This is a genomic window from Streptomyces sp. NPDC007917 (genome assembly GCF_042959105.1).
Taxonomy (GTDB): domain Bacteria; phylum Actinomycetota; class Actinomycetes; order Streptomycetales; family Streptomycetaceae; genus Streptomyces.
This window is the reverse complement of sequence record NZ_JBIBKK010000016.1, coordinates 1-57,671: the sequence shown is the minus strand read 5'-3', so window position 1 is coordinate 57,671 and position 57,671 is coordinate 1. Positions and strand designations below refer to the sequence as shown.

The following is a 57,671-nucleotide window of genomic DNA, read 5'->3' as shown; positions in this document are numbered from 1 at the left end:
CTCCAGCAGCGTCCGGCGCCCCCGGCCCTGTCGTGTCATGTTCTCCGCCACGCTCGTACCCCTTCGGCAGGTACAGCTGAGCGTAGCCCGATCGGGACGCTGCGTAGCGCCGTATGCAGGAATTTTCTGGCGGCATTGCCATTGGCACACGCCAATTCGCCATGCGCCCTATCGAAGGGAACAGCGGCCACGCCACCATGTCCGGGTGCAGCGAGGACCGTGGCGCGGAGGGGGCCGGTCCCTGGCGCCGGCGCGGTCCCGTATGTCCTGAGGGGGCGGATACGGACCATGGACAAGACAGGTTCACCACCACCGGCCAACCGGCCGGCGGCGCTCTTCGGCTTCCCACCGGCCGATCTGATCAGCCCGGACGCCGAGGCCGCGCGGCGGCACACCATTTCGTGGCTGTCGCGGTACGGCGTCTTCCAGGGGGACGGGTCGGTGGCGGAGTACGACGCGCTGCGCTTCGATCTGCTGGCGGCGCACTTCTACCCGGGCGAGACGGGCGCCGACCTGGCCCTGGGCAATGATCTGTGCGGGTGGTACTTCGTCTTCGACGACCAGTTCGACGGGGAGCTGGGATGCCGTCCCCAGGAGGTGGCGCGGCTGCTCGACGCCGTCGTCCGGGTGACGCGGGAGGAGGAAGAGCCGGCCGAGAGGGCTGCCGGGCACGGCCCCGGCGGCCCTCTCGTCGAGAGCTTCCGCGATCTGTGGCGCCGTATCCACCAGGGCAGGCCGCGGGTGTGGCGGGAACGATTCCGCCGCCACTGGACGGAGTATCTGCACTCCTACCACCGCGAGGCGCTGGGCCGCACCGGGAGCCGCCCGCGCTCGGTGGAGGCGGTGGTGGCCCTGCGCCGCCACTCGATCGGCGTGCAGCCGTGCCTGGACCTCAACGAGCGGTTCGGCGGATACACCCTCCCGGAGGCGGTGCACGGCGGCTTTCCGCTCGTGCGGATGCGGGAGGCCACCGACGATGTGGTGGTCTTCACCAATGACATCGTCTCCCTCGCCAAGGAGCTGGCCGCCGGGGACGTGCACAACAGCGTGATCGTCCAGCGGGAGCTCACCGGCGGCACCCTGGAGGAGGCGGTGGGGCACATCGCCCGCCTCGCCGACGCCCGCTACTGGTGGTTCGAGGAGACCGCCGCGCGGCTTCCCGCGCTCCTCGCCGGGGCCGGGGCTGACACCCTGCGGCACGTCGCGCACTATGTGGACGGCATGCGGCATGTGATGCGGGGCAATCTGGCCTGGTCCTACAAGACGGCCCGGTACGACGAGCGCGGCATAGCGGCGGTGAGCCGCGGGCGGCAGCGCCCGTGGGCGGGCCTCGCCGCGTGTGCGACGTCGGCGTCCTGACGGCCGGATCGTTCCGTCTCCGGGCGGGATCATCCCAGGCGGGGTCATCCCAGGCGGGATCACTCCCGGCAGGATCATTCCAGGCGGGTCAGGGCTCCGCCCGGTGGCGGCGGTGGTGCCGGGCGACGCGGGCGCGGTTGCCGCAGGACGGCTTGCACCACTCCTGGCGGGGGTGGTCCTTGACGAAGTAGCGCACACAGCGCGGGGCGGGGCAGGCCCGCAGCCGCTCGCGCTCCGGCCCGGCGAGAAACCCGATGGCGTCGCGGGCGACCGCCGCCACCAGCCGGTCGGCGTCGGTGAGGCCCGGCGGCCACGCGGCGCGGACCACGGGGGGACCGCCCTCGGGCCACTCCAGGCGCGGGGAGCCGGGCGCCCGGGCCGCCGCCGCGTTCAGCCGCGCCACGGCCAGCTCCTCGGGCAGCAGCCGGTGGGCGTCCGCGGAGCTCGGCGGGCCGGGCCGGACCGCGCGGGCGAACAGCGCGCGGACGGCGGCGCGCAGCTCGCGTACGGCGTCGAGCGCGGCCGCGTCCGCGGTGAAGTCCTCGGCGCCCAGCGCGTCCCGCAGCGGGTCGGCCAGCTCCCGCACCCAGGCGGTCAGCCCTTCGGGCGCGGTCAGATCATCCGCCACCCCGCCGTTCCCGTCGTGGCGGATGGTGACGGCGAGTGCGAGGGCGAGTCGGTCGTCGGCCATGGTGTTAATGGTAGCCTCCCGTTCCAACCATTAGCCCGTGGGGGACATATGAACGACACGCACACCGACATCGGCAAGGGCGACGACGGCGCGGCGCGGGTGGTGGCCGCCGTGCTCGCCGGACACCAGCGGCTGCGCACCCTCCTCGACGGCCTGACCGAGGCCGCGGTCCGGGAGCCGAGCGCGCTGCCCGGCTGGAGCCGCGCGCATGTGCTGGCGCACATCGGGGGCGTCGGATCGGCGCTCGCCCGGCAGGCCAGGTTCGCGATGCAGGGTGAGCTGATCGAGGTGTACGACGGGGGCCGCCCGGCCCGGGACGCCGCGATCGAGGCGGGCTCGAAGCGCTCGGCGGACGAGCTGCGGCACGCCGTGACCCAGGCCCTCGCCGAGGCGGAGGGCGCCTTCACCGCGGTGGGCCCGGGCGACTGGGAGCGGCCCGTGCGCTACCGCGACGCGGATGTGCGCGGCGTTGTGCTGTGCTGGTGGCGGGAGTTGGAGATCCACACGACGGACGCGCTGCTCGGCTACGGCCCCGGCGACTGGTCGCGCGACTTCTGCGCGCATGTGCTGGACTTCCTCGCCCCGCGCGCGCCGCTGGACACCCGACTCACCCTGGAGGCCACCGACGGACCGGAGCGGCGCGCTCACGGATCGGGCGAGCCGCTGACCGTACGGGGGCGGCTGACCGATCTCACCGCGTGGATGGCCGGACGCGCCCCCACCGGCCCGCTGGACAGCGGCCCGGCCCCGCTCCCCGAACTCCGCCCCTGGCCTTAGCCATGGCCCGGGCGGCTCATAGAGTCCACCCTCATGACCGACGTACTCAACCTCTGGAAGGCGGGCCTCGGCGAGGTGCCCGAGGACGTATGGGAGCGCACCGGGCTGCGGGTGCTGATCCTCGCGGACAACGGGCTCACCCGCCTCTCCCCGGACATCGGCCGCCTCCACCGGCTGCACACGCTCGACCTGGGGCACAACCAGCTCGCCGAAGCACCGAGTGAACTCGGCGAGCTGCGGGGCCTGACCCGGTATCTGTATCTGCACGACAACCGCCTGACCCGGCTGCCGCCCGAGCTCGGCCGGCTGAACGAGTTGGCGTATCTCAACGTCGGCGAGAACCGGATCGCCGAACTGCCGCCGGAGATCGGCCGGATGTCGGGCCTGGTGGAGCTGCGTGCACAACACAACGAGCTGGCCGGGCTGCCCGAGTCGATCGGGCGGCTCGGCCGGCTGCGGGAGCTGTGGCTGCGCGGCAATCGCCTCACCTCCCTGCCCGCCGCCTTCTCCGCACTCACCCAGCTGCGCCACCTGGAGCTGCGGGACAACGCCCTGGAGTCGGTGCCCGAGCCGCTGCGCGCGCTGCCGCTGCTGCGCCACCTCGACCTGCGGAGCAACCGGCTGCGCGGGATTCCGGACTGGATCGCGGAGCTGCCGTCCCTGGAGAAGCTCGATCTGCGCTGGAACGGGTTCGAGGAGCGAGGAGACGATCTGCGGCCCCTGCGATCACTCAGGGAAAAGGGCTGTGCCGTGCTCACCTGAGGGCCGTCTCAGCGCTGTTCGGGCGCGGGAGCTGATATGCTCTACCACTTGATGCGCGAACTTCACTATACAGAAGTCGCTACACTGGGAGTGTATCAGCACTATGAAAGCCAGTCAAGCCGCCCTCGCCGAGGCCCTGCGCACCGAGCAGAGCTATGTGACCGCCCTGTACGAACGGCTCGACACACTGCGCGAACGGGAAGAGAAGGCCCTGAGCACGGTGTTACGCGACGGAGCACACGGCGGGACGCGCCAGGCACTGGTCGAGCGCGAAGTGCGCGCCGATGAACACGCCGGGAGCATCGCCCGGTTCAACGGGGTCGAGGGCGGCCTGTGCTTCGGGCGCATCGACCACGCGGACCACGCGGGCGGCGCCGGCCACTACATCGGCCGGATCGGACTGCGCGACGACGCACACGAGCCGCTGCTGGTCGACTGGCGGGCACCGGCCGCCCGCCCCTTCTACGCCGCCTCCCCCACCGACCCCGGCACCCTGGTGCGCCGCCGCCATCTGCACACCCGGGGCCGGATGGTGACCGGGGTCGACGACGAGGTGTTCGACCTCGACGGCCTGGCCGAGTCCGAACGGCGCGGCCTGGTCGGCGAGGCCGCGCTGCTGGCCGCGCTGCGCCGGGGCCGTACCGGCCGGATGACGGACGTGGTGGCCACCATCCAGACCGAACAGGACCGGGTGATCCGCTCCGGGCTGCAAGGGGTGCTCGTCGTCCAGGGCGGGCCGGGCACCGGGAAGACCGTGGCCGCGCTGCACCGGGCGGCGTATCTGCTCTACACCTACCGCGACACCCTGGCCCGCCGCGGTGTGCTGGTCATCGGCCCTGGCGCGGCCTTTGTGCGCTACATCGGCCAGGTGCTGCCCTCCCTGGGCGAGACCGACGTGGTGCTCACCGAACTGGGCGGGCTGTTCCCCGGCGTGTCGGCGACCGCCGAGGACGGGGCGCGGGCCGCGGTCGTCAAGGGAGACCTGCGGATGGTGGACGTGATCGCCGCCGCCGTACGCGAGAGGCAACTGCTGCCCGCGGGCCCCGTCGACGTCCCGCTGGAGGACGAGGTGCTGCGGCTGTCCCGGCAGGCGTGCGCCCGCGCCCGGAAGCGCGCACAGGCGCTGGGCGCGCCGCACAACGTGGCCCGCAAGCGCTTCGTCCTCGATCTGCTCGACGCCCTCGTACGGGAGCGGGCGCGGCGGCACGGACGGCCGCTCGACGAGGAGGAACTGCGCCACGGCCCGGCGGAGCTGTGGGCCCAGCCGCCGGTCCGCGCGGCGCTCGACGCGCTGTGGCCGCCGCTCACCCCGCGGCGGCTGGTCGCCGAACTGCTCTCGGACCCCGACCGGCTGCGCTCGGCCGCCCCGCTGCTGACCGACGACGAGCGGGCCGCGCTGCTGCGCGCGCGGGACGCGCCGTGGACGGTGGGCGACGTACCGCTGCTGGACGAGGCAGCGGAGCTGCTGGGCACCGACGACTCCGCCGAACGGGCCAGGGCCCGGGTGGCCGAGGAGGAGCGGCGGGAGGAGGAGCGCTACGCGCGGGAAGTGCTGCGGATCGTCGGCCTGGACAAAGGCGAGGACGGGGACGAGGAGGACGAGGGCGAGGGCGAAGGGCCCGCCCCGGTCGACGCCGCCACCCTCGCCGCCCGCCACCTTGACTCCGGGCCGGTGCGCAGCACCGCCGAGCGCGCCGCCGCCGACCGCTCCTGGGCCTACGGCCATGTGATCGTGGACGAGGCGCAGGAGCTGTCCGCGATGGCCTGGCGGATGGTGATGCGGAGGGTGCCCACGCGGTCGATGACAGTGGTCGGCGATGTGGCCCAGACCGGCAGCCCGGCCGGGGCCGCCTCCTGGGGGCAGATGCTCGACCCGTACACCCGGGGCGGGTGGCGCGAGGAGCGGCTGACGGTCAACTACCGCACGCCGGCCGAGGTGATGGACCTGGCCGCGGAGGTGCTGGCCGAGGTGGCGCCGGAGCTTTCGGCCCCCGAGTCGGTGCGCCGCGAAGGGCAGCCGCCGGTGGCCGTACGGGCCCCCCGGGGCCGGCTGGCGCGCGAGGTGGTGCGGGCCGTCGAGGCCGACCTGGCGGACCTGGCCGAACAGGGCGGCGGCCGGCTCGCGGTGGTGGCCGCCGACCAGGTCGTGGAGGCGCTGGGGCGGGCGCTGCCCAGCGCCGCGCGCGGGGACAGGCCCGACGCCCTTGACTCCCCGCTGGTGCTGCTGACCGTGGCGCAGGCCAAGGGGCTTGAGTTTGACCGCGCGGTGGTCGCGGACCCGGCCGGGATCCGGTCCCAGTCCCCCAAAGGCGGGCACGATCTGTATGTGGCGATCACGCGGGTGACGCGGCGGCTGACGCTGGTCTACGAGGGCGAGCTGCCCGACGCGCTCGGGCGGCTCGCCCCGTGACGCCCCTGCTCAGGTCAGGTCGAACTCGCCGTCGCGCGCGCCGATGACGAAGGCGCGCCACTCGGCGGGGGAGAAGATCAGGGCCGGGTCCTGCGGCCGGCGGCCGTGGCGCATGGCGATATAGCCCTCGACGAAGGCGATTTCGACATCGCCCACGCCCTGGCTGCTCGACCTCCACTGGGCGGTGGTGAGATCGAGGTCGGGCTTCTCTGCGCTGGCTGCCAGGGGCTGTTCGGTGGTGGTGTCGGCCACGTGGTTGGCTCCTCCCGGATCGTCGTCCCCGCCCCACCCTAGCGATCGCGACCGGTGCCGCACAGGCCGCGAAAGAAGGACGGCACCGCACACGCGGGCGTACGGCGGGGACGACGGGAGGAAGCCGGCGGCAGGCACCGGGCGGGGCGGCCCGGGCCCGCGGTCAGCCGGCCGGGGGCTCGGCCGCCACCAGCCACATCGAGAAGAACTGCGAGCCTCCGCCATAGGCGTGCCCGAGCGCCTTGCGCGCGCCCTCCACCTGGTGCTCCCCCGCCCGCCCGCGCACCTGGAGCGCGGCCTCGGCGAAGCGGATCATGCCCGAGGCGCCGATGGGGTTGGTGGACAGCACCCCGCCCGACGGGTTCACCGGCAGATCGCCGTCGATCTCGGTCACGCCCGACTCCGTCAGCTTCCAGCCCTCGCCCTCGGCGGCGAAGCCCAGGTTCTCCAGCCACATCGGCTCGTACCAGCTGAACGGCACATACATCTCCACCGCGTCGATCTCGCGGCGCGGGTCGGTGATCCCGGCCTGCCGGTAGACATCGGCAGCGCAGTCCTTTCCGGCCCGCGGCGAGACGAAGTCCTTGCCCGCGAAGAGCGTCGGCTCGCTGCGCATGGCGCCGCCGTGCACCCAGGCGGGCGGGGCCGGCGCACGGGCCGCGCCGGCCCGGTCGGTGAGCACCATGGCGCAGGCCCCGTCGGAGGACGGGCAGGTCTCCGAGTAGCGGATGGGGTCCCACAGCATCGGGGAGGCCTGCACCTTCTCCAGGGTCAGATCCTGCTCGTGCAGATGGGCATAGGGGTTGCGCAGGGCGTTGCGGCGGTCCTTGTACGCGACGAGCGAGCCGATGGCGGCCGGGGCGCCGGTCCGCCGCATATAGGCCCGGACATGGGGGGCGAAGAAGCCGCCCGCCCCGGCCAGCAGCGGCTGTTGGAAGGGGATGGGCAGGGAGAGCCCCCACATGGCGTTGGACTCCGACTGCTTCTCGAAGGCCAGAGTGAGGACGGTCCGGTGGACGCGGGCGGCCACCAGGTTCGCGGCGACCAGCGCGGTGGAGCCGCCGACCGAACCCGCGGTGTGCACCCGCAGCATGGGCTTGCCGACCGCGCCGAGCGCGTCGGCGAGATAGAGCTCGGGCATCATCACGCCCTCGAAGAAGTCGGGCGCCTTGCCGATCACGACGGCGTCGATGTCCGCCCAGGTCAGCTCGGCGTCTTCGAGAGCGCGTACGGCGGCCTCGCGGACCAGCCCGGCGATCGACACATCCCGGCGGGCGGCGGTGTGCTTGGTCTGGCCGACCCCGACGACGGCGATGGGCTCCTTGCTCATGCCCCCTCCTCCCGCTCAGTCTCGGCGCGCTCCAACGCGCGGGCTTCCCTCGTCACTGCTCGCTCCTCCGTCGCTGCGCGGCTCCTCAGTCCAGCCCGCACAGCGCGCCAAGACACGCTCATGCACGCGCTCATGCCTGGTCCCCTTCCGGTTGACCGTCCCGTTCTCCTTCCAGGACCGCCACGAGGTTGTGCTGCAGACACGGCCCGGAGGTGGCGTGTGCGACGGCCCGGTCGGACTCGCCGCGGTGGATGCGGGCCGCGGCCTCGCCGAGGCGGATCAGCCCGGCGGCCATCATGGGGTTGGCGGCGAGCGCGCCGCCGGACGGATTGACGCGTACGCCCTCGCCCAGCTCCAGCTCGCGCCGGAGGATCACCTCCTGCGAGGTGAACGGCGCGTGCAGCTCGGCGGTGTCGGGCGGCACGGCGCCGTCGTCGAACAGACCGGCGTTGCGCGCGGCGAGCCGGGTCGAGGGGGAACGGGTGAGATCCCGTACGCCCAGTCCGTGCGCCTCGATGCGGTGGTCCATGCCGCGGATCCACGCGGGACGGGGGCACAGGCGGCGCGCGGTGTCGTCGGCGGCGAGGACGACGGCGGCCGCGCCGTCGCCGATGGGCGGGCAGTCGTGGCGGCGCAGCGGCCGCACCAGGTAAGGGTCCTCGAGCAGCGCGTCCGGGGCGGCGGAGCCGGCCAGTTGGGCGTGCGGGTTGTGTTCCGCGGCGCCGCGGCTGCGCGCGGCGACCCCGGCGAGGGCGCGCTCGTCGGTGGCTCCCTCGTCGATGAGCGCCTGGGCCTGGAGGGCGGCCAGGGACACCGGGTCGGGCCACAGCGGGGCGAGGTAGTAGGGGTCGAGCTGGCGGGTCAGCACATCGCGCAGCTCTCCCGGCGAGGACTTGCCGTAGGAGTAGACGAGCGCCGTCTCGGCCTCTCCGGCCAGCAGTTTGACCCACGCCTCGTACAGCGCCCAGGCGCCGTCCATCTCCACATGCGACTCGGAGATCGGCGGCCAGGCTCCGACGCCGTCCAGCGCCATGGTGAAGGAGAAGGCGCGGCCGGCGAGGTAGTCGGAGGAGCCGGAGCAGGTGAAGTCGATCTCGCCGGTGCGCAGGCCGACGGCGCCGAGCACTTCATGCAGCACCGGCATCAACATCTCGACCTCGGAGAGCTCCGCGGACCGGCGCCGGTGGCGGGTCTGCGCGAAGGCCACGATGGCGACGCGCCTCGGGTTCACAGCAGCTCCTTGTAGTTGTCGTAGTCCGCGTCGGGTTCGCCGGTGGGGCGGTAGTGGTCGGGGTAGCGCCCGCCCTCGGTCCACACCGGCTCGACGCGCAGCCCCATCCGCACCTGGTCGTAGGGGATGCCGCCGATGCGGCCGTGGAGGGCGAGGTCCGCGCCGTCCAGGGCGATGTGCGCGTAGACGTACGGCACCTCGATATGGAGGTTCTTCGCCTTGATGTTGACGATGCAGAAGGTGGTGACCGTGCCGCGCGGGCCGACCTCGACCTGTTCGTCGGTGGCGACGCCGCAGGTGGGGCAGGCGCCGCGGGGCGGGACGTACACCTTGCGGCAGGACGGGCAGCGCTCCCCCACGGTCCGCCGCTCGGCGAGTGCGGCGATGTAGCGGGACGGGGCGCGGCCGGGCGAGTACACATAGTCCAGGCGGGCGGGCGCCACGATGCCCTGCACGGGGTCGGCGAACTCGCCGCTGTGCGAGGCGGTTCGCGGGTCGGGTTCGCTCTCGTACGGTTCGAAGCAGGCGATGTCGGTGATGGCGCCGGTCCGCTCCTCGGCCCATCGGATCCGCACCCGCATGCCGGTGCGCACGGCGTCGGGGCCGGGCGCGTCCAGGGCGTGGAGCAGGGCGGTGTCGGCGCCGTCGAGCCGGACCAGCGCCCAGGCGAAAGGGGTGGTGAGGGGCTGTCCCCGGCGCGGGTCGGGGTTCCAGGCCCAGGTGGTGACGGTGCCCGTGGTGCCGACTTCGACGAGGTCGCGGATCTCCTCGGCGGTGACCGGGTCGTACTCGACGGGGGGCACGAGCACCCGGTCGTCGGCGGTCCGTACGCCGAGCACGGTGCGCTCGCGCAGCCCGGTCAGGAACGCGCTCTGGACGGGGCCGAGGGAGCGGGTGAAGGGGAACTCGACGACCAGAGGGGCGGAAAGCACCTCGGGCGCGGAAGCCGGTGTCATGTTGTGCCTCTCTCCTTTTCGAGGCTCGGTTCGCCTGGGCGCGCTCAGGCCCGTCGGTAGACCGGCGGCCGCTTCTCCGCGAAGGCCTTCGAGCCCTCCTTCGCGTCGGCGGTGCCGAAGATGGGCCAGCCGCGTTCGAGTTCGGACTTCAGGCCGTCGGCCTCGGTCATCTCCGCCGTCTCGTACACGGACGCCTTGACGGCCTCGACGGCGAGCGGGCCGTTGGCGTTGATCAGCTCGGCGATCTCCAGGGCCGTCTCCAGGGCGGTGCCGTCGGGGACGACGCGGCCGATCAGCCCGATCCGCTCGGCCTCCTCGGCCGTGTAGGGGCGCCCGGTCAGCAGCATCTCCAGCGCGTGGGTGCGCGGGACCTGGCGGGCGAGGCGGACGGTGGAGCCGCCGATGGGGAACAGGCCGCGCCTGACCTCGAAGAGCCCGAAGGTGGCGCCGCGGCCCGCGACGCGGATGTCGGTGCCCTGGAGGATTTCCGTGCCGCCCGCCACACAGTGCCCTTCGACGGCGGCGATCACCGGCTTGCGCGGCCGGTGATGCCGGAGCATCGCCTTCCAGTGCAGGTCGGGATCGGCCTTGAGCCGGTCCCGGTAATGCTGTCCGGCCATCCCGTCGCCGCCCGCCAGGGCCTTGAGGTCCATGCCCGCGCAGAAGACCCCGCCGGCCCCGGTGAGCACCACCGACCGGATGTCGTCGTCCTCGTCGGCCTGGGCCCAGCCGTCGTGGAGGCCGACGAGCATCGGCAGCGAGAGCGCGTTCTTGGCCTCCGGACGGTTCAGGGTGAGCACCAGCGTCGCGCCGGCGCGCTCCACCGTCAGATGTTCGGTCCCGCTTGTCACGGCAGTCCTCCCGTCTCGACCCAGAACAGGTTGCAGGAGGCGCCGGACGACTTCAAGAGAAATCTGATGCCCAGTCAGATTTATTGGCCGTGTGCCTTCACATCTCTTCCGGACGGCGCTCCAATGACCGCCAAGCCCAAGCCCGCCCGGTGTCAGGTCAGGAGGAGCCGTGGAGTACAACCTTGCCGACCTGTTCGAGTCGATCGTCGACACGGTGCCCGACAGAGAGGCGCTGGTGTACATCGACCACCCAGGCACCGGGGCCGAGCGGAGGCTGACCTACGCGCAGCTCGACGCGGCCGCCAACCGGCTCGCCCACCATCTGCGGGACTCGGGCGTCGCGCCGGGCGAACACGTCGGCCTGCACCTGTACAACGGCGTCGAGTATCTGCAGACCTCCCTCGCCTGTCTGAAGATCCGGGCCGTGCCGGTGAACGTCAACTACCGCTATGTCGAGGAAGAGCTGATCTACCTCTACCGGGACGCCGATCTGGCGGCGCTGGTGTACGACGCCGAGTTCGCCGACCGGGTGGCCGCCGCGCTCCCCCGCACCGAGACCCTGCGCCATCTCGTCCGGGTCGGCCCCCCGGCCGGGGGCGGCCCCGCGTCCGTGTCCTTCGAGGAGGCGGAGGCCTCGGGTTCGCGCGTGCGCGACTTCCCGGCGCGCTCCGGCGACGACCGGTTCATCATCTACACCGGTGGCACCACGGGAATGCCCAAGGGCGTGCTGTGGCGGCAGGAGGACCTGTTCTTCTCCGGGCTCGGCGGAGGCGCGCCGACCGGGGAACCGGTCAGCCGGCCCGAGGAGCTGGCGGAGCGGGTGGCGGCGGGCGGCGACGGCCTGGTGTTCTTCCCCACCCCGCCGCTGATGCACGGCACCTCCACGCTCACCGCCTTCATCGGCTTCAACTTCGGCCAGAAGGTGGTCATCCACCGTAAGTTCGTGCCCGAAGAGGTGCTGCGCACGATCGAGAAGGAGAAGGTCACCAGCGTCTCGCTGGTCGGCGACGCGATGCTGCGCCCCCTGGTGGACGCCCTGGCCGGCCCCCTCAAGGACACCGACTGCTCCTCGCTGTTCAGCGTCAGCAGCTCCGGCGCGGTGCTGTCGGACACCGTACGGGCCCAGTTCGCCGAGCTGGCGCCGCACACCATGCTGCTGAACAACTTCGGCTCCTCCGAGTCCGGCTTCAACGGCACCGCCACCGAGGACGCCGGCCCTCAGAACGGCTTCCGGCTGCGCGTCAACGCCCGTACCTCGGTGGTCGACCCGGCGACGTACCGGCCCGTGGCTCCCGGCGAGCCCGGCCGCATCGCCCAGCGCGGCCATGTGCCGCTCGGCTACTACAACGACACGAAGAAGACCGCCGAGACGTTCTTCGAGGCGGACGGCGAGCGCTGGGTGCTGCTCGGCGACATGGGCACGGTCGACGAGGACGGCGTGATCACGGTCCTCGGGCGCGGTTCGCAGTGCATCAACACCGGTGGCGAGAAGGTCTATCCGGAGGAGGTCGAGCAGGCGCTCAAAGCCCATCCGGATGTGTACGACGCGCTGGTGGCGGGCGTGCCGGACGAGCGCTGGGGCAGCCGTGTCGCGGCCGTCGTCCAGCCCCGCGAGGGCGCGGCGGGGCTGACGGCCGACGCCGTCCGGGCGCACTGCCGCACCCGGCTCGCGGGCTACAAGATCCCGCGTACGGTGGTCTTCAGCGACCACATCCAGCGCTCACCCAGCGGCAAGGCCGACTACCGCTGGGCCAGGGACGTCGCGGCGAGCGCCCCGGCGGACTCCTGACCGCGCCGCCGGTAGCCGCCGGGCGCGACCCCGTACTCCCGCTTGAACGCCTTGGCGAAGGCGAATTCCGAGGTGTATCCGGTCCGTTCGGCCACCGCGCGCAGCGGCAGCTCCGACTCGCGCAGCAGCCGGGCCGCCACCGTCATCCGCCACCACGTCAGATACGCGAGCGGCGGCTGCCCGGCCAGTGCTGTGAAGCGCCGGGCGAACGCCGCCCGGGACAGCCCCGCGGCCTGTCCCAGCGTCTCGACGGTCCAGGGGTGGGCGGGGTCGCGGTGGATGGCGCGCAGCGCCTCGGAGACGGCCCGGTCGTGCAGGGCGGCGGCCCAGCCGGTGCTCATGTGGCCGGACTGCTCCTCGTACCAGGCGCGCAGCACATACAGCAGCAGCATGTCGAGCAGTGAGGTCAGCACGGCGCTCGTGCCGGGGCGCGCCCGCTCCAGCTCGCCGCCCAGCAGTTCGACGGCCGCGCGCAGCTCGGGGTGGCGGCCGAGCCGGGCCGGGATGTGGAGGGCTTGGGGCAGCTCGCCGAGGAGGGGGTGCGGCCGGGCCCTGTCGAGGACGTAGGCGCCGCACAGCAACAGCGTGTCCGGGCGCGGACGCCGCTCCGTGCGGGCGCCCTCGGCCCCGTCGGCGGTGTCCGGGGAGGCGGCGTCTTCGGCGAAGGGGCCCGGGAGGGAGCCGCGGAACTCGGCCAGTGGGGTCCCGGGGCTGTCGGCGAGGCCGTGTCCGCGCCCGTGCGGCAGGAACACCACGTCCCCCGGGCCCAGCGCGACCGGCTCGCCGTCGCCCGGCAGCACCCAGCACGTCCCCTGGAGCACGACGTGGAAGCCCGCGCCCTCGGAGTCGGGGAAGCGCACGCCCCAGGAGCCGTGCTTCTCGGTGCGCCCGGCGTGGGGCCGCCCGGCGCGCATGGAGGTGATCGCGTCGCTGAGGACATCCATGCGCGCCACCATATCGATACCGCGCCGCACGCGAGACGAACGGACATGTTCCGGATACGGCGAGGCATCGGGAATCTCTCCGGTTCTTCCTACGGTGGATCACAAGCCAGAAGGCACACCCAGAGGAGAACGTTGTGAAGATCGCCGTCTTTGGCGCGAGTGGTTACACCGGCAGGCTCGCGGTCGCGGAGGCGCGGCGCCGCGGCATCGACGCGGTGCTGGTGGGGCGCGGCGCCGAGCGGCTGCGCGCCGCCGCGGCCAAGGCCGGGTTCCAGGACGCGGAGATACGGGTCGCGGACGCTGAGGACCACGACGCGCTCGTCGCCGCGTTCCGCGACACCGACGCCGTCGTCAACTGCGCGGGGCCGTTCGCCCGCTGGGGAGAGGGCGTGGTGCGCGCCGCCATCGCCGCGGGCAGTCACTATGTCGACATCACGGGCGAACAGCCCTACATCCGGCATGTCTTCGACACCTTCGGCGCGGAGGCCGAGCGCGCCGGGGTCGCCGTCGTCCCCGGTGTCACCGATGACGGCCTCCCCAGCGACCTGATCACCGCCTTGACCGCTGCGCGCGTGGGCGGCGAGGCGGAGGAGATCGCCATCGCCGTCGACATCGTCAGCGGCGGCGCCTCGCGGGGCACCATCCGCTCGATGGGTGCGATGCGGGACACGCTGGTCGACGGCGGTCTCGGCTACGAGGACGGGCGGCTGTCACCGCGGGCGACCGCCCGCCGCAAGGAGATCGTGCTGCCCGGCGGCTCGGAGCCGGTGCCCGTGGTGCGGTTCGCGCTGCCCGCGGTGGTGACCGTGCCCCGCCATGTGCGCACCCGGCACGTGGAAGGGCTCGCCTCCCAGGGGGTGTTCGAACTCTTCGCGCGGCTGTCCCCCGAGCTGGCCGAGCAGGTGCCGGAGGGCCCGGCGGTCACGGAGCGCCAGGCGATGCGGTGGGCCTTCGCGGTGGAGGTGCTGGGCACCGACGGCCGGCGCGCCCGGGGCGAGGTGCGCGGCCGCGACGCGTACGGCACCACCGCCGTGATCGCCGTCGAGGCGGCCCGACGGCTCGCCGCCGACGGGGCCCGAGCGGGGGTCCTCGCCCCCGCCCAGGCCTTCGACGCCGCCGGCTTCCTCGACTTCCTGGGGGACCACGGCGTCAGCTGGTCGGTCGGCGAGGCGGGCGAGGCGTAGCCTCGGGAGCCCCGTGGGGAGGCCGGCCGCGGTCAGGTCCCGTTCGGCGGCGCGCACACCGACCGCAGCGCGCGCTCCAGGGCCGCCGAGTGCAGGGCGTCCAGCTGTCTGTCGTGGCGTACGCGCAGCGCGGCCACGGTCAGCCGGCCCGTGCAGGACCGCTCGGCCCGGGCCCGCGCCGAGTCCGCGACGGCCCTGACCAGCTCGCCGTTGATCCGGTTGATCTCCAGCCGGACCTTGGAGAGGTCGGGGCGTTCGGTGGGCGCCTGGGCGGGGTCGGCCTCCCAACGCCGGTACAGGCCGCGTTGGACGACCTTGTTGGCCTCGATCTGGTCGCGGAAGATCCGTACGGTGGCCTCCGGGTCCGCGCCCAGCGCGCGGGCCTGTTCGGCCACCGCCTCGAGGACCTGCCGCTCCCGCTCCGGGTCGTCGATGGGGCTGTCGGTGCCCCACTTCGCGGCCGCCACCTGATCGGCGGTCAGCAGCCGCTGGGCGGACAGGTCGGCGATCGGCAGCAGCCGCCCGTACGGAAGCGCCGGTGCGGAAGCCGAGGCCGGAGCGGCGGTGGAGACGGCCGGAGCCGCGGTCGCGCCGGGCGCCGCCGCGGCCAGCAGTCCGAGGGCCGCGGCGGCGGTCAGCGCGTGGCGCAGGGCCCTGTTCAGCGTCACTCCCCTGCCTCCAGGAACGGGCGCACCTCGGCCAGGAACTCCTCGGGGCGCGTCTCGTGGACGAGATGCCCGGCGTCGATGGTGACCAGGCGGCAGTCGGGTATTCGCTCGGCCATGTCGGCCAGCAGCTCCTGCGGGATATGGCTGTCCGGGCCGCCGCCGATGAGCAGGGTCGGGGCGGTGATCGCGGAAAGCCCCTCGATCCACCGTGGATCGGGCGCGTTGCGCTGCTCGGTGAACTGGGTCTTGACCGCCCAGTCGAAGGTCAGCCGCCCCTCCGGGCGCCCGGGCACCTCCAGCGGCGGGTCCTGGGGCCACAGCGGCGGGGCGTCCTCGATCACCAGCCGCTCAACGAGGGCGGGGTTGCGCTGGGCGAGGAGGTAGCCGACCACGCCGCCGTAGGAGTGCCCGACGACCGAGGCGCGGGGCAGGCCGAGGGCCGCGAGGAAGCCGGCGACGTCGTCACTCATCCGCTCCAGCCCGTAGTCCCCGGGCCAGTCACTGGCCCCGTGGCCGCGCAGGTCGAGGGCGTAGACGCGCCGGGTGCGGGCGAGTTCGGGGGCGATTCCCACCCAGTCGACGCCGTCCCCGCCGAGGCCCGCCAGCAGCAGGACGGGGGGAGCCTCGCGCTCCCCCCAGACCCGGTAGACCAGCTCGATCCCGTCCACCTCGACGCTGTCAAGTGTGTGCATACGGCCGAGAGTACCCGCGTCACATGGCTCGCTCACGCCCCTCCCAGTACGGCTCGCGCAGCCGCCGCTTGTAGAGCTTGCCGTTGGGGTCCCGCGGCATCTCGGTGACGAAGTCGACCGACTTGGGTCGCTTGTATCCGGCCAGCCGGCCCTCGCAGTGGTCCAGCAGCTCCCGTTCCAGCTCGGGTCCCGGCTCATGCCCCGGCGCGGGCTCCACGACCGCCTTGACCTGCTCGCCCCAGTCGTCGTGCGGGATGCCGAAGGCCGCGGCGTCGGCGACGGCGGGATGGGTGAGCAGTTCCGCCTCGATCTCGGCGGGGTAGATGTTGACGCCGCCGGAGATGATTAGGTCGATCTTGCGGTCGCGGAGGTAGAGATAGCCGTCCTCGTCGAGCAGGCCGAGGTCGCCGACGGTGAAGAAGTCGCCGATGCGGTTCTTGCGGGTCTTGGCCTCGTCCTTGTGGTAGGCGAAGCCGCCGGTGGTCATCCGCATGTAGACGGTGCCGAGTTCGCCGGCCGGGAGCCGGTTGGCCTCGTCGTCGAAGATCGCCAGTTCGCTGATCGGCCAGGGTTTGCCGACCGTCCCCGGCTTCTTGAGCCAGTCCTCGGTGGTGGCGAAGGCGCCGCCGCCCTCGCTGGCCGCGTAGTACTCCTCGACACAGCTGCCCCACCAGTCGATCATGGCGCGCTTGATGTGCTCGGGGCAGGGCGCGGCCCCGTGGATGGCGTGCCGCATCGAGGACACGTCGTAGCGCCCCCTGACCTCTTCGGGCAGCGCCAGCAGCCGGTGGAACTGGGTGGGGACCATATGGGTGTGTGTGCAGCGGTACGCGTCGATGAGGCGCAGCATCTCCTCGGGCGTCCACTTGTCCATCAGGACCAGGCGGTGGCCGATGTGCAGGGAGGACGAGGCGAACTGGAGCACCGCGGTGTGGTAGAGCGGTGAGCACACCAGATGGACGTTGTCGGGCTCCTCGTCGCGGGGTTTGATGCCGAAGAAGCGCAGAAAGCCGCCGAGGTGGGCGTCCTCGGGGAGGGCTCCGGTCAGCGGGCGCCGGATGCCGCGCGGGCGGCCCGTCGTGCCGGACGTGTAGTTCATGACCCAGCCCAGCTCGCGGTCGGCGGGCGGCTGGTCGGACTGTTCCTCCAGCAGTTCGGCGTACGGACGGAAGCCGCCGACCTCGCCAACCGCGTAGCGCTGGGTGGCGGGCAGCCCGGCCTCGTCGGCGGCCAGGGTGGCCTGTTCGCCGAAGCGTTCGTGGGCGATCAGCACCTTGGCGCCGGAGTCCGAGACGATCCAGGCGATCTCGGGGCCGACCAGGTGGTGGTTGACGGGCACCAGATAGAGCCCGGCCTGGGTGGCGGCGAGCGCGGCCGTGAAGAACTCCACGCCGTTGGGCAGCACCACCGCGAAGGCGTCGCCCCGCCGCAGCCCCGCGGCGCGCAGCCCGCCGACGAGCCGGTTGCAGGCGGCGTGCAGCCGGGCGGCGGTCCACTCCTCGCCGTCCGGGGCGATCAGGACGGTGCGGTCGGGTTCGAGCGCGGCCTGGGCCCAGAAGCCGTTGGGTGTACGGGACATGACGGTCCGGTCCTCCTTCTGGCGGCGTATCAGGCAGGGGGCGGTCTTTTCGGGAGGGGCGGTCGGGGGCGGCGGGCTCAGACCCGTCCGGCGATGCGGTTGACGCGGTCGATGGCGCGCTCGAAGCCGCGGGTCAGGTCGTCGAAGACGGCCTGCACCGGGCGTTTGGTGTCCATCCGGCCGACGATCTGCCCGACGGGAGTGCCGAGCAGCGGCTCCACCTCGTACTTCTGGATGCGGGAGACGGCCTCGGCCACGAGCAGCCCCTGCAGGGGCATCGGCAGCGGGTCCGGGCCCTCGGCGTCCTCCCAGGCGTCGGTCCACTCGGTGCGCAGCTGCCGGGCGGGCTTGCCGGTGAGGGCGCGGGAGCGGACGGTGTCGCCGGACCCGGCCGCCAGCAGCTTCCGGGTGAGCGCGGGCGAGGTGAGCGCGGCCTCGTCGGTGGTGAGCCAGATGGAGCCGAGCCAGACGCCCTGCGCGCCGAGCGCGAGCCCGGCGGCGATCTGTTCGCCGCTGCCGATGCCGCCTGCGGCGAGCACGGGCAGCGGGTCCACCGCCCGTACCACCTCGGGGGTGAGCACCATGGACGCGATCTCGCCGGTGTGGCCGCCGGCCTCGTAGCCCTGCGCCACCACGATGTCCAGGCCCGCGTCCTTGTGGTGGAGCGCGTGGCGCGCGCTGCCGGCGAGCGCGGCGACGAGGATGCCGTGGTCGTGGGCGCGCTCGACGACGTCGGGGGGTGGCGAGCCGAGGGCGTTGGCCAGGAGTTTGACGGGGTAGTCGAAAGCGACGTCCAGCTGGCTGCGGGCGACGTGCTCGAGCCAGCCGGTGATCCGCCAGCCGGACGCCTCGCCCTCGGGGAGTTCGGGTACGCCGTGCTTGGCCAGGGTCTCCTGGACGAACCGGCGGTGTCCTTCGGGGATCATCGCCTCGATGTCCGCCTCGGTCACCCCTTCGACCTTCTTCGCGGGCATCACGACATCGACGCCGTACGGCTTGCCGTCGGTGTGCTCCTGCACCCAGTCGAGGTCGCGCGCCAGCTCGTCCGCGGCTCCGTAGCGGACCGCGCCGAGTACGCCGAACCCGCCGGCCCGGGTGATCGCGGCGGCCACGGCGGGGAACGGCGTGAAGCCGAAGATGGCGTGCTCGACACCCAGCTTTTTGCTCAAGCCCGTCTCCATGGGCGGCAGGATGCCGCAGGGCGCCGGACGAGGGAAGAGTTTTTCTGACGCAACGTCAGATTCTTTGGCTCTGCGGCCCCGTGCGGCTACCGGCCGAGCACCGCCATGGCCGCGTTGTGCCCGGGAATCCCGCTCACCCCGCCGCCGCGCACCGCGCCCGCCCCGCACAGCAGCACATTGGCGTGGCGCGTCTCCACGCCCCAGCGGCCGGTGCCCTCCTGGGCGTACGGGAACGCCAGCTCGCGGTGGAAGATGTTGCCCCCGGGCAGCCGCAGCTCCCGCTCCAGGTCCAGCGGGCTCTTCGCCTCGATACAGGGCATGCCCTGGGCGTCGTACGCGAGGCAGTCGGCGATCGGCTCGGCGAGGTGGGCGTCGAGCTGTTCGAGGGTGGCCTCCAGCAGCGCGGCGAGCGCCGCGTCGTGGTCGGCGGCGAAGAGCCGCGCGGGGGCGTGCAGACCGAACAGGGTCAGGGTCTGGTGGCCCTCCCGGACCAGGTCGGGGGCCAGGATCGACGGGTCGGTCAGCGAGTGGCAGTAGATCTCCGACGGCGGCTTCCGGGGCAGCCCGCCCGCCGCGGCCTGGCCGTACGCGGCCTCCAGCTCGCCGTAGCCCTCGGCGATGTGGAACGTCCCGGCGAACGCCTCGCGCGGATCGACGCCGGGGTCGCGCAGCGCGGGCAGCCGGCGCAGCAGCATGTTCACCTTGAGCTGCGCGCCCTCGGCCGGCGGGTCGGGCGGCTCGTCGCCCAGCAGCCCGGCCAGCTCCCGCGGGGCGGCCCCGACGAGCACGTACCGGGCGCCCACCAGGCCCTCCCCGTCCGCGTCCCGGAACATCACCTCCGCGAACTTCCCGTCGGTGGCGATCGCCGTCGCCTCACAGCCGGTGGCGATCCGGGCGCCCGCCGCGCGGGCCGCGTCCGCGAGCGCGTCGGTCAGCGCGCCCATGCCGCCGACCGGCACGTCCCAGTCGCCGGTGCCGCCGCCGATCACGTGGTAGAGGAAGCAGCGGTTCTGACGCAGCGACGGGTCGTGGGCGTGGGTGAAGGTGCCGATCAGCGCGTCGGTGAGGACCACGCCCCGGATCAGGTCGTCCTCGAACTCCGCCTCGACCGTCTCGCCGAGCGGCCGCTCGAACAGCGCCCGCCAGGCCGTCTCGTCACCGATCCGCGCGCGCAGCGCCTGGCGCGTGGGCAGCGGTTCGGTGAGGGTCGGGAACACCCGCTCGGCCACGCGCCGGGTCATCCCGTAGAAGCGCTGCCAGGACTCGTACTCCCGGTCCGAGCCGGTCAGCCGGGCGAACGACTCACGGGTGCGGGCCTCGCCGCCGCCCACCAGCAGCCCGGTGGGGCGCCCGTCCCGAACGGCGGGGGTGTAGGAGGACACGGTCCGCTTGGCGACGGAGAAGCGCAAGCCCAGGTCGTTCACGATCCGCCGCGGAAGCAGGCTCACCAGGTACGAGTAGCGGGAGAGCCGCGCGTCGACCCCGGCGAAGGGGCGCGTGGAGACGGCGGCGCCGCCGGTGTGGCCGAGCCGCTCCATCAGAAGCACCCTGCGGCCGGCGCGGGCGAGGTAGGCGGCGGCGACCAGGCCGTTGTGGCCGCCGCCGACGATGACGGCGTCGTACGCGTCGCTGTGAGGCATACCTCTTGACTAGCACGCGGTGATCGCCCGGGCCAGGACGCGGGGAGGCGGGGCCGCACGGGGCGCGGCTCGGGCGCCGACGGGGCGCGGCGGCCCCGGCGTCTCACTCGCGCCGCCCCCGCACCGCCGCCATCCGCCGGTACAACTCGACGGCCTCCTCGCGCCGCCCCAACTGCTCCAGGCACTGGGCCTCGTCGCCCAGGCTGGCCAGGGTGTCGGGGTGGTCCGCGCCCAGTACGTCCGCACGGGCCCGGGCGACCCGGCGGTAGAGCTCCAGGGCGTCGGTCCAGTTGCCGAGCCAGCCGAGGGCCACCGCCACCTCGCGGTGGCTGACCAGGGTGTCGGGGTGGTCCGGGCCCAGCGTCCGCTCGCGGAGGGCCGAGACGTCCCGGGCCTCGGCCAGGGCCTCCTCCCAGCGGCCCAGGCGGCCCAGGTTGACACCGAGGCCGTGCCGGGCGCGCAGGGTCTCCGGGTCGGTGGGACCCTGGGCACGGGTGCGGTCGTCGACGAGGGCGCGGTAGAGCACCAGGGCCTCCGCGCTGCGGCCGAGCCGGCCCAGGCTGATGCCGACCTCGTAGCGGGCCGCGAGGGTATCCGGGTGGCCGGGGCCGAGGGTCCGGCCGCGGGCGTCGGCCACCTCCCGGTAGATGTGCAGCGCCTCGCCCCAGCGGCCCAGCTGCCCGAGGGCGTACGCGACCTCGTAGCGGGTGACCAGGGTGTCGGCGTGGTCCGGGCCCAGCACCCGGGCGCGGGCCGCGGCCACCTCGCAGGCCACGCGGTGGCATTCCTCGAGCCGCCCCAGGCGGCCCAGATTGAAGGCCAGGTTGTGGCGGCAGCGCAGCGTGTCGGGGTGGTCGGCGCCCATGGTCCGCTCGCGGGCCGCGAGCACGGCGGCGTAGACCTGGTGGGCCTCGAAGTGACGGCCGAGGCGGCTCAGCGCGAACGCGGTCTCCTGCCGGGCGGCCAGCGTGTCCGGGTGCTCGGGCCCGAGCACCCGCTCGCGGCCCGCCGCCACCCGCCCGTACTCGCCCAGCGCGTCGCCGTGGCGGCCCAGCCGGCCCAGGGCGAAGGCCACCTCGTAACGGCTGGCGAGGGTGTCGGGGTGGTCGGGGCCCAGCACGCGCTCCCGTTCGGCGGCGACCTCACGGTGCGCCTGGCCCGCCTCCTCCCAGCGGCCCTGCAGGGCCAGGCTCATCCCGATGGTGTGCCGGACGGCGAGCGTGGCGAGCAGGTTCGGCGGCGGGGGCGCCAAGGCGACCGCGGGCGGCCCGGCGAGCGGCGGCGCCGGGCCGCCGGCCCACACCCCGGTGAGCCCGGCTGCCCCCGCTCCCCCGCCCCCGCCGGTCCACACCCCGGTCAGCCGGGCGCTCTCGCCCGGCTGACCCGGCCGCGCCCCGGCCCGGGCGGCCCGGCCCGCCGCGGTACCGGTGGTCATGTGCCGGGCCCATGCGGGCAGGTGGGGCCGTCGCTGCGCGGGGACGCCCGCGCCGGGCCCCGGCAGGGTCCACGCCGGTACCAGCGGCTGCCCGGCGCCCCAGGTCGCGCGGGCCAGGGCGATCCGCTTGGCCAGGTCGGAGGCGTCGCGCGGGCGGTCCTCGGGGTCCTTGGCCAGCAGGTCGAGGATCACCCGCTCGAAGGGCTCGGGGATCTCGGGCCGCTGCCGGCGCGGCGGCTCGGCCGGGGTGTCGCGGTGGCCGACGAGCACCGCCCAGGCGTCGTCGAGGTCGAAGGGCGGAGCGCCGGTGGCCAGTTCGTACAGCACACAGCCCAGGGAGTACAGATCGCTGCGGTGGTCGACGGCGCCTCCCGCGATCTGCTCGGGCGACATGTAGTGCGGGGTGCCCATGGTGATGCCCGTCCCGGTGAGGCGGGCCGTGAAGCCGATGTCATGGCCGAGCCGGGCGATGCCGAAGTCACAGATCTTCACCGAGCCGTCGGCCAGCCGCATGATGTTGGCGGGTTTGAGGTCCCGGTGGACGATGCCCTGGTCATGGGTGTAGGCGAGGGCGACGGCGAGCTGGCCGGCCATGTCCAGGACGTCGGGGACCGGCAGCGGACGCTGCTCGTTGTCCTCCAGCAGCTGGCTGAGGTTGCGCCCCTCGAGCAGCTCCATGACCAGGTACAGGACGCCCTCGTGCTCCCCGAAGTCATGCACCACGGTCACCCCGCGGTGCTGCAGCGAGGCCGCGACCCGCGCCTCGCGGCGGAACCGCTCGCGCAGCACGTCCATGAAGGACGGGTCCCGCTGCTGCCCCATCGGCTTGAGGCACTTGACGGCGACGCGCCGCCCGAGCGACTCGTCGAGCGCCCGCCACACCTCGCCCATTCCGCCGCGCCCGATCCGGTCGAGCAGCCGGTAACGGCCCTGGATCAGCCTGGTGTCCGCCATGGTCCCCCTGCCTCCGGCGGGAGTGTCACCCGCCGCCCCCGTCGAAGCCGACGGCCCGTCATGGAGCCTTCGACGCATCCCCGTTGTCCAGTATGGCGGCGTTTTGGCGCAACTTGTAGACCGACGGACGGGTACCGGGTGCCAGCCGCTCAACGGCCCGCAGGATGTGTTGGGGCGGCAGCTGCCGGCGGAGGGCGGGCGGGATGCCGCGCAGCACCCGCCCGGCCACCCTCAGTCGGCGGGTGACGAGGGCGGGAGCGGGCGCCGGGCGGCCGTACAGCTCATGGGCGTACGGAGGCAGGCCGGCATGGTCGAGTGCGGCGACGCGCCCCCAGATCACCGCGCGCGCCGGTGCCGGGCGTCCTTTTAACGGCGCACCCTCGGCATCCCCAGGCCGATCCAGGAAATGATCTCCCGCTGCACCTCGTTGTTGCCGCCGCCGAAGGTGAACACGACGCTGCTGCGGTAGCCGCGCTCGAGCTCGCCGTGGAGCACCGCCCCCGCCGACCCCTCCTTGAGCGGGCCCGCCGCGCCGACGACCTCCATCAGCCAGGCGTACGCGTCGCGGCGCGCCTCGGAGCCGTACACCTTGACCGCGGAGGCGTCCTGGGGGGTGAGCGCGTCGCGCTGCAGGGCGTCCACCATCTGCCAGTTGAGCAGTTTCATGGCGTCGAGCCTGGCGTGGGTACGGGCCAGGCGCCCGCGCACCCAGCCCAGGTCGATGACGCGGCGGCCGTCGGCGAGCTTGGTGTCGGCGGCCCACTGCTGGACGCCGCGCAGGGCGCGGATGGCCATCGTGCCGTGGGCGGCGAGGGTGACCCGCTCGTAGTTGAGCTGGGTGGTGATCAGCCGCCAGCCCTCGTTCTCCGCGCCGACCCGGCGGGTGGCCGGTACCCGGATGTTCTCGTAGTAGCTGGCGGTGGTGTCGTGGGAGGCGAGGGTGGTGATGACGGTGCAGGAGTAGCCGGGGTCGCTGGTCGGCACCAGCAGGATGGTGATGCCCTTGTGGGGCTTGGCGCCGGGGTCGGTGCGCACGGCGAGCCAGACCCAGTCGGCGGTGTCGCCGTTGGTGGTCCAGGTCTTCTGGCCGTTGACGGTGTAGTGGCCGGTGTCGGGATCTCCCTCGCGCACCGCGCGGGTCTTGAGCGAGGCGAGGTCGGTGCCCGCGTCGGGCTCGCTGTAGCCGATGGCGAAGTCGATCTCGCCGGAGAGGATCCTCGGCAGGAAGTACTCCCTCTGCTCGTCGGTGCCGTGCCGCATGAGGGTGGGCCCGACGGTGTTGAGCGCCATGAGGGGCAGCGGCACACCCGCCTGGGCGGCCTCGTCGAAGAAGATGAACTGCTCCACCGGGCCGAGCCCCCGCCCGCCGTACTCCCGCGGCCAGCCCACGCCCAGCCAGCCGTCCGCGCCGAGGCGGCGGATGGTCTCGCGGTAGAACCGCTTCTGCCCGGCGGGGTCGGCGTAGCGGGCGTAGGCGTCGTCGGGGACCAGCTCGGTGAAGTACGCGCGCAGCTCGGTGCGCAGTTGCCGCTGCTCGGGGGTGTAGTCGAGGTGCACGGCCCCTCCTGGAGTCTCGCGTCCGCCGCGTAGGCGCCTGGAATCGAGGGGCACGGTAGAACGTGTTCCAACAATTCGGAAGGGTTGCGGGCCCGGACGCCGCATCCGCCGAGGCGGCGTCCGGGCCCGCACATCCCGGCCGGGCCGGCGGTTGGCTGCGGGCGGTCAGACCGCTCGCAGCCAACCGTCGATCAGCGCGGGATGGTCGGTGGTGACCGCGTCGGCGCCCAGGGCCACACAGCGCGCCAGCCGGTCCGCGTCGGCGGCCGGCCAGGCGTCCACCCGCAGCCCTTGGGCGTGGCACCGCTCGACCAGGCCGGGCGTCAGCTCGGGGGTCAGCTCCGGGCAGACCCAGGTGGCTTTCACCTCCGCGGCGCGCGCGGGCAGTTCCTCCGTGGGGTGGGCGGTGATCAGCCCCCGTTCGACCTGGGGCATCAGCCGCGCGGCGCGGTCGAGCACCTCGGCGTGGAAGGAGGTGAGCACGGCGCGCGCGGGCAGCGGCGTGTTCCGGTCGAACTCGGCCAGGGCGGCCACCGCCTCGGGAGCCTTGATCTCCACCTGCACCAGTCCGGGGAAGGCGTCCAGGGCCTCGTCGAGGGTGGGGATCCGCTCTCCCTGGCCCGCGTCCAGCTCCCGCAGCTCGGCCAGGGAGAGCGAGGCGACCTCGCCCGTGCCGTCGGTGGTGCGGTCGACCGTGGCGTCGTGGATCACCACGAGGTGGCCGTCGCGGGACACCCGTACGTCGAGTTCGACCCCCTCGGCGCCGACCTGGTGCGCGCGGCGGAAGGAACGCAGGGTGTTCTCCGGCTCATCGGCCCTGGCGCCCCGGTGCCCGTAGACCAGGGGGCGCCGGGTGGCGGGCTGGGGCGGTGTCACAGATGCTCCTCGATGGATTGACGGTGCCGGTCCACTCCCTTGCGCAGCCGCGTGGCGACATCCGAGAACGCCTGGTGCGCGGGGGTGTTGCCGGTCCAGATCTTCTGCAGCCCGGTGTAGATCTGTACATTGGCGTTGGGCACCATCATCCGCACCTGGTCACCCTTGCGGGTGTGCGGCAGCTGCTTCACCGCGGTGGAGAAGTTGGGGTCCTCGGCGAGCAGCTGCGCCAGCGCGGGGGACTTGGTGGCGGCCGGGACCACGGGCATATAGCCGGTCTGGACGGTCCACTGGGCCGCGTTCTGTGGCCGTGCCAGGAAGCGTACGAACTCCGCCGCGGCCTGTTTGCGCTCCTTGGGCACCCGCTTGAACATGCCGAGGCCACCGCCGCCGGTGGTCACCCCGAACTCCTTGTGGCGGGGCAGGAATCCGGTGCCCAGCTGCCAGCCGCCCGCCTTGGCCATCTCGGAGATCTTCCGCAGCCCGCCGGTGGAGGTGATCAGGGTGGCGATCAGCTGGTTGCCCATGTCCCCGGCGGGGTCGGTGGACATATAGGCGATGCGGTCCTTGTGGACCAGCTTGCGCTGCCACTCCCCGGCCGCGACGGTGGCCTCGTGGTCGATGGTGACGTCCATGCCCTGGGAGTACGCCCCGCCCCACTGCCAGGCGGTGCACTGGAACTGCCAGTCGCCGTCGATCTTCTGATACGCCTCCATGGCCACCCGCTTGCCCTGGGTCTTCAGCCGGGTGATCTCCTTGGCCCAGCCGTACATCTCCTCCCAGGTCTCGGGCGCCCGGTCGGGCACCCCGGCCTTCTTGAAGAGGGTGCGGTTGAAGTAGAAGAGCGGGGTGGAGCGGGCCAGCGGCAGCCACCAGTGGTGGCCCTTGACCCGCCCCTCCCCCAGCAGCCTCGCGTTGTAGGTGGCACGCAGCTCGCCGGGGTCGATGTAGTCGTCCCAGGGCTCGAGCGCGTCCCCGAAGTAGAAGCGGTACCACTTCACATCGGACAGTACGCACAGGTCGGGCGCCTGGCCGGCGAGCAGCCCGACGACCGCCTTCTGGGCGCATTCGTCGTACGTGCCCTGGAACTGGACCTCCACATAGATGTCGCGCTGCTCGCGGTTGAACTTGTTGGCGAGGTCCTGGAGGGCGCGGCCGGGTACGTCCGCGAAGGTGGACCACAGAACGACACGGGTGCGCCCGGCGTAGCCGTCGGGGGCCGATCCGCCCGGCTGCTCCACCGGCCCGGTGGTGGAGCCGCAGGCGCTCAGCAGCGCGGCGGCAGTGGGCGCCCCGGCCGCGAGGGCGAGGAAGCGGCGGCGGCTGGGGAGGCTGTGGCTCACTTCCCGGCTCCCTGGGTCAGCCCGGCGATGATGTAGCGCTGGGCGATGAAGAAGACGACGAGCACCGGCAGGATCACCATCACCGTGCCGGCCAGGATGGCGCCCCAGTTGGCGTAGGTCTCCTGGTCCCGCAGGAAGAGGAGGCCGACGGGCAGGGTGCGCATGTCGGCGCTGCTGGTCACGATCAGCGGCCAGATGAAGTCGTTCCACTTGGTCACCATGACCACGATGGCGACGGTGATCACCATGGGCCGGGACATGGGCAGCACGACGCGGAAGAGGGTGCGCAGATGGCCCGCCCCGTCGATCCGGGCCGCGTCCATGACCTCCTTGGGGAGCGTCAGCATGTGCTGGCGCAGCAGGAACGTGCCGAAGACCGAGCCCAGGCCCGGGGCGATCAGACCGGCCCAGGTGTTGACCCAGCCCAGCTGGGCGATGGTCAGGAAGTTCGGCAGCAGGGTGACATGGCCGGGGACCATCATGGCGCCCAGCAGGAAGAGGAACAGCCACTTCTTGCCGGGGAAGGGCAGGAAGACGAAGGCGTACGCGCACAGCAGGGCGGAACACAGCTCGATGGCGGTGCCGACGACGGAGACCACGAGGGAGTTGAGGAAGAACCGGTCGAAGGGGGCGGCGTTCCAGGCGTCGGAGAAGTTGCTCCAGCGCAGGTCGGTGGGGACCCAGTGGGGCGGATAGGCGTAGATCTGGGGGTTGGTCTTCAGCGCCGAGGAGGCCAGCCAGTACAGCGGGCCGGCCGCGATGAGCGCGACGAGGACGAGGAGCGCGTACAGGCCCAGGCGCCGGGCCCGGCCGCCGGGGCGGCGGGTGGGCGCCGCCGGGTCGAGGGCGGTCACTGGTAGTGCACCTTTCGCTCGAGGTAGCGGGCCTGTCCCGCGGTGATCAGCAGCAGCACCACGAACATGATCATCGCGCCGGCGGCGGAGCGTCCCGCGTCGAAGGCGCGGAATCCCTGGTCGTAGATGAACCAGCTGAGGGTGGAGGTGGAGGTGCCCGGGCCGCCGGCGGTCATCATGGCCAGGACGTCGAATGCCTGGAAGGTGCTGATGGTGCAGGTCACCAGGAGGAAGAAGGTGACCGGTGAGAGCAGCGGGAGGGTGATCCGGCGCAGCCGCGTCCAGGGGCCGGCGCCGTCCAGCTCGGCGGCCTCGTACACCTCCCTGGGCAGGCCCTGGAGGCCGGCCAGGTAGACCACGGCGACGAATCCGATGTTCTTCCAGAGGTAGACCAGGATCAGTCCGGTCAGCGCCCACTTGGAGTCGGTCATCATCGCCGGGGCGGTCAGTCCGAGCGGGGCCATCAGCGGGCGTATCAGCCCGTAGTTGGGGTCGAAGACGAACAGCCACAGGGTGCCGACGGCGGCCCCGGAGAGCACATACGGGGCGAAGGTCAGGGTCCGCACCACGTTCCGGCCGCGCAGCTTCTGGTTCAGCAGCAGCGCGGTGGCCAGCCCCAGGGCTATGCCGCCGGCCACGATGCCGACGACGAAGACGACGGTGGTCCACAAGGTGGCGCGGAAGTCGGCGTCGGTGAGCAGGTCGGTGTAGTTGGAGAGCCCGACGAAGTCCTTGGCCGGGGAGATCATGTCCCAGTCGGTCAGGCTGAGATAGCCGTTGTAGACCACCGGCCAGTAGGCGAAGAGCAGCAGGAACAAGAAGTTCGGGGCGGCGAACGCGGCGAAGAGCAGATAGTCGCGCCGTCTGCGCCTGGCGCGCAGACGGCGGCCGGCGTCGTCGATGGCAGACAAGGGGAGTTGATCCTTCCGGACTGCGCCCCGAGGACACCCCTGGGACGTGCTGGTGACAGCCCCAAGGGATACCAACAGAGTTGATGAGAAGGAAACACCTTGTCGTGTTACAACTTGGCCTACTTCACATGCTTGGCTGGCTTTTTCTCACTCCTTCCGTGAACAGGCTCCGAGGACACGGGCCTCAACTCCCGCCATCCGCCCGCGAACCGCCGTCGTCCGCACCGCGCCGGGTGGTCCGCACCGGCTCGCCCGGACGCCAGGTCTGCAGCACCAGATCGGAACCCTCCACGGCGGTGCGCACCACCTCGGCCACCTCGACGCGGAAGAGGTGGAAGGGCTCCGGCGGATGGACCTCCGCGGCGAACCGGGCCAGCATCTCCGGGTCGGTCACCTCCACCGCGCGCCCGCTGACCCGTACGTCGCCGCCGTCCATCCCGGTGTCGGGGCCCGGGTTGGCGTGGACCGCGAAGCGCGCGTCGCGCCGCAGGTCCAGGGCCTTGCGCGAGTCCGGCATCATGCCGAGCCACATCTCACCGAAGCGGAAGTCCACCTCCAGGCCGGTCACACGCGGGCTGCCGTCCCGGCGCAGGGTGGCCAGGACATGATGCGGATAGCGCTGGAACCGCTCCCCCACCACGGCGGAGAACGCGGGCTCCGCCGCCTCGAACCCGGCCCAACTGGTCGTCTTTTCCGCCGTCATGGGGCCAGGGGGTACCTCCCAGCGGTAGCTGGGGGAGCTCCCCTGATTACCGGACACCTTCTGTCGGGATTGCAGCTCACGCGCCTGATCCGGGGGCAGATGGGCGATCCAGTCCGTCCCCGGCAGCCGGTACGCCACCCAGGTCTGCGCATAGGCCGCAGGGCGCGGCCGGGAGCGGTGGGTGAGCACGGCGGTGGGTTCCCGGGCGGACCTCAGCACCAGCGCCGAGGGCGTGATGGACCGGTTGTTCCCGCTGGTCTGGGCGGATGCGCAGCCCGCGTGGTACGCGATGGGCAGGGCGTGGTCGCCGGCGACCAGACACGGCGACCGCAGCCCCAGCCGGTGCAGCCCGGCCGCGGCCGTCCGGTAGCTTCCGTTGACCTTCTCCGACTGGGCCGCCGAACGGCCGAGCACCAAGTGCTGGGAGGCCAGTTGGAGGGTGATGACCACGCCGAGCGCGACCGCCACGGGCTGCGGGGAGCGCACGCCCTGGACGGTGCGGAGCATCAGCTCGGCCATGGGGAGCGCGAGCAGGGCGTAGGAGGGCATCAGGAAGCGCGGCGCGAAGTAGCCGATGAGCAGCAGATACGGGACGGCCAGCGAGGCGGCGCAGACGATCGGCAGGATGGTCAGCGCGAGCGGGTGGCCGTGGTGCGGGGCGCCCGGGCGGGCCACGCGCTCCCGGCGGTCGCGGCGGTCCCGTACGGCGACGACGACCGCGGCGGCGGTCAGCAGCGGCAGCGCCAGCCACCACACGGTCAGCTCCGGGTGGCGCAGCGGCACCTCACACGGCCGGCACAGCTGCGGCCCATTCAGGCTGCGCAGCGCCGCCCCGACGTTGAAGTGCAGCCCCATGCCGCCCTCCACGTCGCTGGAGACCTCCAGCCGCTCCAGGACGCCGCCGAAGCGGGCGTACGCCTCGCCCACCCACTGCGCGGCGCCCAGTGCGAGCCCGCCGAGCAGCGCGGGCAGGCCCGGCCGCCAGGCCCTCATGGCCACGGCCGCGACCAGCAGCGGCAGGGCCAGCCAGCCCCCGTCGGGGGTCCGTACGAGGGTCACGCCCGCGATGACGGCGGCCAGCCACCAGCGCGCGTTCCGCTCGCCGGGGGCGCGCAGGAACCAGCCGACGGCGGCCACCGCGCCGATCGCCACCCACAGGTTCGGCATCACCGCGGATCCGCTGATCTGGGTGATCCACAGCCCGGCGAACAGGAGTGCGGCCAGGGCGACCGTGCCGTGGCCGAGCATCCGGCGCCACACCCGGAAGGCGGCGTACAGGGCGACGGCGGACAGCACCGCGAGGAGTACCCGCAGCACCGGAATGGAGGAGGTCACCGAGACGACCGGGGCGACCAGCATGCTGATGCCGCGGGAGCGCGGGGCGCTGAAGTACGCGGCCGGGTTGCGCGGGTCGACCTGGGAGACGTACACGGACTCGTCCCAGCCCAGCGCGTGCGCGGTGTGCGGGATGACCACGAGGAGCTGGACGAGGGCGTAACCGGCGGCCACCAGCGCGAGCCAGGGCGCGGGGCGGCGATGGCGCGCCGGCTCGAAGGGCTGCGGGCGCGGGCGTGGGGTGGCGGCCGCCGGGGTGACAGTATTCTCCATGCGCGAACCATATGATGGTTTTGTACCTTTTTCTTCGCATTGATCCGTTCGGCTCAGCACCCAAGGGGTGCCATGAGCGCCGGAGATCCGTAGGATTTTCATCCCGCGTACAGCTCCACCCGGCGGAGAACGGACACGCATATGAAGATGCTGATCAACGTTGCCGAGACCGTGGTCGCCGACGCTCTGCGCGGAATGGCCGCCGCGCACCCCGAGTTGACGGTGGACGTCGAGAACCGGGTGATCGTCCGGCGCGACGCGCCGGTCGCCGACAAGGTGGGGCTGGTCTCCGGCGGCGGATCGGGACACGAGCCGCTGCACGGGGGGTTCGTCGGGCCCGGGATGCTGGACGCGGCGTGCCCCGGCGAGGTCTTCACCTCCCCCGTGCCCGATCAGATGGTGCGGGCCGCGGCTGCCGTGGACAGCGGCAAGGGGGTCCTGTTCATCGTCAAGAACTACACCGGCGACGTCCTCAACTTCGACATGGCGGCCGAGCTCGCCGAGGACGAGGGCGTACAGATCGCCAAGGTGCTGGTCAACGATGACGTGGCGGTGACCGACAGCCTTTACACGGCCGGCCGGCGGGGCACCGGGGCGACGCTGTTCGTGGAGAAGATCGCGGGCGCGGCGGCCGAGGAGGGCGCGCCGCTGGACCGGGTGGCGGCGCTCGCCCGGCAGGTCAACGAGTCGTCGCGGAGCTTCGGGGTCGCCCTCAGCGCCTGCACCACCCCCGCCAAGGGCGGCCCGACCTTCGACCTCCCGGCCGGTGAGCTGGAGTTGGGCGTGGGCATCCACGGCGAGCCCGGGCGCGAGCGGCGGGCCATGATGACCTCCCGCGAGATCGCCGACTTCGCGGTGAACGCGGTGCTGGAGGACCTGCGGCCCGACAACCCGGTCCTCGTCCTCGTCAACGGCATGGGCGCGACCCCGCTGCTCGAGCTGTACGGCTTCGCCGCGGAGGTGCACCGGGTGCTCGGCGAGCGCCAGGTGGCGGTGGCACGTACGCTCGTCGGCAACTACGTCACCTCGCTCGACATGGCGGGCGCTTCGGTGACGCTGTGCCAGGTCGACGAGGAACTGCTGCGGCTGTGGGACGCGCCGGTACGGACCGCCGGGCTGCGCTGGGGCTGCTGACCGGGACCGGCCCCCTTCCGCCGATGCACAACCTGTCGCCGTTTGGCCATTCGACTGAGGAGGCGCCCTGTGCCCAGCTCTGTGTCCAGCCGCGAAACCGCCGGCGAACCGGTACTCGACGCCGCCTTCTTCCAGCGCTGGCTCGGCGCGGCTGCCGCGGCCATAAGCCGCGAGGCCACCAGGCTGACCGAGCTGGACTCGGCGATCGGCGACGCCGACCACGGCAGCAATATGCAGCGCGGTTTCACGGCCGTCACCGAAGCCCTGGAGAAGGAGCCGCCGGGGTCACCGGGGGCGGCGCTGATCCTGGCCGGACGTCAGCTGATCTCCAAGGTGGGCGGCGCCTCGGGGCCGCTGTACGGGACGCTGCTGCGCCGGGCGGGCAAGGCGCTCGGCGACGCGGAGCAGATCACCGTCCCCCAGTTGGCCGAAGCGCTGCGGACCGGCGTCGACGCGGTGGCCCAGCTCGGCGGCTCCGCGCCCGGCGACAAGACGATGCTGGACGCGCTGGTCCCCGCGGTGGACGCGCTGGCCGCGGACGGCGGGTCCTTCGCTGCGGCGAGCGAGGCCGCGGACAAGGGCGCGCTGGCCACCGTGCCGATGCTCGCGCGCAAGGGCCGGGCCAGCTATCTGGGTGAGCGCAGCATCGGCCATCAGGACCCCGGCGCCACCTCGTCGGCGCTGCTGTTCGCGGCCCTGGCGGAGGTGACGGTGTGAAGCGCACCAAGGCTGAGGGGGAGGGAGGGGCCTCATGAGTGACGGCGAGCCGAGCGGCGCGGCCGCGGAGAAGCGGGTCGGCGTGGTGCTGGTGTCGCACAGCGCCGCGGTCGCCCAGTCGGTGGCGCAGCTGGCCACCGGGCTGGCCGGCGGCGGCACCGCACCGGTCGCCGCGGCCGGCGGCACCCCGGACGGCGGGCTCGGCACCAGTCCGGAGCTGGTCGCCGAGGCGGCTCACGCGGTCGATCAGGGCGCGGGGGTGGCGGTCCTCGTGGACCTGGGCAGCGCCGTGCTGACCGTGAAGGCGCTGCTGGCCGAGGGCGACGAGCTGCCCCCGGGCTCCCGGTTGGTGGACGCGCCGCTGGTGGAGGGCGCGGTGGCGGCGGTCGTCGCGGCCTCGGCGGGGGCGGACGTGGACGCGGTCGCGCGGGCGGCCGAGGAGGCGTACGACTACCGCAAGGTCTGATCCGGACGGGCCGAGGGCGCCCCAGGCATGAACATGCAATCCTCGCCCGCACTGGTGACAGGGAAGGTCACCGTTGGTTGAATGCGCCGAGCGCTTTCCGGTCGACCCCTGGAGCGTCCCGTGCGGATCTCACGTCGTGCCCTGTTGTCGATCGTCCCGGCGGCGACCCTGTCGGCGGTGGCGCCGCCGCAGCGGGCCTGGGCCCGGGCTTCCCGGGACGCGACGCCCGCCGACGCCGCCGCGGACCACGCCACGCTGATCGACAACACCGTCGCGATCCTCGCCGGCACCGCCGACTCCAACGCCCGGCCGGAGGTCGCCGCCAAGCTCACCTCCATCAGAGCAACGGCCAACGCCCGGCTGGCCGCCCTGGACAGCGCCGGGCCCGGCGAGCTGTTCCGCGGCCTCCCGCTCGGCAGCAGCGACACCAACCTGACGACGTCCTTCCAGTACCTGTACGAGATCGCCCTGGCCACCCGCACCCCCGGCGGCGCGGCCCCGGGCGCAGGCGACGGCACGGCGGTCCAGCGACGCGTCATCGACGGCCTGGTCCGGCTCCACGACGACTACTACGGCGACCAGTCGAAGGGCTACTACGGCAACTGGTTCAACTGGGAGATCGGCATCTCCTCCCCTCTGACCCGGACCCTCGTCCTGCTGGCCGACGAGCTCTCCGCGTACCGCCCCGACCTGACCGCCACCTGCGTCGACTCGATGGACGCCTACCTCCGCAACGGCAGGGCCGGCGACGTCGACCTCGACTCCCGCTTCCACACCGGCGCCAACCTCGCCGACATCACCACCAACCGCATCCTCCAGGGCGCCGTGCTCGGCGACGAGGCCCGTATCGCCAAGGCCGTCGCCGACCAGTCGACCGTCCTCGCCACCATCGACCCGTACCACCTCAGCCACCACGTCACCGACGGCTTCTACGCCGACGGTTCCTTCATCCAGCACGCCTCCGTCGCCTACACCGGCTCCTACGGCAAGGGCCTGCTCACCCGCATGGTCCAGGCAGTCAAGATCCTCGAAGGCACCGGCTACGTCCAGGGCCGGGACCTCGTCGGCACCGTACGGGACTGGGTGGTGCGCGGCTTCGCCCCGCTGGTCTTCGAGGGCTGGATGATGGAGATCGTCAAGGGCCGCGGGGTGTCCCGGACCACCACGGGGTACACCGATGTCGCGGAGGTCGTCGAGGCCGTCGTCGACCTCTCCGGCTACGCGGCCGGGGCCGACGCCACCGCCCTCAAGGGCTATGTCAAGTTCGTACGGCAGACCTCCCGGGCCACCCTCGACCCGGCGCGCTTCCTCTCCCCGGTCAGCGTCGCCCGCTACGCCGACATCCTCGCCGATACCGGGATCCCGGCGAAGGACCTCAACCCGGCCGAGCGGCACGTCGCGTTCAACGCGATGGACAAGACCGTCCACCGCCGCCCCGGCTATGCCTTCGCGCTGGCCCGCAGCTCACCGAGGATCAGCAAGTACGAGTACATGAACGGTGAGAACCTCATGCCCTGGTTCCAGGGCGACGGGGCCCACTACCTGTATCTCTCCGGCCAGGACCAGACCCAGGCCTTCGGCGTCGACTACTTCACCGCCGTCTCGCCCTACCGCCTGGCCGGCGTCACCGCCCCCGTCGAGGCCCGCCGTACGGTCCCCGAGCTCTACGGCGGCCTGTGGTACGACAACCCGGAGCGCGGCTTCACCTCCTCCTCCGAGTCGCAGAACACCTACGTCTACTTCCCCCGCGGCGCGGGCGGACTCTCCGGCGGCGCCTGCCTGGGCGCGTACGGCGCGGCCGGGCTGGTCCAGGCCGACGACGTCGCGTACGCCGCCCAGCAGGCCGGCACCCTGCCCGACGACTTCGTCGCCTACCGCAACGCCCGGGCCACCAAGTCGTGGTTCATGCTCGACGACGAGATCGTCGTCCTCGCCGCGGCCGTGGGCGACCCGGCGGGGCGCGCGGTGACGACGACGCTCGACACCCGCCTCGCCCGGCCGTCGGACACCGTCACCCTCACCGGTCGGCTGCGCGACGGCTCGCCCTGGTCCGGCACCGGGACCGCCCCGCTGGCCTGGCTGCGCTACGCCGACGCGGGCCAGGGCCATGCGGTCGGATATGTGTTCCTGGACGGACCGCGGCCCACCGTGGCGCTCGAGACAGTCACCCGCAGCCGGCGCGCCGTCCGCCTGTCCAACCCCGACACCGCGGTGACCAAACAGGTCTTCTCCGTGTCCGTCGAGCAGCCGGCCGGCACGCCGCCCGCCTCGATGGCCTACGCCCTCGTCCCGAACGCGTCCGAGCGGCAGCTGCTCGCGTACGCGGGCCGACCAATATCCGTCCTGGTCAACACCGCGCGCCTCCAGGCGGTGCGCCACAAGGGCCTCGGCCTGGTCGCCGTCAACGCCTTCACGCGCGGCCACCACCGCGCCGGACACCTGTCGGTCGACGGCCCGGCATCGGTGCTCCTCCGTGAGGGACGCGACGGGACCGTATCGGTGGCGGTGGCCGACCCGACGACCGAGCGCGACACGGTCTCGGTCCTCATCCGGGGCCGCGCGCTGCGGGCCGGCTCGGCGGATACGGGCGTACGGGTCGACCGCGTCCCCGGCGGCACCCGGATCCGCGTCGCCACCCGCCACGCCTACGGGCGGAGTTTCACGGCGACGCTGCGCGGGCGCCGACGGGCCGACGGGTAGCCGGCGGGCCGCAGGGCAAGGCCTCTCACCCGGTCGGTGGAGGAAATCGAGGAACACCGGGCCGCCGAACATTACTGTCGTGTCATCGCGATCGAGTCCGAGCGGCAACCAGTGACCGGTGGTCATCGAAATTTCCTCAAGGAGCTCGAATGGCTGAGAAGTCCGCCGAAGTCTTGATATCGGAGCCGGACGAACCCGCGATCGACGGACGCGCCGACCCGACGGGAAAGGACATCGAGAGGAAACTCGCCGAAGTACTCGCCGAGGTCGTCCCCGCCGAGCAGGTCTCCACCTCCGGCCACTTCTTCACCGATCTCGGAGCGAACTCCTTGGTCATGGCCCAATTCTGCGCGCGGGTCAGAAAGAGACCTGACCTGCCGTCGGTGTCGATGAAGGACATCTATCGGCACCCCACGATCCAAAGCCTGGCGGCTGCTGTCGCGGACACCGTCGCCACCGCTGTCGATCCACCGCCTGCGGCGCAGACACAGTCGGTGTCACCGCCGGCACGGAAGACCCGCACGCTGGATTACGTGCTGTGCGGAACACTCCAGTTGCTGGCCTTCCTGGGGTATTCCTCCGTCACCGGACTTGTCACCGCCCGGGGCTATGAGTGGGTCGCCGCCGGCTCGGGCCTGGGCGACATCTATCTGCGGTCGGCTCTGTTCGGCGGCATCGGCTTCGTCCTCGTCTGCGCCTTCCCGATCGCGGCCAAATGGATTCTCATCGGCCGGTGGAAGAGCCGCGAGTTCCCGGTCTGGGGCCTGACCTATGTGCGCTTCTGGATCGTCAAAGCGCTGCTCCACGCCAATCCGATGCGCGTCTTCGTCGGCAATCCGCTGTATGTGCTGTACCTGCGGGCGCTCGGGGCGCGGATCGGCAAGGGAGTCACCATCCTCTCCCACTCCGTCCCCGTCTGCGCCGATCTGCTCACCATCGGGGCCGGCACGGTGATCCGCAAGGACTCGTTCTTCCTCTGTTACCGGGCGCACGCCGGGCGCATCCAGACCGGCCGGGTCACCCTCGGACGGGACGTGTTCATCGGCGAGAAGACCGTGCTCGACATCGACACCTCGCTGGGTGACGGAGCGCAGCTCGGCCACTCGTCCGCCCTCTACCGCGGCCAGGCGGTCCCCGACGGCGTGCGCTGCCACGGGTCACCGGCGCAGCCGACGGAGATCGACCACGTGAGGGTCGGGCCGGCCCGGTGCGGTACGTCGCGCCGGTTCCGCTTCGGCCTCGCCACCGTGATTCAGCTGTTCCTCCTGTATCTGCCGCTGGCCGTCGGCGGTGTCTACATGCTGTTCCAGGCGATTCCGGCGCTCGGCGAGCGAGCGGAGGCGGGCACGGCGGCAATCACCTCGTCGGGTTTCCTCATCGACGCGCTGCTCGTGTCCTCCGTGCTGTTCTTCGGCTTCGCCGTCGTGGGCCTCGCAGTCGTGTGCACCGTTCCGCGCCTGCTGAGCCTGGCCATCAAGCCCGACAAGGTCTACCCGCTCCACGGCTTCCACTACGCGGCGCACCGGGCGATAGCCGGCATGACGAACCTGAAGTTCTTCACGTGGCTCTTCGGCGACAGCTCCTATATCGTCCACTATCTCCGCGGCCTCGGATACGACTTGTCCCAGGTCGAGCAGACGGGGTCCAACTTCGGCACCGAAGTGCGGCACGAGACCCCGTATCTGGCTACCGTGGGCAGCGGAACGATGGTCGCCGACGGACTTTCCCTCCTCAACGCGGAGTTCTCGAGCACGTCCTTCCGGGTGTCCCGGGCGTCGATCGGAGCGCACAACTTCCTCGGGAACAACATCGCCTATCCCGCCGGGGCCAGGACGGGCGACAACTGTCTGCTCGCGACAAAGGTGATGGTCCCCCTCGACGGTGAGATCCGCGAAGGGGTGGGGCTGCTCGGCTCGCCTTGTTTCGAGATTCCCCGGTCAGTGGAGCGCGACTCCCGGTTCGACCACCTCAGGGCCGGGGACGAACTGCGCCGCAGGCTCGCCGCGAAGAACCGCTACAACCTCCGCTCCATGATTTTCTTCCTGCTCGTACGGTGGCTGCACACCTTTGTGCTCACGGCGCTCGGTCTCGCCTCGATCGGCCTGTACGGTGTGCTCGGGCATACGGTGATCGCCGCGTATATGGCTCTCACGCTCGCGCTCACCGCCCTGTACTTCGTCCTGGTGGAGCGCTGCGTCGCGTCGTTCCGCCCGCTGAGCCCCCGGCTGTGTTCCATCTACGACCCGTACTTCTGGTGGCACGAGCGGCTGTGGAAGGTGCCGGACGAATACCTCGACGTTTTCAACGGAACCCCCTTCAAGAATGTGATCTGGCGGCTGCTGGGGGTCCGCATGGGCAGCAGGGTCTTCGACGACGGCTGCTATATGACGGAGCGGACGCTCACCGCCGTCGGGGACGACTGCACCCTCAACGCCGGAAGCAAACTTCAGTGCCACTCACAGGAGGACGGCACTTTCAAGTCCGACCGCACCACGCTCGGTGCCGGCTGCACCCTCGGGGTCGGCACCCATGTGCACTACGGCGTGACGATGGGTGAGGGCGTCGTGCTGGCGCCCGATTCCTTCCTCATGAAAGGCGAGGAAGTCCCCCCGAACGCGCACTGGGGAGGAAACCCCGCCACGGAGCTGCCGGATTCGACAGCGGGGACGTCTTCGGCCAACCACGTCGGCTCGCCGGCGATGTGAGGAAGGGGCCATTCGATGGGAGCACGCGTGGAAGCGGATCAGGAGTGTGGGAGCGGTGTGCCGGCCGCCGGTGGATTCCCCGTGGTTCCGCGGTGGACCCGGGAGCCGGTGGCGGGTGTGGCCGCGTACGAGGTGGCGGTGGCGGGTGACGTGGTGGAGGGGGTGCGGGCACTGGCGGAGGACGTAGGGGTGCCCGTGAGCTCGGTGCTGCTGGCCGCACACGCCAAGGTGCTGTCCGCGCTGTCGGGTGAGCGGGAGGTGGTGACGGGTTATGCCGCCCACGCGGCGGGCCCTGTGCCGGCGTGCCGGCTGAGCGTCGCACCCGCCTCGTGGCGCGCGCTGGTGTTGAGCGCTCATCGCGCCGCGGCGGAGTCGTCGGCGCACCGGGACTCTCCGGCCGGGGAGCCGCGGCGGGAGCCGGAAGTGAAGGGTTACGAGGTCGTGTTCGACCCGGAGGACGCCGGGGACGGGTTGGCCGACGGTGCGGTGCTGGGGGTGGGCTGGTGTGATCGGGGCGGGCGGCTGGTGGCGCGGCTGCGGTACCGCACCGAGGTGATCGACGGTGAGTGCGCGGCCCGGATCGGCGGCTACTACCTGGCCGCGCTGGGCTCGATGGCGGCGGACGCGGAGGCCGAGCACGCGCGGCAGTCTCTGCTGTCGGCCCAGGAGGTGCGCCATCAGCTCGAAGGGCTCGCCGGGCCGCGCCGGATGCTGCCGCCGCGGCGCGTGCATGAGCTGTTCGAGCAGCGGGCGCGGGCGCATCCGGAGGCGGTGGCGGCGGTGCACGGCGATCGCCGGTGGACGTACGGGGAGCTGAACGCGCGCGCGAACCGGCTGGCGCGGGCCCTGCTGCTGCGGGGTCTCGGCCGGGAAGAGGTGGTCGGCGTGGTCACCGAACGGGGCCTCGACTGGCTGGCCGCGGTGTTGGCGGTGTTCAAGGCCGGGGGCGTGTATCTGCCGATCGAGCCCCACTTCCCCGCCGGCCGTATCGCGGCGACGCTGTCGCGTGCGGAGTGCCGGCTGGTGCTCACCGAGTCCGGCAGCACGCGCACCCTCGATCAGGCCCTGGCCACGCTCCCGGATGTGCGCAGGGTGCTGGTCGAGGCGGCGTACGCGGAACAGCACACCGACACCGACGTCCACGTGGAGGTCGCGGCCGATCAGCTGGCCTACATCTACTTCACCTCCGGCTCCACGGGCGAACCGAAGGGGGCGATGTGTGAGCACGCGGGCATGCTCAACCACCTGTACGCCAAGATCGATGACCTGGGGATCGGTCAGGGGCGGGTGGTGGCGCAGACGGCCCCGCAGTGTTTCGACATCTCGCTGTGGCAGTTGCTGGCCGCGCTGCTGGTGGGCGGACGGACGCTGCTGATCGGCCAGGATGTGGTCGTGGACGCGGAGCGGTTCGTCGACACGCTGGTCCGTGGCCGGGTCGCTGTGGTGCAGGTCGTGCCCTCCCATCTGGAGGTGGTGGTGTCGTATCTGGAGCGGTATCCCCGCGACCTGCCCGATCTGAGGTGTGTCTCGGTGACCGGTGAGGCGCTGCAGCGGGAGCTGGTCCAGCGCTGGTTCGCCGTCCAGCCGGGGATCAAGCTGGTCAACGCCTATGGGCTGACCGAGACCTCGGACGACACCAACCACGAGGTCATGGACGGGGTGCCGGAGCGGGTGCTGTTGGGCCGTGCGGTCAACAACGTGCACGTGTATGTCGTCGACGAGAGTCTGTCGCTGGTGCCGCTGGGCGCCCCGGGGCTGATCGCGTTCTCCGGGGTGTGCGTGGGGCGGGGGTATGTCAATGACCCCGAGCGGACCCGTGAGGCCTACCGGGACGATCCGCACCGGCCGGGTGAGCGGCTGTATCTGGGCGGTGACTGGGGGCGCTGGCACCCCGGCGGCAGGCTGGAGTTCCTCGGCCGCCGGGACAACCAGGTCAAGATCCGTGGCTTCCGTATCGAGATCGGTGAGATCGAGAACACTCTGCTGCGGGCGCCCGGGGTACGCAACGCCGCCGTGGTCGTCGCCGAGCGGCCCGGCCACAGCACGCGTCTGATCGCCTTCTACAGCGGCCGGCGGCAGGAGGCGGACGTGCTGCGCGAGGTGCTGGGCACCGTGCTGCCCGCCTATATGGTCCCCTTCGCCTTTCACTGGCAGCACGACCTGCCCCTGACCGCCAATGGCAAGATCGACCGTAAGGCCCTGACCGCGCTGGCGGAACAGGCCCCGCCGGCCGAACGGACCGCGCCGGCCGGGACGGGCGACGCCGCCGGAGCGCAGCACCGCGCTCCGCGCACCCCGACCGAGCGGCGGCTGGCGGTTGCCTGGGCCGAGCTGCTGGGCGTTCCCCGGCACCAGATCGGCCGGCAGGACCACTTCTTCGACTGCGGCGGCACCTCACTGTCGGCGGTGAAACTCACCATCGCCCTGGACCGCGCGGTGTCCCTGAAGGACATCACACGCCACCCGGTGCTCGCCGACCTGGCCGCGCTCCTCGACGGCACGTCCCAGCGGCGCCCAGGGCTGCTCCAGCCCCTGTCGGGCCGGCCGCTGTCGGCATCGGACGGCGCCTGGGAGTGCGCCCTGGTGTGCTTCCCCTACGCGGGCGGCAACGCGGTGAACTTCCGCCCGATGGCCGACGCCCTGGCGGGCCGCGGGCCCACGGTCCACGCCGTCGACCTGCCCGGTCACGACCTGGCCGCCCAGGACGAGCCGTTCGCGCCGATGGCGCAGGTGGTGGAGCAGGTCATCACCGAGATCACCGCACAGGGCCTGGGGAGGGTCATGCTGTGGGGCCACTCCTCGGGCGCCGCGCCCGCCCTGGAGACGGCGAGGAAACTGCTGGAGCGCGGGGTGGAGGTCCCTCGTGTGTTCCTCGGCGCGCAGCTGCTCGGCACGGCCGCCGAACGGAGCGCCGCCATCACCGCGCTGACGGAGCGGACCGACGCCGAGATCGCCGCGGAGCTCAGCGCGCGCGGCGGCCACACCGAACTCGCCGAGCTGAACGAGCGGCACGCCGAGCACATCGGTGCCGCCTACCGGCACGACTGCGTGGCCGCACACCGCTATTTCGCCGCCGCGCTGGAATCCCCGCCGCCGGCGAAGCTCTCCGCGCCGGTCACCGTCGTCGTCGCCGCTGACGACCCGAACACGGCGGGCCACCGCCACCGGTACAGCGACTGGCGGCTCCTGGCCGGGCGGGTGGACCTGTACGAACTCGCCGATGGCGGCCACCACTTCCCGCGTACCCGTCCGGTCGAGGTGGCACAGGCCGTCCTGAGTGCCGCCGAATCGCCGACCTCGGCGGAATCGCCGGCTGCCTCCTGAGGCTCCTCCTCGACTCTTCTGGGGGGCGACCCGAAAGGAACCGAGATGTCGTCCACATCCCTGGAACCACTCTCCGCAGTAGATCGGCGACCGGGCAGGCCTCCGATTCTGCACGTCGAATCCCCCGAGGCCGCGCCCGGTTGGGCGGCCCGGCACCGCGCGGCGCTGCGCGCACGGGTCGCCGAGGACGGTGTGCTTCTCGTCCGCGGCCTGGAGCTGCGCGAGGTGGATCAGGTCGGTGCCGTCTTCGCGGAGCTGGCCGGTGATCTGATGGCGGAGAGGGAGGCCTTCGCCCCCCGGCAGGTCCACGGCCCCGGGCTGTACTCCTCCACCGCCTGGCCGGCCAACCAGCCGATGTGTATGCACCATGAACTGAGCTACACGCTGGAGTGTCCCGGCCTGATGCTGTTCGCGTGTCTGGTGGCGCCCGAGGAGGGCGGGGCGACCGCGGTGGCCGACGCGGAACATGTGCTCCAGGCGCTGCCCGCCGCGCTGAGCGAGCGGTTCGAACGGGAGGGGTGGCTGCTCACCCGCAGCTACAACGACGAGATCGGGGCGTCCGTGGCCGAGTCGTTCGGCACCGACGACCGCGCCGCCATCGAGCGCTACTGCCGCGCCCACGCCATCGACTTCGCCTGGCAACCCGACGGTTCCCTGCGCACCCGGCAGCGCCGCGCCGCCGTGGTACGGCATCCGCTCACGGGCCGACGCTGCTGGTTCAACCAAATCGCCTTCCTCAACGAGTGGACACTGGCCCCGGAGGTGCGCGAGTACCTGGTGGACGTCTACGGGGCGGACGGGCTGCCGTTCAACACCCGCTTCGCCGACGCCACCCCGATCGGTGAGGACATCGTCCAGCTGATCAACTCCACCTATGAGGCCCACACCGCGCGCGAGCCCTGGCAGGCCGGCGATCTGATGCTGGTCGACAACATTCGCACCGCGCACAGCAGAGAGGCCTTCACCGGCGAGCGCCAAGTGCTGGTCGCCATGGCCGAGCCCCAGCGCCTGGCGGCCGAGCCCCAGAGCCCGGCCGACTGCCACCCGACCGTGGAGGTGGCTCGGTCCTGACAGTCCCCTCTCTCAGCCCAGGCATCAGGAGGCCAGCGTGCCCGTCATATCCGCACCCCATGCCTTCAACGAGAGCCGGCTCTATGTCGACCTCCGGTCGATCTTCGGGCGCTCCCTCTATCTGAAGTGCGAAGGCTTCAACTTCGCCGGCTCGATCAAGTTGAAGGCCGCGGTCGAGATGGTGGAGACCGCCGAGCGGCACAAAGTCCTGACGCCGGATTCGATCCTGGTCGAGTCCTCGTCCGGCAATCTGGGTGTGGCGCTCAGCATGATCGCCGCCAGCAAGGGCTACCGGTTTCTGTGTGTGACGGACTCCCGTTGCAACCTGTCGGCCCGCCTGATGATGGAGGCGCTGGGCAGCCACGTGCACATCATCGCCGACCAGGACCCCAACGGGGGCTTCCTCGGCGCCCGCATCGACTACGTACGCGCGCTGTGCGCCTCCGATGACCGGTACGTGTGGCTCAGCCAGTACACCAACCCCGGCAACTGGCGGGCGCACTACCGCAGGACCGGCCCGGAGATCGCCCGCCAGTTCCCGCGCCTGGACGTGCTGTTCATCGGCGCGGGCACCACCGGCACCCTGATGGGCTGCGCGCGCTACTTCCGGGAATGGCACCGGCCGGTGCGGATCGTCGCCGTGGACAGCGCGGGATCGGTGACCTTCGGCGGCAAGCCCGGCCGCCGGATGATCCCCGGTCTGGGCATGAGCATCCGCCCCCCGCTGCTCGACGAGTCCTATGTGGACGAGGTGATACGGGTCGAGGAGGCGGACACCATCCGTGCCTGCCACCGCCTGGCCCGACGCGGGTTCCTGTTCGGCGGCTCCACCGGGACGGTGGTCAGCGGCGCGATGGACTGGCTGGGCCGGCATCAGACGCCCGGCCTCACCGCGGTGGCCATCGCCCCGGACCTCGGCGAGCGCTATCTCGACACCATCTACCAGAGCACCTGGCTGGAGGACCTGTACGGAGATCACATCCTCGACCCCGAGGAGGTGACGGCCGACTCCCGGTAGGCCGAACTCCTCGCGTACGCGGCGGGCCGCACCGGCTGAAACCGGTGCGGCCCGCCGCACGTGGGGGGACCAGACCCGGAGGCGGCACGCACACTCCGGCCCCGAAGTATGGTGTCCCGCCACATGTGCCACTGACCTGCGTGTTCCTACCTTGTGCGGACACGTACACGTCCCCACCGAACTCCTGGAAGTGGTGCACATGGCCTCCGCAGCATCCGCTCCCCCGACGCCCACGGCACCCGCGAACCTCCCCCGCATCGTCGCCGCGAGCCTGATCGGCACCACCATCGAGTGGTACGACTTCTTCCTGTACGGCTCTGCCGCCGCGCTCGTCTTCAACAAGCTCTTCTTCCCCGACTCCGATCCGCTGGTCGGCACGCTGCTGTCGTTCCTGACGTACGCGGTCGGCTTCGCCGCCCGGCCCATCGGCGCCCTGGTCTTCGGACACTACGGCGACCGGCTCGGCCGTAAGAAGCTGCTGGTCCTGAGCCTGCTGCTGATGGGCGGGGCGACCTGTGCGATCGGCCTGCTGCCGACCCACGCCACGGTCGGCTCCGCCGCGCCCCTGCTGCTGACCGCGCTGCGCCTGGTCCAGGGCTTCGCGCTCGGCGGCGAATGGGGCGGGGCGGTGCTGCTGGTGTCCGAGCACGGGGACGCGCGGCGGCGCGGCTTCTGGGCGTCCTGGCCGCAGACCGGCGCGCCGGCCGGACAGTTGCTGGCCACGGGTGTGCTGTCGGCGCTGACCGCCACGCTGTCCGACGACGCGTTCCAGTCCTGGGGCTGGCGGGTGCCGTTCCTGCTCTCGGGCGTGCTGGTGCTGATCGGCTTGTGGATTCGTCTCTCCGTCGATGAATCGCCCGTCTTCAAGGCGGCCCTGGCGCGGGCCGAGGCCCGCAAGGCCGAGGCCGAGGGGTCGGGCGACCTGGCCGAGAAGCTGCCGCTGGTGGCCGTGGTGCGCCACCACTGGCGGGATGTGCTGGTCGCGATGGGCGCCCGGATGGCGGAGAACATCAGCTACTACGTCATCACGGCCTTCGTCCTGGTCTACGCGACCTCCGACCATGTGGGTCTCGGCAAGCAGACCGCGCTCAACTCCGTGCTGATCGCCTCCGCCGTGCACTTCGCGGTGATCCCGCTGTGGGGCGCGCTGTCGGACCGTGTCGGCCGCCGCCCGGTGTATTTGCTGGGGGCCGTGGGCGTGGGCGCATGGGCCTTCCCCTTCTTCGCCCTCATCGACACCCGGAACTTCGGGGCGCTGGTGCTCGCGGTCACGGTCGGACTGATCTTCCACGGCGCGATGTACGCCCCGCAGGCGGCCTTCTTCTCCGAGATGTTCGCGACCCGGATGCGCTACTCGGGCGCCTCGATCGGCGCCCAGTTCTCCTCGGTCGCGGCCGGCGCGCCCGCCCCGCTGATCGCCACGGCGCTGCTGGCCGACCACGACAGCTCCACGCCGATCGCGCTCTACGTCATCGCGGCGGCGCTGCTGACCCTGGTGGCGGTCGGCGCCGCGAAGGAGACCCGGGAGCGAGACCTGGCCGGGATCGAACCGACGTCGGTCCCACGGCCCGAGGCGGCGCGGCAGGGTGCGGACGAGCCGGGCACCTCGCCCCGTTCGGCCTCGGCCTGACGCCTGTGGGAGGGGCCGGGCGGCCTTCCGCCCGCGCGGCCCTTCCCGACTGGCGTACGGGCCTCCCGACACGCGTACGGGCCCTCCCGACGCGGGCCTCCCGACGCGGGCCTCAGCGGGCGACCGCCGAGGCCAGCCCGTGCAGCCGCAGCGCGAGCTGCACCTCCAGGGCGCGGGACGGCGACTGCCAGTCGGGGCCGAGCAGCCGCCCCACCCGCTCCAGCCGCTGCGCCACCGTGTTGACGTGGACGTGCAGTTCGTCCTTGGTGCGGGCCGGGCTCATCCCGCTGGCGAAGTACGCGTCGAGGGTGCGGACCAGGTCCGTACCGCGCCGCGCGTCGTAGTCGACCACCGCGCCGATGGTGCGGTCCACGAACCCCGCCACACGGGCGGCGTCCCCCGCGCCGTCGCGGGAGCCGGCCAGCAGGAGGCCGAGGAAGCCGAAGTCCTCGGCCGCGGCGCCCTGGCCGCCGCGGCCCAGCACCCGCAGCGCCTCCAGACAGCGCCGCGCCTCCGCGTACGCCGAGGCCACTTCGCCCGGGCGGGCGGCGGGCGCGGGCACCGCCGCGGAGGCTCCGACGGTGACCGCCGCGTGCACGGCGGTGCCGAGCTGCCGGGCGGTGCGACGGGCCAGGGCGTCGGCGCCCTCTCCGTCGGCCAGGGGCAGCAGCAGGACGGTGCCGCCGTCGCGGGCGGCGGCCAGGCCGTGCCGGGTGGCCGCCAGATGGGAGGCGGCGGACCACAGGCGCTGCCGGTCGGCCGCCTCGTCCGGCGCCGGCCCGGTCGCCGACAGCGCTCGTGGTCCGTTGCCGGGCTCGCCACCGCCCGCCGTGCCGGGGGCCGCGCCGGGCGTGTCGATCCCGGCGGCGAGCACGACATGGGGCGCGTCCAGGTCCGCCCGCAGCCGGGCGGCGCGCTCGCGCAGCAGCCGCGGCTCGCGGTCGGGGGCGTCGAGCAGGTCGTCCAGCAGCTCGCCCCGTACGCGCTGTTCGGCCTCGTCCGCCGAGCGCCGGGCCAGCTGCAGCAGCGAGGTCACCACGGCGGCCCGCTCCAGGGTGCGCTGGTCCATGGGGTCGAGGCGGGGGTGGCCGCGCAGCACGAGCGCCCCGAACAGCTCGCCGCTCGCGGAGACGGCGGCGATCCAGTCCTCGCCGTGCCGTACCGCGTGGCCGTCGGCCCGGGAGCGGTCCACGGCCGCGGCCGGCGCCGTATGCGCCTCGGCGAACTCCACCGTTCCGCTCAGGACCTCGGCCACGGCGGCGGCCACATCGTGCACCCCGCCGCCGCGCAGCACCAGCTCGGTCAGCCGGTCGTGCACCTCCGAGGCGCGTTCGATGACCTCGCTGCGATCCCGGATGATCTCGTTGGCGGCCTCGAGCTCGGCGAGCGCCGAACGCGTCTCGGCCAGCAGGTTCGCCGTGTCGATCGCGACGGCCGCGTGCGCGGCGAAGGAGCCGACCAAGGCGATCTGTTCGCGCTCGAAGACGCGGGCGCGGCGGTCCGCGGCGAACAGCACGCCGATGACCCCGCTGCCCAGCATCAGCGGCACGCCCAGAATGGCCACGAGGCCCTCGTCCAGGACGCCGGCGTCGATGGTCCGGGTGTGCTGGAACCGCTCGTCGTCGAAGTAGCTCTCGGTCACATACGGGCGGGCCGTCTGCGCGACCAGCCCGCCGAGCCCCTCCCCCATGCCGAGCCGCAGCTGCTGGAAGCGCGCCGAGACCGAACCGTCGGTGACCCTCATATAGGTGTCCCCGGCCTGGGGGTCGTTGAGCGTCAGATACGCGACCTCGGTGCCGAGCAGCGAGCGGGCGCGCTGCACGATGGCCTGCAGCACCGCGTCCAGGTCGCGCAGCCCCGCCAGGTCGTGGGCGGTCTCGAAGAGCGCGGACAGCTCGGCCTCGCGGCGCCGGCGCCCCTCCAACTCCCCGCGTACCCGCAGCGCCAGCAGCTTGGCGCGCTCCAGGGCCGCGAGCCGGGCGGCCGACGCCCCCTCGGCACGGGCGCGCAGCACCGGACGCTCGTACGCCTCGGCGGGGGCGCCGCGCGCGAGCAGTTCCAGGTACGGGGTCTCCGGCTGATCATCGGACATGGTCACAGGGATACTCCCGCCGGGGTCGGACCCGCCAGTGGCCGGGCGCGACCCCGACGGCCGCTCAGGGGCCCGCTGTGCCGGGCGGGCCGCCGTACGCCCGGGCAGCCGACCGCTCAGTGCGCGGTCCATCCGCCGTCCATGGCGAGCGAGGCGCCGGTGATGAAGGAGGCGTGCGGGCCGCAGAGGTAGGCGACGGCCTCGGCGACCTCCTCCGGTTCGACCAGCCTTTTCACCGCGGAGTCGGCCAGCAGGATCTCGGAGACGACCCGCTCCGGGGGGATGCCGTGGGCGGCGGCCTGGTCGGCGATCTGCCGCTCCACGAGCGGGGTGCGGACATATCCGGGGTTGACGCAGTTGGAGGTGACACCGTGGGCGGCGCCTTCCAGGGCAGCGACCTTGGAGAGCCCTTCCAGCCCGTGCTTGGCGGCCACGTACGCCGACTTGTAGGCCGAGGCGCGCAGCCCGTGGACGGAGGAGATGTTGACGATCCGCCCCCAGCCCTGGGCGTACATATGCGGCAGCGCCCCCCGCAGCAGCCGGAAGGGGGCCTCCAGCATCACCGTGAGCACCCGCGAGAAGACCTCGGGTGGAAAGTCCTCGATGGGGCGTACGAGCTGCAGCCCGGCGTTGTTGACCAGGATGTCGACGCCGGCGGCGGCCCGCTCGGCCGCGTCGAGGTCGGTCAGGTCGAGCGCCCGCGCCTCCACCCTCCCCGGCAGCCCGGTCGCTTCCTCGGCCCGTGCCACCAGGGCGCCAAGCCCCTCCTCATCCTGGTCGACCGCCAGGACCATGGCTCCCGCGGCGGCCAGGCTGAGGGTGCAGGCCCGGCCGATGCCGCCGGCGGCCCCGGTGACGAGTGCGGTACGGCCGCCGAGGCCTGGGGCGGCCCCGGCGACGGGACCCGGTGTGGTGGACGCGCTCATGACGGGCAGGCTAAGCGGCGGCCGGGGCCCGACCGATGTGCGCCCGGCACATACTTCACTCCGGGATGGTGGAATCGAACCACGTCGGGCCGTCTTCGAAGGCCCGCTTGATCCGGGTCAGCGCGTACTCGTCCAGCTCCGGCAGCGCGTCGACCGGGAACCAGCCCACCTCCAGGGACTCCTCGTCGTTCACCCGCGCCTCGCCGCCCACCGCGCGACAGCGGAAACAGATGTCGACGAACTGGCAGACGTCGTTGTTGGGGTAGGTCACCGGCTCCGCGGTGTGGACGAGCACGATGCGCTCGGGGACACAGCGCACCGCCGTCTCCTCGTACACCTCGCGCACCACCGCCGTCGCGGGCTGCTCGCCGGGGTCGAGGATGCCGGAGGGGAGCGCCCAGCGGCCGTTGTCGGCTCGGCGCCCGAGCAGCACTCGGTCCTCGTCGTCGACGACGACGGCACTGGCACCCGGCAGGAACAGCAGTTGATGACCCGCGGTGGCCCGCAGCTCGAGGATGAAGTCGGGAGTAGGCATGCGCTGAGGCTATCGGTCCCGGCGGGCGGCACCGGATGCCGTTCCCGTCACAGCAGGACGCCTTGCGCACAGCTGTCACACATCTGCCGCATCGTTTCTGCGCAACATATACACATATCCGGCCCCAGTCGCTACGGTATCCGTCCTGGCCCGCATGCGGCCTTTGGCCGCCTCCGGCGGGCCTCCGGCCCCCGCGGACGGCCGGCCCGGCACGCGGTGCCCGTCACGACTCGGGGGGTCGAACGGGATGGCGTCTTCAGCGGCACGGCCTGTCGTACGGGAACACAACAGCGCGCCCGACATCGTGGGCACCGCGGTCCTCGGCTGTTGCGCCGTCTGGGCCCTGGTCTGCGCCGCGGGCCGCACCGCCCGCCCCGAAGGGGTCCTGCTCGCCGTGCTGGCCGTCGCCGCCGGCTACGCGTGCGGACGGATCGCCGGATCGCTGCTGCCGGTCGCCTCCGCCACGGCCGCCGCGCTCGCGGGCCTCGGCCTGGCCTGCACCGTCCCGGACGGGGTGAGCGGCCATGGCGGCGCCCACGCGGCGCAGTTCACCCTCGCCGTCGGAGCGGCCTGCGGCGCGGCCTCGGCCGCCCGGTCGGCCGCGCTCCGGCTGGCGCTGCGCCTGCTGGCGGTGGCGATCACGGCCATGGCTCTGGCGGCCGGCTCGACGGTGGGCTGTGCGGCCGGGGCCCTGGTGCTGCTGTGTTCGCTCGCCGTCGCCCGGACCCGCCGCCGGCTGCCGGGTCTTGCCGGGCTGGCCCTGGTCGCGACGGTGGCCGTCGGCGGCTGCTGGGCCATGGCCGAGCACGCCCTGCCCGGCGCGCTCTCGGCGCCCTTGCGCGACCGGCTGGGCGAGCACCGGGTGCGGCTGTGGCACGACGCCGTCCAGCTCGCCGAGCGCGAACCGCTGCGCGGAGCGGGACCCGACCGGTTCGGCGAGTTGAGCCCCGCCGCGCAGCAGTCGTCCGCCGTCGACGACACGCCGTACTCGGCCCCGCTGCAGCAGGCCGCCGGCCAGGGGCTGCCGGGCCTCGCCCTGCTGGGCGCGGCCTTCGGCTGGCTGCTGTACGCGCTGTGGCGCTCGCCGCGCCACACACCGGCCGTCCTGACGGCGGCCGCGGCCCTGACCGCGCTTGCCGTGGAGTCGGCCCTCGGCAACGCGCTCAGCTTCCCGGAGGTGACCGCCGGGGCGGGCCTGATCGCGGGGCTGGCCACGGCGCGGCTGCCGGAGCAGGACCCGGGCCCGTTCGCGGGCGAGCCCCCGCCCCTGGGCCCGGTCCCCGCGGCGCACTGAGTGTGCGCATGGGCCCGGTCACCGCGCCGCGGCACACTCCCGCACCAGGGCCGCCAACCGGTCCAGTCCGACGTCGATGGTCTCCGGGGTCAGCTGGCTCAGGGAGAGACGGATCTGCTCGTATCCGCCGTCACCGCCGTAGAAGTGGGACATGGGAGTCCACAACACGCCGTGTTCCTTGGCGGAGTGTTCGAGCAGTTCGTCATCCGCCCGGAACGGGACCGTCAGGGTGAGGAAGAAACCGCCGGTGGGGGTGTTCCAGGAAATCCGCGGCCCTCCGCCCGGGTCCCCCGGGAAACGGCGGGCCAGCCCTTCGAGGATCAGCCGGAGATTGCGCTGGTAGACCTCGATCTCCCGGCGGTTCGCGGCCGGCAGGCTGTAGCCGTGCTCCACCAGCGCCCCGCCGACCACGGCCTGGGCCCAGGGCGAGGTGTTCACCGTGAGCATGCTCTTGATGGTCGAGAGGTGGTCGGCGAGGAGGGAGGTGCCGCCGTCCTCGTCCACCACACGCTGATCAGCGACCGCGTAGCCCACCCGCGCCCCCGGCAGGACCGTCTTGGCGAACGAGCCGAGCCGGACGACCCTGCGCCCGGTGTCCAGGGCCTTCAGCGACGGCAGCCTGCCCTCTCCGGCGAACACCCCGTACGCGTTGTCCTCCAGCAGGAGCAGGTCCTCCGCCTCGGCCACCCGCAGCAGCTCCCGCCGCGCCTCGAGATCCAGGCTGACGCCGGTCGGGTTGGCCACATCCGGCACGATGTACAGAGCGCGTGGCCGCAGTCCCGCGGCACGTGCCCCGGCGATCTGCGCGCCCAGGTCGTCGAAGTCGATCCCCCGCTCGCCCCCGCGGACCGGGCGGACCGGGAGATCCACCAGGCGGGCCGCGCCCGTCAGCCCGACGTACGTGGGAGAGACCGCGAGGACGATGTCCTGCGGGCCGGTGCGCAGGGCCCGCAGCACCAGGAACATCGCCTCCTGGCAGCCGACCGTGATGACCAGGGACTCGCCGGGGACCGAGATCCCCTCGTCGACTTCCAGATGTCTGGCGACCAGCTCGTGGATGATGCCCTTGGTCCGGCCGTACTGGAGGACCGTACGCTTCGCCTCGGCCTCGGTCATGCCACGCTCGCGGCGCAGATGGTCGATGAAGACGTCCACGTAGCGGTGGACTTCGGCGAAGTCCAGGAACTCCTCGCTCGGGCGCCCGGCCGCGAAGGAGATGGCGTTCGGAAACCGGATGGCCACTTCGTTGAGGAAGTTCATCGAGGCCATCGCGGGATCCGCGAGCGAGCCGTGCAGCTGCGACAGCCGCACGTCGTGGACGTCGCCGGCGCGGACATCGCCGGACCGGACATCGCCGGCGCGGTCACCGGAATCGGTCATTGGTGGTCACCCCCACAGTGACATGGCATGGTCGTCGTCCGAAGTCGGGCCACAGCGGCCGGATCGGGGCACCCCGCCAGGGCCATGGCGTGCCGGATCTCCTCGCCCAGAAGCGACAGGACGCGCGCACACCCCACCTCGCCACCTGCCGCGAGCCCCCACATGACGGGACGGCCCAGCAGCACGCCCGAGGCACCCAGCGCCAGCGCGCCCAGCACATCGACCCCGCTGCGGATCCCGCTGTCCACCAGCACCTGGCAGCTGTCCCCGAACGCGCCCCTGACGGCCTCCACGACGGCGGGAAGCGCCACCGCGGTGGGCACGGCCCCGTCCAGCTGCCGCCCCCCGTGGTTGGACACCACCACCGCAGCCGCCCCGAGCTCGGCCGCGCGCAGGGCGTCGGCCGGATGGGAGAGCCCCTTGACCACGAGAGGCAGCCCGGTGCGCTCCCGGAGCCACTCGATGTCATGCCAGGTGAACGACGGCGCGAAGGCGGACGCGGTGTGTGCGGCCACAGCCGAGCCGCGCTCCACGCGCTCATGCGCACTGCTCATGGCCCCGCCGTCCAGGTTGGCGGCCCGGATGGTCGGCGGTAGCGCGAAACCGTGCCTCATGTCGCGCAGCCGCCGCCCCATGACCGGCACGTCCACGGTCAGGACCAGCGCCTCGCTCCCGATCGCCTCGGCCCGCTGGACCAGGTCGAGGACGGCGCCCTTGTCCCGTAGCCAGTAGAGCTGGAACCAGGTGGTGGCGCCGGTGGCCGCGATCTCCTCCATGGGCACACTGCTCAGCGTGGACACCGTATACGGCACTCCGCTGTCCGCCGCCGCCCGCGCGACCGCGAGCTCCCCCTCGGCGTGGAACAGGCGCTGATACGCGATGGGCGCCACGGCCACGGGCAGCGCGGCCGGGCTGCCCACCAGCGAACACGCCGGATCGCAGGACGACACATCGGCGAGCACCCGGGGCACCACCGCGACGCGGTCGAACGCCCCACGGTTGCCGGCCAGTGTCCGCTCCCGCTCCGCGCCGCCCTCCAGCCAGTCCCAGAGCTCGGCGCCGAGCACCGCACGCGCGAGATCCGCGAAGTCCGCCACCGAGAGGGCGGCTGAGAGGGGATCGGACGACCCCGCCCCCGCGCGGTCGCCTGACCCCAGGTCAGCGGGGGGCTTGGTCACTCCGCCTGCTCCTTCGCCGCCGCCGCGCGCTGCAGCTCGATCGCCTCGTAGAGCGCCCGGATGTTGTTGCTGCCGAACGTGGTGGCCCGAATGCGCTCGATGACCTCGAAGAAGAGCGTCCCCCGAGGATGCACGGAACGGGTGAATATCTGAAAGAGCTGGCCGTCGTGGTCTTCGTCCACCAGCACACTCAACTCCCGGAGTTGCTCCACCGAATGGCGCAGCGGCGTCAGCCGAGCGGTGAGCAGATCGTAGTACGTGCCCGGAGTGCTCAAGAAGGGCACGCCACGGCCGCCCATCGTGCCGACGCTGTGCACGATGTCGTCCGTGGCGAACGCGACATGCTGGACCCCGGCCCCGCCGTGATCGGCGAGGAAGCTCTCGATCTGCCCCGCGCGCGCTCCCGGCATCGGCTCGATCAGCGTGAAGGTCACATCGCCCGAACGGCTCTGCACCACGGCCGAGTTCATTCCCATCGGGCCTACCTCGATGCGCTCCTTGAAGACCATCGGCATGTCGAAGACGTCGGCGTAGAACCTCGTGGCCTCCGACAGCTCGCCCAGCGGGAGGCATACCGCGAAGTGGTCGACGTTCAGCAGCCCGACCGGGTCCTCGGCCGTCGGCTCCTCGGCCGTCAGGCCCTCGGCCGTCAGCGGGCGTGGCTCGGGCAGCCCCGGGATGCGGTCGGCCGACACGCCCGGTCGCCGCTCCACCAACGTATGGATCACATCGCCGAAGCCGACCACCGCCGCGGTCACACACCCGTCCTCCTCCCGCGGCGGCGCCACCTCGACGGCTCCATTGGCCACCAGCTCGGCGTGCGTGGCACGGACGTCCGTCACGCGCAGAGCGATATCGGCGACGCCGTCGCCGTGCCGCTCGACATAGGCCCGCGCGGGGTGGTCATCGGAGAGGGCCTGCGTCACCAGCAGTCGAATGCGGTTCCGTCCCAGCAAAGCGGACCGGTGATCGCCTCCACGGTTGCCACGGGTCGGCGGTACCAGCACCTCCAGTCCGTACCCGGCGGACAGTTCACTCACTGTCGCCTCGAGGTCGGTCACAAAGAACTCGATGTGGTCCAGGGTCAGATCGGCCGTGGTGGGAGTGGCGGCATCAGGCATGGGAAACTGCGCTCCTTGATTCCTTGAGGATTCCTTGGAGGTGCTTTGACTGGTCTCAATCAGGAAATCTGAAGATCAACAGAGAAGAGGCCCGCTATTTGATTCACCGCCTCCTCCAAAGACCCCAGGGACGCGATGCGCAGACTGGGTTCGGCCTGAATCGGCGAACGATCCCGCGCCATTCTGGCCCGCCCACCGCCGGTCACATTGAGGAGAACGGAGGCGTCTCGCGGAATTCTCCCGTCCCGCGCCGCGGCGAGGAGTGAGGCAACGGCCACCGCGGACGCCGGCTCGATATCGATCGACTCGATGTCGCTGAACATGCGCATGGCCGCACGGGCCGACTCACCATCGACCGTGAGGACATCCCCGTCGCTCTCCAGGAGAACGTCGTAGACCCCGGAATGCACCGCATAGGGCGGGAACCGGTTCGTGAGCTCATCGGCGAACGCACGCCGCACGGCACGCTTGTCATCCTCCGCGGAACCGCGGGCCAGGAAACGCTGACCGGCCTGCCACGCCCGGTGAATGGGGGCGAATGAATCATTCTGGGACAGGAAAAGCCGCGGCAGAGCCTGCTTGGGCGAATTCGACGGGACTCCTGCCCTCAAGCGCTTCGCGGCCTCGTGGACCGCGATGCCACCGGCGGCGCTGCCGACGGCCTGGAAGTAGAAGTCCGGCAGCTCGCCCATGGCCTCCACCGCGGAGTACATGACCGTCGCCAGCCCGTCGCGGCGCCCCACATTGCGCACCCCTCCCTCCAGCTGGAAGCCGGCCAACTTCCCCACCGCCTCGGACAGTGCGATGGCGTCCGCATAGTCGGCGTCTTCCAGAACGACCAGCCGCACCGACGGATGCAGCGCTTCGGGCAGCTTCAGCCGGCCGAGCCCGACCTCCGGCACGATCAGCAGACACGGCTGCCCATAGCGGGAACAGACGGAGGCGAAGGCGGCAGCGGTATTGCCGGCCGAGGCCACCACCAGGACGACGGGATCCTTCGGCAGCCTACCGAGAACCGTATAGGCCTCCAGCTCCTTGAAGGTCCCCGTCTCCAGAAGCCCACCGCGCTCGGGCCAGTACCCGTTGAACGCCACCCAGAGGTCAGGAATCCCCACAAGGCGGGAAAGCCGCTCGCTCCGGAACACGGCGGGACGCCCGGAGCCCGGGACATCCCGGACGACCGGCAGCCAGTGACGGTATCGGAATATCCCCTCGCCCTCACGCACCGGTGTGAAGCTGTTCTCCGCGTATTCCGTGTGGAGCAGTGCAGGCTCATGACCGCGGGGGCATACGAGCACCAGCCCGTCATCCGCATATCGCTCTCCGCAAAAAGAACACGCCAAGGCGTAGTGGCGTTTACCCGACACTTCCACTGCGATGTCTCCCATTCCAAGAATTTCATGCCTCCACCCGCAGCGCCTGCGCCGGCCCGCAGGGCAGGCGAGGGCAGGGCGCGGCAGGCCCGGGGGTCAGCTGACGCGACTACTGCTCAGGCCTCCGCATGGGCCTCAGTTTCGGTCGCGTCGGCTGGGCGGCGGATGCGTCGATGTGTTCGCTGAGGCCGATGACAGTAGGGGCTTTGAACAGGGCACGGATGGCGAGTTCGACGCCCAGAACGGTCCGGATACGGCTCACCAGCCGGGTGGCGAGCAGCGAATGCCCGCCCAGCGTGAAGAAGTCGTCGTCGATGCCCACTTCGGGAATCCCGAGGACTTCGGCGAACAGCGCGCACAGCGTCTCCTCGCGCGGTGTACGCGGAGCACGCCGCGAGGCGGACGCGACGTGGTTCGGGGCGGGCAGGGCGTTCCGGTCGAGCTTCCCATTGGGCGTCAGTGGCAGTCGTTCGAGTACGACGAGCGCGGAGGGCACCATGTAGTCGGGGAGCCGGTCCTGGGCCAGCCTCAGCACTTCGGAGGTGTCCGGGCCCGCTTCCGTGTCCGCCGTGTCGGCCGGTACGAGATAGCCGATGAGGCGTTTGTCGCCGGGCTGGTCTTCGCGTACGAGGACGGCGGCTTGGGCGATCGCGTCGTGAGCGGTCAGGACGGCCTCGACCTCGCCGGGTTCGATGCGGAAGCCGCGCACCTTGACCTGGGTGTCGGTGCGGCCGAGGTGTTCCAGGGTGCCGTCGGTGTTCCAGCGGGCGAGGTCGCCCGTGCGGTACGTGCGGGTGCCGGGCGGGCCGAACGGGTCGGGGATGAAGCGCTCGGCGGTGAGAGCGGGTCGGTGGAGATACCCGCGGGCGAGTTGTGCGCCGGCGATGTAGAGCTCGCCGGGGACTCCGATGGGGGTGGGGCGCAGGGACTGGTCCAGGATGTAGACACGGGTGTTCCACATGGGCCGGCCGATGGGGATGGCGCCGGTTGTGGGTGTGCTGGTGATGGTGTGGTCGGTGGCGCCGATGGTGGCTTCGGTGGGGCCGTAGTGGTTGGTGACGTGGGTGTGGGGGTGGTGGGTGTGCCAGGTGTGCAGGGCTTCGGCGGCGAGGGGTTCACCGCCGATGATGAGGCGGGTGGATGGCTGGAGTGGGGAGTCTTCGAGCAGGGGCAGGTGGCTGGGGGTGATCTTGATCAGGTTGATCGGCTCGTCGGGGGCGGTGGTGGTGTCCCAGGCGGTGAGGTGGAGTCGGCCGCCGCTGAGGAGGGTGCCGTAGAGCACGGTGATGCCGATGTCGAAGGAGACGGAGGCGTGGGCGACGGTGGTGCCCGACAGTTCCGGGTAGGCCTCGACGGCGCGGGCCAGGTAGTTCACCAGGGCCTGGTGTGGGATGACCACGCCCTTGGGCCGGCCGGTGGAGCCGGAGGTGTAGATGACGTACACCGGATGCTCGGCCCGCAGCGTACCCGGGCGGTCGGCATCGCGTACGTCGGTGCCGGGCTGCTCGGCGATCCGCGCAGCCGTCTCAGCAGCATCCACCACCACGGACAGGCCGTCCAGGGCTGGCAGAGTGGTGGCCGTTGTGCTGTCGGTGACCAGGAGCAGCGGATTGGCGTCCCGCAGCATGTAGCCGATCCGGTCCGCGGGCAGCTCGGGGTCCACGGGCACATACCCCGCCCCGGACTTCATCACGGCCAGCAGCGCCACCACCAGATCGACCGAGCGGGGCAGCGCCACAGCCACCAGCCGCTCGGGCCCGGCTCCCAGCCCGATCAGGTGGCGGGCCAGCCGGTTCGCCCGCACGTTCAACTCCGCGTACGTCAGCTCCTGGCCCGCGCACACCACCGCTACGGCACCGGGGGTACGCGCCACCTGTGCCTCGAACAGCTCCGGCACCACCACATCCGGCACCGCGTGCGCCGTGTCGTTCCAGTCGACCAGCACCTGCTGCCGCTCGGCCTCACCCAACACATCAATGCGCCCCACCGGCAGATCCGGATCCGCAGCGATCGCCTCCAACACCCGCACAAAACGACCAGCCAACGCCTCAACAGTGGCCTGATCGAACAGGTCGCCGTGGTAGTCGAACCGGAGATGGAGTTGGTGACCGGGAACCACCGCCAGAGTGAGCGGGTAGTGGTTGCCGCTCCTGGTGTCTTCCTTCGTGAACCGGAGCTCTCCCGAGGGACCGTCAGTGTCGGGAAGACTCACGGGGTAGTTCTCGAAGACGATGACCGTGTCGAAGAGTTCGCCGAGTCCCACTGCCTTCTGGATATCGGCAAGCCCGAGGTGCTGATGGGCCAGCAGCTCGGTCTGTTCCTGCTGCACTCGCTTCATGAGCGTGCTGACCGGTTCGCTGGGCTGCAGGGTGACCCGGACGGGGAGTGTGTTGATGAAGAGGCCGACCATGGTTTCGATGTGGGGTATGTGTGGGGGTCGGCCGGCGGTGGTGGCGCCGAAGGTGATGTC

The 57,671-nt window shown here is 72.2% G+C and carries 44 protein-coding genes and 1 pseudogene (1 of these 45 running past the window's edge); 16 read left to right on the top strand and 29 right to left on the bottom strand.

The window, feature by feature from the left end:
- Nucleotides 1-39: pseudogene (locus ACFZDL_RS29105) on the bottom strand (ATP-binding protein) (it extends 2,901 nt beyond the left edge of the window).
- Nucleotides 40-288: 249 nt separating this feature from the next.
- Here ACFZDL_RS29105 and ACFZDL_RS29100 point away from each other — a divergent pair.
- Nucleotides 289-1,359, top strand: a complete 1,071-nt coding sequence (locus tag ACFZDL_RS29100; RefSeq protein WP_353594202.1) for an isoafricanol synthase — start codon at nt 289-291, stop codon at nt 1,357-1,359.
- 88 nt (nt 1,360-1,447) lie between these two features.
- On the opposite strand, the gene ACFZDL_RS29095 is transcribed toward ACFZDL_RS29100, so the two are convergent.
- The gene (locus ACFZDL_RS29095; protein ID WP_353594201.1) at nt 1,448-2,050 is read right to left on the bottom strand and encodes an ABATE domain-containing protein; all 603 of its coding nucleotides are present in this window, start codon (nt 2,048-2,050) and stop codon (nt 1,448-1,450) included.
- A 48-nt stretch (nt 2,051-2,098) separates the two neighbouring features.
- Here ACFZDL_RS29095 and ACFZDL_RS29090 point away from each other — a divergent pair, with 48 nt between their 5' ends.
- The 3 genes from ACFZDL_RS29090 to ACFZDL_RS29080 all read left to right on the top strand — a co-directional run bounded on the left by ACFZDL_RS29090 (nt 2,099) and on the right by ACFZDL_RS29080 (nt 5,999).
- Entirely contained in the window at nt 2,099-2,827 is a 729-nt protein-coding gene (locus ACFZDL_RS29090) for a maleylpyruvate isomerase family mycothiol-dependent enzyme (protein ID WP_353594200.1), read from the top strand.
- 33 nt (nt 2,828-2,860) lie between these two features.
- On the top strand, nt 2,861-3,589 hold the full coding sequence (locus ACFZDL_RS29085) for a leucine-rich repeat domain-containing protein (RefSeq protein WP_353594199.1): 729 nt from the start codon (nt 2,861-2,863) through the stop codon (nt 3,587-3,589).
- 103 nt (nt 3,590-3,692) lie between these two features.
- Nucleotides 3,693-5,999 (top strand): hypothetical protein, encoded by a 2,307-nt coding sequence (locus ACFZDL_RS29080; RefSeq protein WP_353594198.1) that lies wholly within the window; start codon nt 3,693-3,695, stop codon nt 5,997-5,999.
- Between the two features lie 9 nt (nt 6,000-6,008).
- On the opposite strand, the gene ACFZDL_RS29075 is transcribed toward ACFZDL_RS29080, so the two are convergent.
- From ACFZDL_RS29075 to ACFZDL_RS29055, 5 genes are all read right to left on the bottom strand, one after another.
- On the bottom strand, nt 6,009-6,251 hold the full coding sequence (locus ACFZDL_RS29075; protein WP_353594197.1) for a DUF397 domain-containing protein: 243 nt from the start codon (nt 6,249-6,251) through the stop codon (nt 6,009-6,011).
- Nucleotides 6,252-6,414: 163 nt separating this feature from the next.
- Nucleotides 6,415-7,581 (bottom strand): thiolase domain-containing protein, encoded by a 1,167-nt coding sequence (locus ACFZDL_RS29070; protein WP_353594196.1) that lies wholly within the window; start codon nt 7,579-7,581, stop codon nt 6,415-6,417.
- A 130-nt stretch (nt 7,582-7,711) separates the two neighbouring features.
- Nucleotides 7,712-8,812 (bottom strand): thiolase domain-containing protein, encoded by a 1,101-nt coding sequence (locus tag ACFZDL_RS29065; RefSeq protein WP_353594194.1) that lies wholly within the window; start codon nt 8,810-8,812, stop codon nt 7,712-7,714.
- Nucleotides 8,809-9,768, bottom strand: coding sequence for an OB-fold domain-containing protein (locus ACFZDL_RS29060; protein ID WP_353594193.1), 960 nt, complete (start codon nt 9,766-9,768; stop codon nt 8,809-8,811). The genes ACFZDL_RS29065 and ACFZDL_RS29060 overlap by 4 nt, the downstream gene beginning before the upstream one ends.
- 44 nt (nt 9,769-9,812) lie before the next feature.
- Nucleotides 9,813-10,619, bottom strand: a complete 807-nt coding sequence (locus tag ACFZDL_RS29055) for a crotonase/enoyl-CoA hydratase family protein (protein ID WP_353594192.1) — start codon at nt 10,617-10,619, stop codon at nt 9,813-9,815.
- A gap of 169 nt (nt 10,620-10,788) precedes the next feature.
- On the opposite strand from ACFZDL_RS29055, the gene ACFZDL_RS29050 reads away from it, so the two are divergent.
- Nucleotides 10,789-12,408 (top strand): acyl-CoA synthetase, encoded by a 1,620-nt coding sequence (locus ACFZDL_RS29050; RefSeq protein ID WP_353594191.1) that lies wholly within the window; start codon nt 10,789-10,791, stop codon nt 12,406-12,408.
- On the opposite strand, the gene ACFZDL_RS29045 is transcribed toward ACFZDL_RS29050, so the two are convergent.
- Nucleotides 12,360-13,352: an AraC family transcriptional regulator gene (locus tag ACFZDL_RS29045; RefSeq protein WP_353594190.1), complete on the bottom strand. Its 993-nt coding sequence runs from the start codon at nt 13,350-13,352 to the stop codon at nt 12,360-12,362. The genes ACFZDL_RS29050 and ACFZDL_RS29045 overlap by 49 nt on opposite strands.
- Nucleotides 13,353-13,486: 134 nt before the next feature.
- Between ACFZDL_RS29045 and ACFZDL_RS29040 the strand changes: the two genes are divergently transcribed.
- The gene (locus tag ACFZDL_RS29040) at nt 13,487-14,536 is read left to right on the top strand and encodes a saccharopine dehydrogenase NADP-binding domain-containing protein (protein WP_353594189.1); all 1,050 of its coding nucleotides are present in this window, start codon (nt 13,487-13,489) and stop codon (nt 14,534-14,536) included.
- 32 nt (nt 14,537-14,568) lie between these two features.
- On the opposite strand, the gene ACFZDL_RS29035 is transcribed toward ACFZDL_RS29040, so the two are convergent.
- The 13 genes from ACFZDL_RS29035 to ACFZDL_RS28975 form a co-directional block, all read right to left on the bottom strand.
- On the bottom strand, nt 14,569-15,204 hold the full coding sequence (locus ACFZDL_RS29035; RefSeq protein ID WP_353594188.1) for a chorismate mutase: 636 nt from the start codon (nt 15,202-15,204) through the stop codon (nt 14,569-14,571).
- Nucleotides 15,201-15,896 (bottom strand): alpha/beta hydrolase, encoded by a 696-nt coding sequence (locus tag ACFZDL_RS29030; RefSeq protein ID WP_353594187.1) that lies wholly within the window; start codon nt 15,894-15,896, stop codon nt 15,201-15,203. The genes ACFZDL_RS29035 and ACFZDL_RS29030 overlap by 4 nt, the downstream gene beginning before the upstream one ends.
- A gap of 19 nt (nt 15,897-15,915) precedes the next feature.
- Nucleotides 15,916-17,475 carry an acyl-CoA synthetase gene (locus tag ACFZDL_RS29025; protein WP_353594186.1) on the bottom strand — a complete coding sequence of 520 codons (1,560 nt, stop codon included), beginning with the start codon at nt 17,473-17,475 and terminating at the stop codon, nt 15,916-15,918.
- Between the two features lie 77 nt (nt 17,476-17,552).
- Entirely contained in the window at nt 17,553-18,656 is a 1,104-nt protein-coding gene (locus ACFZDL_RS29020) for a nitronate monooxygenase family protein (protein ID WP_353594185.1), read from the bottom strand.
- 86 nt (nt 18,657-18,742) lie between these two features.
- Nucleotides 18,743-20,296, bottom strand: a complete 1,554-nt coding sequence (locus tag ACFZDL_RS29015; RefSeq protein ID WP_353594184.1) for an NAD(P)/FAD-dependent oxidoreductase — start codon at nt 20,294-20,296, stop codon at nt 18,743-18,745.
- 103 nt (nt 20,297-20,399) lie between these two features.
- Entirely contained in the window at nt 20,400-22,685 is a 2,286-nt protein-coding gene (locus ACFZDL_RS29010) for a serine/threonine-protein kinase (RefSeq protein ID WP_353594182.1), read from the bottom strand.
- A 58-nt stretch (nt 22,686-22,743) separates the two neighbouring features.
- Nucleotides 22,744-23,025: a hypothetical protein gene (locus ACFZDL_RS29005; RefSeq protein ID WP_391192825.1), complete on the bottom strand. Its 282-nt coding sequence runs from the start codon at nt 23,023-23,025 to the stop codon at nt 22,744-22,746.
- Nucleotides 23,026-23,051: 26 nt separating this feature from the next.
- Nucleotides 23,052-24,242 carry an acyl-CoA dehydrogenase family protein gene (locus tag ACFZDL_RS29000; protein ID WP_353594180.1) on the bottom strand — a complete coding sequence of 397 codons (1,191 nt, stop codon included), beginning with the start codon at nt 24,240-24,242 and terminating at the stop codon, nt 23,052-23,054.
- 165 nt (nt 24,243-24,407) lie between these two features.
- Nucleotides 24,408-25,118, bottom strand: coding sequence for a glycerophosphodiester phosphodiesterase family protein (locus tag ACFZDL_RS28995; RefSeq protein WP_353594179.1), 711 nt, complete (start codon nt 25,116-25,118; stop codon nt 24,408-24,410).
- Nucleotides 25,115-26,461, bottom strand: coding sequence for an ABC transporter substrate-binding protein (locus ACFZDL_RS28990; RefSeq protein WP_353594178.1), 1,347 nt, complete (start codon nt 26,459-26,461; stop codon nt 25,115-25,117). Before ACFZDL_RS28990 ends, ACFZDL_RS28995 begins: the two co-directional genes overlap by 4 nt.
- The gene (locus ACFZDL_RS28985; protein ID WP_353594177.1) at nt 26,458-27,315 is read right to left on the bottom strand and encodes a carbohydrate ABC transporter permease; all 858 of its coding nucleotides are present in this window, start codon (nt 27,313-27,315) and stop codon (nt 26,458-26,460) included. The genes ACFZDL_RS28990 and ACFZDL_RS28985 overlap by 4 nt, the downstream gene beginning before the upstream one ends.
- Nucleotides 27,312-28,226: a sugar ABC transporter permease gene (locus ACFZDL_RS28980; protein WP_353594176.1), complete on the bottom strand. Its 915-nt coding sequence runs from the start codon at nt 28,224-28,226 to the stop codon at nt 27,312-27,314. Before ACFZDL_RS28980 ends, ACFZDL_RS28985 begins: the two co-directional genes overlap by 4 nt.
- Nucleotides 28,227-28,410: 184 nt before the next feature.
- Entirely contained in the window at nt 28,411-30,537 is a 2,127-nt protein-coding gene (locus ACFZDL_RS28975) for a pyridoxamine 5'-phosphate oxidase family protein (RefSeq protein ID WP_353594175.1), read from the bottom strand.
- 141 nt (nt 30,538-30,678) lie between these two features.
- Here ACFZDL_RS28975 and dhaK point away from each other — a divergent pair, with 141 nt between their 5' ends.
- The 9 genes from dhaK (at nt 30,679) to ACFZDL_RS28930 (ending at nt 45,302) form a co-directional block, all read left to right on the top strand.
- On the top strand, nt 30,679-31,671 hold the full coding sequence (dhaK, locus tag ACFZDL_RS28970; protein WP_353594174.1) for a dihydroxyacetone kinase subunit DhaK: 993 nt from the start codon (nt 30,679-30,681) through the stop codon (nt 31,669-31,671).
- Between the two features lie 69 nt (nt 31,672-31,740).
- The gene (gene dhaL / locus ACFZDL_RS28965) at nt 31,741-32,388 is read left to right on the top strand and encodes a dihydroxyacetone kinase subunit DhaL (RefSeq protein ID WP_353594172.1); all 648 of its coding nucleotides are present in this window, start codon (nt 31,741-31,743) and stop codon (nt 32,386-32,388) included.
- Between the two features lie 34 nt (nt 32,389-32,422).
- A complete protein-coding gene (locus tag ACFZDL_RS28960; protein WP_353594171.1) occupies nt 32,423-32,854 on the top strand; it encodes a PTS fructose transporter subunit IIA in 432 nt (143 codons plus the stop codon).
- Nucleotides 32,855-32,974: 120 nt separating this feature from the next.
- A complete protein-coding gene (locus ACFZDL_RS28955) occupies nt 32,975-35,554 on the top strand; it encodes a polysaccharide lyase family 8 super-sandwich domain-containing protein (RefSeq protein WP_353594170.1) in 2,580 nt (859 codons plus the stop codon).
- Between the two features lie 149 nt (nt 35,555-35,703).
- Nucleotides 35,704-38,259 carry a Pls/PosA family non-ribosomal peptide synthetase gene (locus ACFZDL_RS28950; RefSeq protein WP_353594169.1) on the top strand — a complete coding sequence of 852 codons (2,556 nt, stop codon included), beginning with the start codon at nt 35,704-35,706 and terminating at the stop codon, nt 38,257-38,259.
- Nucleotides 38,260-38,274: 15 nt separating this feature from the next.
- Entirely contained in the window at nt 38,275-41,583 is a 3,309-nt protein-coding gene (locus ACFZDL_RS28945; RefSeq protein ID WP_353594167.1) for an amino acid adenylation domain-containing protein, read from the top strand.
- A 45-nt stretch (nt 41,584-41,628) separates the two neighbouring features.
- The gene (locus tag ACFZDL_RS28940) at nt 41,629-42,654 is read left to right on the top strand and encodes a TauD/TfdA family dioxygenase (protein ID WP_353594166.1); all 1,026 of its coding nucleotides are present in this window, start codon (nt 41,629-41,631) and stop codon (nt 42,652-42,654) included.
- Between the two features lie 37 nt (nt 42,655-42,691).
- Nucleotides 42,692-43,672, top strand: a complete 981-nt coding sequence (gene sbnA, locus ACFZDL_RS28935; protein ID WP_353594165.1) for a 2,3-diaminopropionate biosynthesis protein SbnA — start codon at nt 42,692-42,694, stop codon at nt 43,670-43,672.
- 199 nt (nt 43,673-43,871) lie between these two features.
- Complete coding sequence (locus tag ACFZDL_RS28930; RefSeq protein ID WP_353594164.1) at nt 43,872-45,302, top strand: MFS transporter; 1,431 nt, start codon at nt 43,872-43,874, stop codon at nt 45,300-45,302.
- A 112-nt stretch (nt 45,303-45,414) separates the two neighbouring features.
- Here ACFZDL_RS28930 and ACFZDL_RS28925 read toward each other — a convergent pair whose 3' ends face one another.
- The 3 genes from ACFZDL_RS28925 to ACFZDL_RS28915 form a co-directional block, all read right to left on the bottom strand.
- The gene (locus ACFZDL_RS28925; protein WP_353594163.1) at nt 45,415-47,394 is read right to left on the bottom strand and encodes a helix-turn-helix domain-containing protein; all 1,980 of its coding nucleotides are present in this window, start codon (nt 47,392-47,394) and stop codon (nt 45,415-45,417) included.
- Between the two features lie 116 nt (nt 47,395-47,510).
- The gene (locus ACFZDL_RS28920; protein ID WP_353594162.1) at nt 47,511-48,320 is read right to left on the bottom strand and encodes a 3-hydroxybutyrate dehydrogenase; all 810 of its coding nucleotides are present in this window, start codon (nt 48,318-48,320) and stop codon (nt 47,511-47,513) included.
- A 55-nt stretch (nt 48,321-48,375) separates the two neighbouring features.
- Nucleotides 48,376-48,855, bottom strand: a complete 480-nt coding sequence (locus ACFZDL_RS28915) for an NUDIX domain-containing protein (protein ID WP_353594161.1) — start codon at nt 48,853-48,855, stop codon at nt 48,376-48,378.
- 247 nt (nt 48,856-49,102) lie between these two features.
- On the opposite strand from ACFZDL_RS28915, the gene ACFZDL_RS28910 reads away from it, so the two are divergent.
- Entirely contained in the window at nt 49,103-50,149 is a 1,047-nt protein-coding gene (locus ACFZDL_RS28910; protein WP_353594160.1) for an O-antigen ligase family protein, read from the top strand.
- A gap of 18 nt (nt 50,150-50,167) precedes the next feature.
- Here ACFZDL_RS28910 and ACFZDL_RS28905 read toward each other — a convergent pair whose 3' ends face one another.
- The 5 genes from ACFZDL_RS28905 to ACFZDL_RS28885 all read right to left on the bottom strand — a co-directional run.
- A complete protein-coding gene (locus ACFZDL_RS28905; RefSeq protein WP_353594159.1) occupies nt 50,168-51,529 on the bottom strand; it encodes a PLP-dependent aminotransferase family protein in 1,362 nt (453 codons plus the stop codon).
- On the bottom strand, nt 51,526-52,707 hold the full coding sequence (locus ACFZDL_RS28900; RefSeq protein ID WP_353594158.1) for an alpha-hydroxy acid oxidase: 1,182 nt from the start codon (nt 52,705-52,707) through the stop codon (nt 51,526-51,528). Before ACFZDL_RS28900 ends, ACFZDL_RS28905 begins: the two co-directional genes overlap by 4 nt.
- On the bottom strand, nt 52,704-53,828 hold the full coding sequence (gene hppD, locus ACFZDL_RS28895) for a 4-hydroxyphenylpyruvate dioxygenase (RefSeq protein WP_353594157.1): 1,125 nt from the start codon (nt 53,826-53,828) through the stop codon (nt 52,704-52,706). The genes ACFZDL_RS28900 and hppD overlap by 4 nt, the downstream gene beginning before the upstream one ends.
- A 59-nt stretch (nt 53,829-53,887) precedes the next feature.
- Complete coding sequence (locus ACFZDL_RS28890; protein WP_353594156.1) at nt 53,888-55,216, bottom strand: cysteate synthase; 1,329 nt, start codon at nt 55,214-55,216, stop codon at nt 53,888-53,890.
- Between the two features lie 94 nt (nt 55,217-55,310).
- Nucleotides 55,311-57,671, bottom strand: a 2,361-nt coding sequence (locus ACFZDL_RS28885; RefSeq protein WP_391192811.1) for an amino acid adenylation domain-containing protein, incomplete at its 5' end; no start/stop codon positions are given.

Excerpts from the sequence above, each read along its gene's own strand:
- ACFZDL_RS28910 (WP_353594160.1), top strand. The coding sequence starts at position 49,103 with ATGGCGTCTTCAGCGGCACGGCCTGTCGTACGGGAACACAACAGCGCG.
- ACFZDL_RS29030 (WP_353594187.1), bottom strand. The coding sequence starts at position 15,896 with ATGCACACACTTGACAGCGTCGAGGTGGACGGGATCGAGCTGGTCTAC.
- ACFZDL_RS29100 (WP_353594202.1), top strand. The coding sequence starts at position 289 with ATGGACAAGACAGGTTCACCACCACCGGCCAACCGGCCGGCGGCGCTC.
- dhaK (WP_353594174.1), top strand. The coding sequence starts at position 30,679 with ATGAAGATGCTGATCAACGTTGCCGAGACCGTGGTCGCCGACGCTCTG.
- ACFZDL_RS28950 (WP_353594169.1), top strand. The coding sequence starts at position 35,704 with ATGGCTGAGAAGTCCGCCGAAGTCTTGATATCGGAGCCGGACGAACCC.
- ACFZDL_RS29025 (WP_353594186.1), bottom strand. The coding sequence starts at position 17,475 with ATGTCCCGTACACCCAACGGCTTCTGGGCCCAGGCCGCGCTCGAACCC.
- ACFZDL_RS29020 (WP_353594185.1), bottom strand. The coding sequence starts at position 18,656 with ATGGAGACGGGCTTGAGCAAAAAGCTGGGTGTCGAGCACGCCATCTTC.
- ACFZDL_RS28890 (WP_353594156.1), bottom strand. The coding sequence starts at position 55,216 with ATGGGAGACATCGCAGTGGAAGTGTCGGGTAAACGCCACTACGCCTTG.
- ACFZDL_RS28920 (WP_353594162.1), bottom strand. The coding sequence starts at position 48,320 with ATGAGCGCGTCCACCACACCGGGTCCCGTCGCCGGGGCCGCCCCAGGC.
- ACFZDL_RS29015 (WP_353594184.1), bottom strand. The coding sequence starts at position 20,296 with ATGCCTCACAGCGACGCGTACGACGCCGTCATCGTCGGCGGCGGCCAC.
- ACFZDL_RS29070 (WP_353594196.1), bottom strand. The coding sequence starts at position 7,581 with ATGAGCAAGGAGCCCATCGCCGTCGTCGGGGTCGGCCAGACCAAGCAC.
- ACFZDL_RS28930 (WP_353594164.1), top strand. The coding sequence starts at position 43,872 with ATGGCCTCCGCAGCATCCGCTCCCCCGACGCCCACGGCACCCGCGAAC.
- ACFZDL_RS29045 (WP_353594190.1), bottom strand. The coding sequence starts at position 13,352 with ATGGATGTCCTCAGCGACGCGATCACCTCCATGCGCGCCGGGCGGCCC.
- ACFZDL_RS28915 (WP_353594161.1), bottom strand. The coding sequence starts at position 48,855 with ATGCCTACTCCCGACTTCATCCTCGAGCTGCGGGCCACCGCGGGTCAT.
- ACFZDL_RS29095 (WP_353594201.1), bottom strand. The coding sequence starts at position 2,050 with ATGGCCGACGACCGACTCGCCCTCGCACTCGCCGTCACCATCCGCCAC.
- ACFZDL_RS29080 (WP_353594198.1), top strand. The coding sequence starts at position 3,693 with ATGAAAGCCAGTCAAGCCGCCCTCGCCGAGGCCCTGCGCACCGAGCAG.
- ACFZDL_RS28925 (WP_353594163.1), bottom strand. The coding sequence starts at position 47,394 with ATGTCCGATGATCAGCCGGAGACCCCGTACCTGGAACTGCTCGCGCGC.
- hppD (WP_353594157.1), bottom strand. The coding sequence starts at position 53,828 with ATGCCTGATGCCGCCACTCCCACCACGGCCGATCTGACCCTGGACCAC.
- ACFZDL_RS28960 (WP_353594171.1), top strand. The coding sequence starts at position 32,423 with ATGAGTGACGGCGAGCCGAGCGGCGCGGCCGCGGAGAAGCGGGTCGGC.
- ACFZDL_RS28940 (WP_353594166.1), top strand. The coding sequence starts at position 41,629 with ATGTCGTCCACATCCCTGGAACCACTCTCCGCAGTAGATCGGCGACCG.
- ACFZDL_RS29010 (WP_353594182.1), bottom strand. The coding sequence starts at position 22,685 with ATGGCGGACACCAGGCTGATCCAGGGCCGTTACCGGCTGCTCGACCGG.
- ACFZDL_RS28905 (WP_353594159.1), bottom strand. The coding sequence starts at position 51,529 with ATGACCGATTCCGGTGACCGCGCCGGCGATGTCCGGTCCGGCGATGTC.
- ACFZDL_RS28975 (WP_353594175.1), bottom strand. The coding sequence starts at position 30,537 with ATGGAGAATACTGTCACCCCGGCGGCCGCCACCCCACGCCCGCGCCCG.
- ACFZDL_RS29085 (WP_353594199.1), top strand. The coding sequence starts at position 2,861 with ATGACCGACGTACTCAACCTCTGGAAGGCGGGCCTCGGCGAGGTGCCC.
- ACFZDL_RS28945 (WP_353594167.1), top strand. The coding sequence starts at position 38,275 with ATGGGAGCACGCGTGGAAGCGGATCAGGAGTGTGGGAGCGGTGTGCCG.
- ACFZDL_RS29090 (WP_353594200.1), top strand. The coding sequence starts at position 2,099 with ATGAACGACACGCACACCGACATCGGCAAGGGCGACGACGGCGCGGCG.
- ACFZDL_RS29060 (WP_353594193.1), bottom strand. The coding sequence starts at position 9,768 with ATGACACCGGCTTCCGCGCCCGAGGTGCTTTCCGCCCCTCTGGTCGTC.